This window comes from Anaerotruncus sp. DFI.9.16, from assembly GCF_024461615.1.
Lineage (GTDB): Bacteria > Bacillota > Clostridia > Oscillospirales > Ruminococcaceae > Anaerotruncus > Anaerotruncus massiliensis.
On record NZ_JANFZX010000001.1, the window covers coordinates 280,912 to 337,740 of the forward strand.

At 62.9% G+C, this 56,829-nt stretch carries 55 protein-coding genes and 1 riboswitch (2 of these 56 cut by a window edge); of the genes, 23 read left to right on the forward strand and 32 right to left on the reverse strand.

What is annotated here, in order from left to right:
- From NE609_RS01405 to hisE, 11 genes are all read left to right on the forward strand, one after another.
- Window positions 1-4,083 carry the 3' portion of a PolC-type DNA polymerase III gene (locus NE609_RS01405; protein WP_256151457.1) on the forward strand. Its footprint begins 261 nt before the window's first position, so 4,083 of the gene's 4,344 nt are visible here — the last part of the coding sequence; its start codon lies beyond the left edge, outside the window; it ends in the stop codon at window positions 4,081-4,083.
- 162 nt (window positions 4,084-4,245) lie between these two features.
- A complete protein-coding gene (gene hisZ / locus NE609_RS01410) occupies window positions 4,246-5,457 on the forward strand; it encodes an ATP phosphoribosyltransferase regulatory subunit (protein ID WP_256151458.1) in 1,212 nt (403 codons plus the stop codon).
- Complete coding sequence (gene hisG / locus NE609_RS01415; protein WP_101550689.1) at window positions 5,454-6,101, forward strand: ATP phosphoribosyltransferase; 648 nt, start codon at window positions 5,454-5,456, stop codon at window positions 6,099-6,101. The genes hisZ and hisG overlap by 4 nt, the downstream gene beginning before the upstream one ends.
- Complete coding sequence (hisD, locus tag NE609_RS01420) at window positions 6,098-7,393, forward strand: histidinol dehydrogenase (protein ID WP_256151459.1); 1,296 nt, start codon at window positions 6,098-6,100, stop codon at window positions 7,391-7,393. Before hisG ends, hisD begins: the two co-directional genes overlap by 4 nt.
- Complete coding sequence (locus NE609_RS01425; RefSeq protein ID WP_256151460.1) at window positions 7,383-8,450, forward strand: histidinol-phosphate transaminase; 1,068 nt, start codon at window positions 7,383-7,385, stop codon at window positions 8,448-8,450. Before hisD ends, NE609_RS01425 begins: the two co-directional genes overlap by 11 nt.
- Before the next feature lie 12 nt (window positions 8,451-8,462).
- A complete protein-coding gene (gene hisB, locus NE609_RS01430) occupies window positions 8,463-9,041 on the forward strand; it encodes an imidazoleglycerol-phosphate dehydratase HisB (protein ID WP_101550682.1) in 579 nt (192 codons plus the stop codon).
- 1 nt (window position 9,042) lies between these two features.
- Window positions 9,043-9,645, forward strand: coding sequence for an imidazole glycerol phosphate synthase subunit HisH (gene hisH, locus NE609_RS01435; protein WP_256151461.1), 603 nt, complete (start codon window positions 9,043-9,045; stop codon window positions 9,643-9,645).
- Entirely contained in the window at window positions 9,642-10,367 is a 726-nt protein-coding gene (hisA, locus tag NE609_RS01440) for a 1-(5-phosphoribosyl)-5-[(5-phosphoribosylamino)methylideneamino]imidazole-4-carboxamide isomerase (protein WP_256151462.1), read from the forward strand. Before hisH ends, hisA begins: the two co-directional genes overlap by 4 nt.
- A complete protein-coding gene (gene hisF, locus NE609_RS01445) occupies window positions 10,361-11,131 on the forward strand; it encodes an imidazole glycerol phosphate synthase subunit HisF (protein WP_256151463.1) in 771 nt (256 codons plus the stop codon). Before hisA ends, hisF begins: the two co-directional genes overlap by 7 nt.
- On the forward strand, window positions 11,124-11,453 hold the full coding sequence (gene hisI / locus NE609_RS01450) for a phosphoribosyl-AMP cyclohydrolase (RefSeq protein WP_256151464.1): 330 nt from the start codon (window positions 11,124-11,126) through the stop codon (window positions 11,451-11,453). The genes hisF and hisI overlap by 8 nt, the downstream gene beginning before the upstream one ends.
- On the forward strand, window positions 11,453-11,779 hold the full coding sequence (hisE, locus tag NE609_RS01455; RefSeq protein WP_101553214.1) for a phosphoribosyl-ATP diphosphatase: 327 nt from the start codon (window positions 11,453-11,455) through the stop codon (window positions 11,777-11,779). The genes hisI and hisE overlap by 1 nt, the downstream gene beginning before the upstream one ends.
- 61 nt (window positions 11,780-11,840) lie before the next feature.
- Here hisE and NE609_RS01460 read toward each other — a convergent pair whose 3' ends face one another.
- The 4 genes from NE609_RS01460 to asd are packed head-to-tail and all read right to left on the reverse strand — an operon-like array spanning window position 11,841 to window position 15,097.
- Complete coding sequence (locus NE609_RS01460) at window positions 11,841-12,311, reverse strand: hypothetical protein (RefSeq protein ID WP_101550672.1); 471 nt, start codon at window positions 12,309-12,311, stop codon at window positions 11,841-11,843.
- Between the two features lie 19 nt (window positions 12,312-12,330).
- Window positions 12,331-13,080: a 4-hydroxy-tetrahydrodipicolinate reductase gene (gene dapB / locus NE609_RS01465; protein ID WP_101550670.1), complete on the reverse strand. Its 750-nt coding sequence runs from the start codon at window positions 13,078-13,080 to the stop codon at window positions 12,331-12,333.
- A gap of 24 nt (window positions 13,081-13,104) precedes the next feature.
- Complete coding sequence (dapA, locus tag NE609_RS01470; protein WP_101550668.1) at window positions 13,105-13,992, reverse strand: 4-hydroxy-tetrahydrodipicolinate synthase; 888 nt, start codon at window positions 13,990-13,992, stop codon at window positions 13,105-13,107.
- Between the two features lie 25 nt (window positions 13,993-14,017).
- Entirely contained in the window at window positions 14,018-15,097 is a 1,080-nt protein-coding gene (asd, locus tag NE609_RS01475; protein WP_256151465.1) for an aspartate-semialdehyde dehydrogenase, read from the reverse strand.
- A 130-nt stretch (window positions 15,098-15,227) separates the two neighbouring features.
- Window positions 15,228-15,402, reverse strand: a riboswitch (Lysine riboswitch).
- Window positions 15,403-15,533: 131 nt separating this feature from the next.
- Here asd and queA point away from each other — a divergent pair.
- The 8 genes from queA to NE609_RS01515 all read left to right on the forward strand — a co-directional run bounded on the left by queA (window position 15,534) and on the right by NE609_RS01515 (window position 22,193).
- A complete protein-coding gene (gene queA, locus NE609_RS01480) occupies window positions 15,534-16,565 on the forward strand; it encodes a tRNA preQ1(34) S-adenosylmethionine ribosyltransferase-isomerase QueA (protein WP_256151466.1) in 1,032 nt (343 codons plus the stop codon).
- 306 nt (window positions 16,566-16,871) lie between these two features.
- Entirely contained in the window at window positions 16,872-18,002 is a 1,131-nt protein-coding gene (tgt, locus tag NE609_RS01485) for a tRNA guanosine(34) transglycosylase Tgt (RefSeq protein ID WP_121585619.1), read from the forward strand.
- 101 nt (window positions 18,003-18,103) lie between these two features.
- On the forward strand, window positions 18,104-18,427 hold the full coding sequence (gene yajC, locus NE609_RS01490; protein ID WP_121585618.1) for a preprotein translocase subunit YajC: 324 nt from the start codon (window positions 18,104-18,106) through the stop codon (window positions 18,425-18,427).
- Window positions 18,428-18,489: 62 nt separating this feature from the next.
- Window positions 18,490-18,888, forward strand: a complete 399-nt coding sequence (locus NE609_RS01495; RefSeq protein ID WP_158595507.1) for a TIGR04086 family membrane protein — start codon at window positions 18,490-18,492, stop codon at window positions 18,886-18,888.
- 102 nt (window positions 18,889-18,990) lie between these two features.
- Entirely contained in the window at window positions 18,991-19,137 is a 147-nt protein-coding gene (gene scfA / locus NE609_RS01500; protein WP_101550656.1) for a six-cysteine ranthipeptide SCIFF, read from the forward strand.
- 93 nt (window positions 19,138-19,230) lie between these two features.
- Complete coding sequence (scfB, locus tag NE609_RS01505; RefSeq protein WP_256151467.1) at window positions 19,231-20,595, forward strand: thioether cross-link-forming SCIFF peptide maturase; 1,365 nt, start codon at window positions 19,231-19,233, stop codon at window positions 20,593-20,595.
- 16 nt (window positions 20,596-20,611) lie between these two features.
- Window positions 20,612-21,415: a pyrroline-5-carboxylate reductase gene (gene proC / locus NE609_RS01510; protein WP_243107383.1), complete on the forward strand. Its 804-nt coding sequence runs from the start codon at window positions 20,612-20,614 to the stop codon at window positions 21,413-21,415.
- Window positions 21,416-21,596: 181 nt separating this feature from the next.
- Window positions 21,597-22,193 (forward strand): hypothetical protein, encoded by a 597-nt coding sequence (locus tag NE609_RS01515; RefSeq protein ID WP_256151468.1) that lies wholly within the window; start codon window positions 21,597-21,599, stop codon window positions 22,191-22,193.
- Here the strand turns inward: NE609_RS01515 and NE609_RS01520 are convergent.
- From NE609_RS01520 to NE609_RS01535, 4 genes are all read right to left on the reverse strand, one after another.
- Entirely contained in the window at window positions 22,179-23,204 is a 1,026-nt protein-coding gene (locus tag NE609_RS01520; RefSeq protein WP_256151469.1) for a tyrosine recombinase XerC, read from the reverse strand. The two genes, NE609_RS01515 and NE609_RS01520, sit on opposite strands and share 15 nt — an antisense overlap.
- 152 nt (window positions 23,205-23,356) lie before the next feature.
- On the reverse strand, window positions 23,357-24,124 hold the full coding sequence (locus NE609_RS01525; RefSeq protein ID WP_256151470.1) for a uroporphyrinogen-III synthase: 768 nt from the start codon (window positions 24,122-24,124) through the stop codon (window positions 23,357-23,359).
- A 21-nt stretch (window positions 24,125-24,145) separates the two neighbouring features.
- On the reverse strand, window positions 24,146-25,336 hold the full coding sequence (locus NE609_RS01530; RefSeq protein WP_121585612.1) for an ABC transporter permease: 1,191 nt from the start codon (window positions 25,334-25,336) through the stop codon (window positions 24,146-24,148).
- A complete protein-coding gene (locus NE609_RS01535; RefSeq protein WP_256151471.1) occupies window positions 25,326-26,429 on the reverse strand; it encodes an efflux RND transporter periplasmic adaptor subunit in 1,104 nt (367 codons plus the stop codon). Before NE609_RS01535 ends, NE609_RS01530 begins: the two co-directional genes overlap by 11 nt.
- A 209-nt stretch (window positions 26,430-26,638) precedes the next feature.
- Between NE609_RS01535 and NE609_RS01540 the strand changes: the two genes are divergently transcribed.
- Window positions 26,639-26,824, forward strand: coding sequence for a hypothetical protein (locus NE609_RS01540; RefSeq protein ID WP_101550639.1), 186 nt, complete (start codon window positions 26,639-26,641; stop codon window positions 26,822-26,824).
- Here NE609_RS01540 and radA read toward each other — a convergent pair.
- From radA to NE609_RS01660, 24 genes are all read right to left on the reverse strand, one after another.
- Entirely contained in the window at window positions 26,798-28,183 is a 1,386-nt protein-coding gene (gene radA, locus NE609_RS01545; protein WP_256151472.1) for a DNA repair protein RadA, read from the reverse strand. The two genes, NE609_RS01540 and radA, sit on opposite strands and share 27 nt — an antisense overlap.
- Before the next feature lie 15 nt (window positions 28,184-28,198).
- Window positions 28,199-28,951: an N-acetylmuramoyl-L-alanine amidase gene (locus tag NE609_RS01550; protein ID WP_256151473.1), complete on the reverse strand. Its 753-nt coding sequence runs from the start codon at window positions 28,949-28,951 to the stop codon at window positions 28,199-28,201.
- Between the two features lie 41 nt (window positions 28,952-28,992).
- Window positions 28,993-29,805, reverse strand: coding sequence for an HAD-IIB family hydrolase (locus NE609_RS01555; protein ID WP_121585608.1), 813 nt, complete (start codon window positions 29,803-29,805; stop codon window positions 28,993-28,995).
- Window positions 29,802-30,725, reverse strand: a complete 924-nt coding sequence (locus NE609_RS01560; protein WP_256151474.1) for an RluA family pseudouridine synthase — start codon at window positions 30,723-30,725, stop codon at window positions 29,802-29,804. Before NE609_RS01560 ends, NE609_RS01555 begins: the two co-directional genes overlap by 4 nt.
- Window positions 30,718-31,221 carry a signal peptidase II gene (gene lspA / locus NE609_RS01565; RefSeq protein WP_101550628.1) on the reverse strand — a complete coding sequence of 168 codons (504 nt, stop codon included), beginning with the start codon at window positions 31,219-31,221 and terminating at the stop codon, window positions 30,718-30,720. Before lspA ends, NE609_RS01560 begins: the two co-directional genes overlap by 8 nt.
- A gap of 71 nt (window positions 31,222-31,292) precedes the next feature.
- Window positions 31,293-34,091 (reverse strand): isoleucine--tRNA ligase, encoded by a 2,799-nt coding sequence (gene ileS / locus NE609_RS01570; protein ID WP_256151475.1) that lies wholly within the window; start codon window positions 34,089-34,091, stop codon window positions 31,293-31,295.
- A 44-nt stretch (window positions 34,092-34,135) separates the two neighbouring features.
- The gene (locus NE609_RS01575) at window positions 34,136-34,882 is read right to left on the reverse strand and encodes a DivIVA domain-containing protein (protein WP_256151476.1); all 747 of its coding nucleotides are present in this window, start codon (window positions 34,880-34,882) and stop codon (window positions 34,136-34,138) included.
- Between the two features lie 43 nt (window positions 34,883-34,925).
- Window positions 34,926-35,687, reverse strand: coding sequence for an RNA-binding protein (locus NE609_RS01580; RefSeq protein ID WP_256151477.1), 762 nt, complete (start codon window positions 35,685-35,687; stop codon window positions 34,926-34,928).
- Complete coding sequence (locus NE609_RS01585) at window positions 35,687-36,136, reverse strand: cell division protein SepF (RefSeq protein ID WP_256151478.1); 450 nt, start codon at window positions 36,134-36,136, stop codon at window positions 35,687-35,689. The genes NE609_RS01580 and NE609_RS01585 overlap by 1 nt, the downstream gene beginning before the upstream one ends.
- A 21-nt stretch (window positions 36,137-36,157) precedes the next feature.
- Window positions 36,158-36,886, reverse strand: a complete 729-nt coding sequence (locus NE609_RS01590; protein WP_256151479.1) for a YggS family pyridoxal phosphate-dependent enzyme — start codon at window positions 36,884-36,886, stop codon at window positions 36,158-36,160.
- Window positions 36,867-38,093, reverse strand: coding sequence for an HlyD family efflux transporter periplasmic adaptor subunit (locus NE609_RS01595; protein ID WP_121585602.1), 1,227 nt, complete (start codon window positions 38,091-38,093; stop codon window positions 36,867-36,869). The genes NE609_RS01590 and NE609_RS01595 overlap by 20 nt, the downstream gene beginning before the upstream one ends.
- A 21-nt stretch (window positions 38,094-38,114) precedes the next feature.
- Window positions 38,115-38,360, reverse strand: coding sequence for an RNA chaperone Hfq (gene hfq / locus NE609_RS01600; RefSeq protein WP_101550618.1), 246 nt, complete (start codon window positions 38,358-38,360; stop codon window positions 38,115-38,117).
- 86 nt (window positions 38,361-38,446) lie between these two features.
- Entirely contained in the window at window positions 38,447-39,400 is a 954-nt protein-coding gene (gene miaA / locus NE609_RS01605) for a tRNA (adenosine(37)-N6)-dimethylallyltransferase MiaA (RefSeq protein WP_256151480.1), read from the reverse strand.
- Window position 39,401: 1 nt separating this feature from the next.
- Window positions 39,402-41,363, reverse strand: coding sequence for a DNA mismatch repair endonuclease MutL (gene mutL / locus NE609_RS01610; RefSeq protein ID WP_256151481.1), 1,962 nt, complete (start codon window positions 41,361-41,363; stop codon window positions 39,402-39,404).
- A 20-nt stretch (window positions 41,364-41,383) separates the two neighbouring features.
- A complete protein-coding gene (gene mutS, locus NE609_RS01615; RefSeq protein ID WP_256151526.1) occupies window positions 41,384-43,987 on the reverse strand; it encodes a DNA mismatch repair protein MutS in 2,604 nt (867 codons plus the stop codon).
- Window positions 43,988-44,034: 47 nt separating this feature from the next.
- Window positions 44,035-44,442 carry a YlbF family regulator gene (locus NE609_RS01620; protein WP_101550612.1) on the reverse strand — a complete coding sequence of 136 codons (408 nt, stop codon included), beginning with the start codon at window positions 44,440-44,442 and terminating at the stop codon, window positions 44,035-44,037.
- A gap of 33 nt (window positions 44,443-44,475) precedes the next feature.
- On the reverse strand, window positions 44,476-44,946 hold the full coding sequence (locus tag NE609_RS01625; protein WP_256151482.1) for a pyridoxamine 5'-phosphate oxidase family protein: 471 nt from the start codon (window positions 44,944-44,946) through the stop codon (window positions 44,476-44,478).
- A 19-nt stretch (window positions 44,947-44,965) separates the two neighbouring features.
- The gene (gene miaB / locus NE609_RS01630; RefSeq protein WP_256151483.1) at window positions 44,966-46,381 is read right to left on the reverse strand and encodes a tRNA (N6-isopentenyl adenosine(37)-C2)-methylthiotransferase MiaB; all 1,416 of its coding nucleotides are present in this window, start codon (window positions 46,379-46,381) and stop codon (window positions 44,966-44,968) included.
- Between the two features lie 123 nt (window positions 46,382-46,504).
- Window positions 46,505-47,707 carry an FprA family A-type flavoprotein gene (locus tag NE609_RS01635; protein ID WP_256151484.1) on the reverse strand — a complete coding sequence of 401 codons (1,203 nt, stop codon included), beginning with the start codon at window positions 47,705-47,707 and terminating at the stop codon, window positions 46,505-46,507.
- 65 nt (window positions 47,708-47,772) lie between these two features.
- Window positions 47,773-47,931 carry a rubredoxin gene (gene rd / locus NE609_RS01640; RefSeq protein WP_101550606.1) on the reverse strand — a complete coding sequence of 53 codons (159 nt, stop codon included), beginning with the start codon at window positions 47,929-47,931 and terminating at the stop codon, window positions 47,773-47,775.
- A 110-nt stretch (window positions 47,932-48,041) separates the two neighbouring features.
- The gene (gene uvrA / locus NE609_RS01645) at window positions 48,042-50,858 is read right to left on the reverse strand and encodes an excinuclease ABC subunit UvrA (RefSeq protein ID WP_256151485.1); all 2,817 of its coding nucleotides are present in this window, start codon (window positions 50,856-50,858) and stop codon (window positions 48,042-48,044) included.
- Between the two features lie 19 nt (window positions 50,859-50,877).
- On the reverse strand, window positions 50,878-52,884 hold the full coding sequence (gene uvrB, locus NE609_RS01650) for an excinuclease ABC subunit UvrB (RefSeq protein WP_256151486.1): 2,007 nt from the start codon (window positions 52,882-52,884) through the stop codon (window positions 50,878-50,880).
- A 208-nt stretch (window positions 52,885-53,092) separates the two neighbouring features.
- Window positions 53,093-53,617, reverse strand: coding sequence for a hypothetical protein (locus tag NE609_RS01655; RefSeq protein ID WP_256151487.1), 525 nt, complete (start codon window positions 53,615-53,617; stop codon window positions 53,093-53,095).
- 37 nt (window positions 53,618-53,654) lie between these two features.
- Complete coding sequence (locus NE609_RS01660; protein ID WP_256151488.1) at window positions 53,655-54,344, reverse strand: RadC family protein; 690 nt, start codon at window positions 54,342-54,344, stop codon at window positions 53,655-53,657.
- Between the two features lie 229 nt (window positions 54,345-54,573).
- On the opposite strand from NE609_RS01660, the gene NE609_RS01665 reads away from it, so the two are divergent.
- The 3 genes from NE609_RS01665 to NE609_RS01675 form a co-directional block, all read left to right on the forward strand.
- On the forward strand, window positions 54,574-55,539 hold the full coding sequence (locus NE609_RS01665) for an RluA family pseudouridine synthase (protein ID WP_256151489.1): 966 nt from the start codon (window positions 54,574-54,576) through the stop codon (window positions 55,537-55,539).
- Between the two features lie 85 nt (window positions 55,540-55,624).
- Window positions 55,625-55,951: a thioredoxin gene (trxA, locus tag NE609_RS01670; protein WP_101550595.1), complete on the forward strand. Its 327-nt coding sequence runs from the start codon at window positions 55,625-55,627 to the stop codon at window positions 55,949-55,951.
- A 240-nt stretch (window positions 55,952-56,191) separates the two neighbouring features.
- Window positions 56,192-56,829 carry the 5' portion of an MFS transporter gene (locus NE609_RS01675; protein ID WP_256151490.1) on the forward strand. Its footprint extends 592 nt past the window's final position, so 638 of the gene's 1,230 nt are visible here — the first part of the coding sequence; it begins with the start codon at window positions 56,192-56,194; its stop codon lies off the right edge, out of view.

Genomic DNA, 56,829 nt, shown 5'->3' on the forward strand with positions numbered 1-56,829 from the left:
ATTGCCCGCCTCGGCGGCGAGGGGGTGCCGGTCAACGGCTTTTTCACCGGCAGCCGCGCTGACCTCTCGGGCGACACGCTGCGCGTCTACCTCAGCCACGGCGGCGGTCCCTTCCTCGAGGAGATCCACTGCGGCCAGAAGATCTCCGCCGTCATCCGCGAGGAGTTCGGACGGGAGGTACAGGTCCTCTTCGACGGGGTGCTCGAGGTCGCGCCCGACAGCGACATCTACCATGAAACGATGGACAAGGCGCGTCCGGCGCCGATCAAATATACACCGCCCTCGCCCCAACGGGCGGAAAAGAAGCTCGAAAACGGCGCCGTCGTTCCCGCGGCGGCGCGGCTCAGCTTCGACGCGCACGACCTGCCCTTCGAGCCCGGCTCGATGGTCGCGCTCTATGGCAACCCGCCCAAGGGCCGTCCGGCCGAGATGGCGGGGGTGAACATCGAAAGCGGCAACGTCACCGTCTGGGGGGATGTCTTCAAGATCGACCGGCGCACCAGCCGGGACGAAAAGACGCTCATCCTTTCGATCTACTTCACCGATTACACCGGCTCCTACTGCGCGAAGGTCATCGGGCGGATGGACAAGAAGATCAAGGCGCTCGACGAGCTCAAGGTGGGGGACACCGTCGTGATGTACGGGCTGATCGAGTACGACCGCTTCGACCATGAGAACGTCCTGCGCCCCGACAGCATCGCCACCGTAAAGAAGGTCCCCCGCCGCGACACCGCGGAGGAGAAGCGGGTGGAACTGCATATGCACTCCAACATGTCCGCGATGGACGGCCTGACCCCGGCGGACAAGCTCGTCCGCCGCGCCTACGAGTTCGGCCACAAGGCGGTCGCGATCACCGACCACGGGGTCGTGCAGGCATTCCCCGACGCGGTGAACGCCCAGAACGCGATCCGCAAAAAGGGCGGGGACATCAAGATCATCTACGGCGTGGAGGCCTATTTCGTCGACGACGTCGTGCAGGCGGTGAGCGGACATGCCGCCGGAGACTTCGACCGGGAAATCATTGTCTTCGACCTTGAGACGACCGGCCTTTCCGCCGCGACCGAACGGATCACCGAGATCGGCGCGGTCAAGCTGTCGGGCGGGGAAGTGGTCGACCGCTTCAACACCTTCGTAAACCCCGAGCGGGCGATCCCGCCCAAGATCACCGAGCTCACCGGCATCACCGACGACGACGTGCGCGGCGCGCCCTCCGAGGCGGAGGCGCTCGCCTCCTTCTACGAGTTCTGCGGCGGGGACGGAGCGGTGCTCGTCGCGCATAACGCCCCCTTCGACACGAGCTTCCTGAAGCAGGCGGCGCGCCGGTGCCACATGCCCTACCACTTTACCGCGATCGACACGGTCATCCTTTCGCGCTCCCTGTTCCCCGAGCTCAAAAAGCACAAGCTCGACCTCGTCGCCAAGCACCTCGGGTTGGGCGACTTCAACCACCACCGCGCCTGCGACGACGCGGAGATGCTCGCACGGATCTTCCTGAGGATGATCGACATCCTCAAATCCGAGAAGGGCTGCAAAAGCATCGACCGGATCAACACCTCGCTCGCGGCGGTCGACGTGAAAAAATCCCCTACATACCACCAGATCATTCTGGTCAAAAATCTCACGGGACTCAAAAACCTCTACCGCCTCGTCTCCCTCTCCCACCTTGACTGCTACTCGCGCCATCCGCGCATCCCCAAATCCAAGCTGATGGAGCACCGCGAGGGGCTCCTGATCGGCAGCGCCTGCGAGGCCGGGCAGCTCTACCGCGCGATCATCGAGGGCAAGAGCTGGGGGGACCTCTGCGACATCGCCAGGTTCTACGACTATCTGGAGATCCAGCCGCTCGGCAACAACGAATTCATGGTGCGCAACAACACCGTGCCGGATGAAAACGGCATCAAGGAGTTCAACGAGACGGTCGTGAAGCTCGGTGAAAAGCTGAACATCCCCGTCGTGGCGACCTGCGACGTGCACTTCATGGACGCGGGCGACGCGAAGTTCCGCGCCATCCTGATGGCGGGCATGGGCTTTTCCGATGCCGACCAGCAGGCGCCCCTCTACTTCCGCACGACCGATGAAATGCTCAGGGAGTTCGAATACCTCGGCTCCCAGAAGGCGCACGAGGTCGTCATCGACAACCCCAACCGCATCGCGGACATGATCGAAAGCGACGTCAAGCCGATCCCCAACGGCACCTTCACCCCGACGATCCCCGGCTCGGAGGAGGACCTCCAGCGGATCACCCGCGAGCGGACGATGAAGATGTACGGCTACGAGGGACAGGTCCCCGAGCTGGTGTCCAAGCGGCTCGAGCGGGAGCTCGGCTCGATCATCAAGCACGGCTTCGCGGTGCTCTATATGATCGCGCAGAAGCTCGTCGCCAAGAGCGAGGAGGGCGGCTATAAGGTCGGCTCCCGTGGGTCGGTCGGCTCCTCCTTTGTGGCAACAATGGCGGGCATCTCGGAGGTCAACCCCCTGCCGCCCCACTACTACTGCCCCAACTGCCGCCACAGCGAGTTCTTCACCAAGGGCGAGGTGGGCTCCGGCTTCGACCTGCCCGAAAAGAACTGCCCCAAATGCGGCACGAAATATAAGCAGGACGGCCACGACATCCCGTTTGAGACCTTCCTCGGGTTCGACGGGGACAAGGCGCCTGACATCGACCTCAACTTCTCGGGCGAGTACCAGAGCAAGATCCACAAGTACACCGAGGAGCTTTTCGGTCCGACCCACGTCTTCAAGGCGGGCACCATCTCGACCGTCGCGGAAAAGACCGCCTACGGCTTTGTGAAAAAGTACGCGCAGGAGCGCGGGCTCGTGATGACCCGCGCGGAGGAGGAGCGGCTCGCGCTCGGCTGCACCGGCGTCAAGCGGACGACCGGCCAGCACCCGGGCGGCATGGTCGTCGTGCCCTCCAACCACGAGGTGTTCGACTTTACGGCGGTGCAGCGCCCCGCCGACGACGCCAACTCGGACATCACGACCACTCACTTCGACTTCCATTCGCTGCACGATACGATCCTCAAGCTCGACGAGCTCGGGCACGACGTTCCGACGATGTACAAGTACCTCGAGGATATGACCGGCATCGACGTAAACGACGTGCCGATGAACGACCCGGAGGTCATGAGCCTTTTTTTGAAGCCGGACGCGCTCGGCGTCACGGCGGAGGAGATCGACTGCAACACCGGCACCCTCGGCATCCCGGAATTCGGCACCAATTTCGTGCGCGGGATGCTCATCGAGGCGCAGCCGAAGAACTTCTCCGACCTTCTCCAGATCTCCGGCCTCTCCCACGGCACCGACGTGTGGCTCGGCAACGCGCAGGAGCTCATCCGCAACAGGACCTGCACGATTTCCGAGGTCATCGGAACACGTGACAGCATCATGACCTATCTGCTCCTCAAGGGGCTGGAGCCCAAGATGGCGTTCAAGATCATGGAGATCACCCGTAAGGGCAACGCGCCCAGGCTGCTGACCGAGGAGCACATGATGGCGATGAAGGAGCACGGGGTGCCCCAGTGGTACATCGACAGCTGCCTCAAGATCAAATACATGTTCCCCAAGGCGCACGCCGCGGCCTACGACATCGCCTCCATCCGGCTCTGCTGGTTCAAGGTGCACCATCCGCTGGCCTTCTACGCGGTCATCTTCACCGTGCGCGGCGACGACTTCGACGCCGAGGCGGCGGTGCAGGGGAAGTCCGCTACCAAGCGCAAGATCCAGAACCTGCTCGCGATGGGCAACGACCGTTCCGCCAAGGACGAGGGCACGCTGACCATGCTGCAGATCATCCACGAGTGCCAGGCGCGCGGCTTTGAATTTTTGCCGGTCGACCTCTACAAGAGCCACTACAAGCTCTACGAGGTGGAGGACGGCAGGATCCGCCTGCCCTTCATGGCGCTCAAGGGGGTTGGCGAGGCCGCCGCCAAGAGCCTGTGGGAGGAGGCCAAATCCGAATCCTTCATCTCGGCGGACGACATCTCCAACCGTGCCGGGGTCTCCAGCGCCGTCGTCGAGACGCTGCGCGCCGCGGGCGCGCTCGGCGACCTGCCCGCGACCTCGCAGGTCACCTTCTTTTGAGTCGTGCCGGTGGGGGCTTTGTAGCGGGCGGGGCGCCCGGGGAGCGATAAGTGGACGTTTGGCGCAAAAACCGGGAGAATCTTTGTGCAAGGAGTTGACAAGAATATTTCACTATGCTAATATATTAGCAAGTTAAAGCAAGACGCAAAACGGGAGGTTCGCATGAAACATTACGATAAGGTCACCCCCGACGGCACCCGCGACCTGCTCTTCGACGAGTGCGTCTCGCGGGAAGAGGTGGTGAGCCGCCTCACGGCGATGTTCCGTTCGCGCGGCTACCGGCAGGTCATCACCCCCGCGATCGAGTTTTACGACGTGTTCGGCTCCTCCGCTGCGCATTTCCCGCAGGAGAACATGTATAAGCTTTCGGACACCCACGGGCGGCTGATGGTCGTGCGGCCCGACTGCACGATCCCGATCGCGCGGCTGGTGGCGACCCGCCTCACCGGCATGCCGATGCCGCTGCGCCTTTACTACTGCGAAAACGTCTACCGCGTCGAGCATACGATGCGCGGCAAACTGAGCGAGATCTACCAGGCGGGCGTCGAACTGATCGGCTCCAACTCCCTGCGCAGCGACCTCGAGATCGTCGAGCTCGCCGCGTCGGGGCTTTCGGACATCAACGGGGAGAGCTTCCGGATTGAACTCTGCCACATCGGCTATTTCAAGGCGCTGATCGATTCGCTCGACGCCGGCGCGGACACCAAGGAGGCTATCCGCCAGTGCATCGAGCAGAAGAACTACCCGGCGCTTTCCGACCTGCTCGCGCCCTTCGGCGACAGCCGCGCGGCGGCCGCGCTCGGCTACCTGCCCCGGCTGTTCGGCGGGGAGGAGGTCTTCGGGAAGGCGTATGAGCTCTTCTCCGAAAACGGCGCGCTCGAGTGCCTTGACTACCTGCACGGGCTCTACGAGGACCTCTGCCAGCTCGGGCTGGAGGACCGCGTGATCATCGACCTCGGGCTGGTCAACCAGGCGGAGTACTACACCGGGCTCATCTTCCGCGGCTATTTCGACGGCATCGGCGAGCCGGTGCTCTCGGGCGGCCGGTACGACAACCTCCTCGGCGAATTCGGCGCGCCGCTCTCGGCGACCGGCTTCGCGGTGAACATCGATCCGGCGGCTCAGGTCGTCGGGGAACCCGACCCGCAGACGCCCGACATCCTCGTCTTTTCCGACGAGCGGCACCTGCCCGAGGCGGTCAACTACATCAAATCGCTGACGGAGAACGGCCTTGTCGCGGAGAACTGCGTCTACGACGACTTCGACGCGGCCGCCGACTACGCGCGCAGGCGCGGCATCCGGCAGCTCCACGTCGTGGACGACGCGATCGAGGTGGTCGACGTCGAGACGCTGAAAGGGGAGGGCGCGCGATGATAAAACCCATCCGCATCGCCCTGACCAAGGGGCGGCTCGAAAAGGACACGGTCGAGATGTTCGAGCGTCTCGGCTACGACTGCACCGCCGTCCGGGAGAAGGGCCGCAGGCTCATCCTGCCGGTTGCGGGGACGAATCTCGAGATCGTGCTCGCCAAGGCGGCGGACGTCGCCACCTACGTTGACAACGGCGTCTGCGACATCGGCGTCGTCGGCAAGGACACGATCATGGAGATGGGCGGCACCTTCTACGAGGTGGCGGACCTCGGCTTTGGCAAATGCCGGTTCGCGCTCGCCCTGCCGCAGGGGGTCGACTTCTACGAAGGGTACCACACCCGGCGCATCGCCTCCAAATATGTGAACGTGGCGCGCGGCTTCTTTGAACGCAAGAACATGGATGTCAGCATCGTGAAGATCGAGGGCTCGGTTGAGCTCGCGCCCATTCTGGGGCTGTCCGACGCGATCGTCGACATCGTCGAGACGGGCACTACCCTGCGGGAAAACGGGTTGGTGGTCGCCGAATACATCTGTGATGTCAGCGCGCGGCTGATCGTCAACATCGCGAGCCTCAAGCTGCGCAAGGCGGAGATCGAGCCGCTGATCGCGCGCATCGAGGACTATCTGGCCGGGGAGGAAACGGAATGATACCGATTGTCAGGGCGGACGGCGCCGCCGAATGGGAGCTGCTCGCATCGCTGCGGCGGCGCAGCGGGGAAGTGGACCGGAAGGTGACGGCGGCCGTAACCGAGATCATCGACGCCGTGCGGGAGCGCGGAGACGACGCCGTGCGGGAATACACGGTCAAATTCGACGGGCGGTGCCCCGAAACCTTTGAGGTGAACCGCGACGAAATCAACGACGCGCTCACCCTCGCGGAGCCTGAATTCGTCAATGCGATGCTCTCCGCGATGGAGAACATCGCGGCCTTCCACAACCGCCAGAAGCAGCAGAGCTTCATCGACACGCAGGAAAACGGCGTCATCATGGGCCAGCGGGTGCGCGGGCTTTCCCGCGTCGGGCTCTACGTGCCGGGCGGCACGGCGGCCTACCCCTCGTCGGTGCTCATGAACTGCATCCCTGCGCGCATCGCGGGGGTGGGGGAGATCGTCATGGTCACCCCGCCGCAAAAGGACGGCACCGCCAACCCCGACATCCTCGCGGCCGCCGCGGTCGCGGGCGTGGACCGGGTCTTCCTGATGGGCGGCGCGCAGGCGGTCGCCGCGCTCGCCTACGGCACCGCGTCGGTGCCGCGCGTCGACAAGATCGTCGGCCCGGGCAACATCTATGTAGCCACCGCCAAGCGGCTGCTCTACGGCACGGTCGACATTGACATGATTGCCGGGCCGAGCGAAATCCTCATCGCGGCGGACGACACCGCGAATCCCGTCTATCTCGCGGCGGATATGATGAGCCAGGCGGAGCACGACGTGCTCGCCTCGTCGGTCCTGCTCACGACGAGCGAGCGGGTGGCGGAGGAGACGGCGGCGGAGCTGGAGCGGCAGGTGGAGCGCCTTTCCCGCGCCGAGATCATCCGCAAATCGCTCGCGGACTATGGCATGATCATCGTCTGCCGCTGCGAGGCGGAGATGATCGCGCTGGCAAACGAGCTTGCGCCCGAGCACATGGAGATCATGACGGCCAACCCGCTCGAATACATCGGGAAGATCGACAACGTCGGCTCCCTCTTTCTGGGGCAGCATTCGCCCGAACCGCTGGGGGATTACTTCGCCGGCCCCAACCACGTCCTGCCGACCTCCGGCACCGCGCGGTTCTTTTCACCGCTCGGGGTGGACAGCTTCCTCAAGCGGTCGAGCTTCCTCTACTACACCCGCGAGGCGCTCGCCGAGGCGCAGGTGCCCATCGTGCGCCTTGCCGACAAGGAGGGGCTCACCGCCCACGCAAATTCTGTCAAAGTGAGGTTCCCCGATGTCTGGTAACCGCTATGAGCTTCCCAAAAAGCTCCAAAACCTGACTCCCTACGATCCGCTGACCGGGCACTACCGCATCCGGCTCGATGCGAACGAGAGCTTCCTCTCGCCGCCGCCCGAGCTGATGGAGGAGCTCATGGCCGCGGTCATGGCGGTCGACTTCAACCGCTATCCCGACCCCTACGCGGTGGAGCTCTGCGAAAAATGCGCCGCCTTCTTCGGCGTTGATCCGTCGATGGCCGTCGCGGGCAACGGCTCGGACGAGCTGATCGGGCTGATCGTCAGTTGGTTCACCGAGCCGGGCGACACAATGGCGGTTGTGCGCCCCGATTTTTCGATGTATTCCTTCTATGCGCAGCCCTGCGGGCTGCGCCTGCTGGCGATCGACAAGGACCCGGACACCCTCGCGCTCGACGCGGACGCGCTCATCGCCCGCGCGAGGGAGGCGGACGCACGGCTGCTCATCTTCTCCAATCCCTGCAACCCGACCTCGCTCGCGGCGACGCGGGCGGACATCCTCAAAATCGTCGACGGGCTGCCCGGCTGCCTCGTTGTCGTGGACGAGGCGTATATGGATTTCGCGGAGGGCTCGATTCTGCGGATGGCGGGGGAGCACGACAACCTGATCGTGCTCAAGACCTGCTCCAAGGCGTTCGGCATGGCGGCCATCCGGCTCGGCTTCGCCGTCGCGAATCCGGTCCTGATCGGCGCCGTCAAGGCCGCGAAATCCCCCTATAACGTCAATTCGATGACCCAGGCGGCCGGGTGTGTGCTCTTTAACCATCCCGATTACCTCGCGGGCTGTGCGGATGAGATCAAGGCGTCGCGGGACACGCTCTGCCGGGAGCTTTCGGCGCTCGCCGGGGAAAAGGCCGAGATCCTCGACATGCGGCCCACCTGCGCAAACTTCGTGTTCCTGCGCCTGACCGACGCCAAGGGCGTCTATGAGGCGCTTTTGGCGCGCGGCATCGCCGTGCGGCTGATGGGCGACCGCCTGCGCGTCTCCGCGGGCGCGCCGATCGAAAACCGCGCGCTGCTTTCCACCCTCAGGGAAATTTTACGATAGGGGGCCAAACCGATGCGTGAATCCACCATTCGGCGCACGACCAGGGAGACCGATATCGAGCTGACGCTCAGCCTTGACGGCAAGGGGCGCTTTACCGGTACGAGCGGGATCGGCTTCTTCGATCACATGCTCGCCGCTTTCGCGGTGCACGGGGGCTTCGACCTTGCGCTCAACATGACCGGCGACCTCGAGGTCGACTGCCACCACTCGGTGGAGGACGTGGGCATCGTGCTCGGACAGGCGCTCCTGAAGGCGCTCGGCGGCCGGGACGGGATCGCCCGTTACGGCAGCTTCCTGGTCCCCATGGACGAGGCGCTCGCCTTCTGCGCGCTCGATATCAGCGGCAGGCCCTTCCTCGTCTTCGACTGCGCCTACCGGAACCCGTCGGTCGGCGCGTTCGACTGCTGCATGACGGGGGAATTCTTCCGCGCCTTCGCGCAGAACGCCGGGATCACCCTGCACCTGCGCGTGCCCTACGGAGAAAACGACCACCACAAGATCGAGGCCCTCTTCAAGGCGGCCGCGCACGCGCTTCGCATCGCGGTTTCCCCCGCGGGCGAAGGGGCGCTCTCCTCCAAAGGGGTGCTCTGATATGATCGCGATCATCGATTACGGCGCGGGCAACCTCTTCAGCGTCCAGAACGCGCTGACCTATCTCAACGAAACCTTCTGCATCACGCGCGACCCGGCGATGCTCGAGGGGTGCGACGGGATGATCCTGCCCGGCGTGGGCGCGTTTCCCGACGCGATGAAGCGCCTGCGCGCCTCCGGGCTCGTCCCGGTGATCCGGGACGAGGCGCAAAAAAAGCCGCTGCTCGGCATCTGCCTTGGGATGCAGATGCTCTTCGAGAGCAGCTTTGAATTCGGGGAGACCGAGGGGCTGGGGCTCATCCCCGGAAGCGTGCGGCTTCTTGACGCCGGCGGGCTGAAGATCCCGCACATGGGCTGGAACGATTTGACGGTGCTCCATCCCTGCGAGCTGACCGGCGGGACAAAGACGGGCGACTACGTCTATTTCGTCCACTCCTTCTGCGCGGACACGCCGGAGGAAAACATCTCCTGCCACACGGTCTACGGCGAGCGCGTCCCCGCGCTCGTCTGCCGCGGCAGCGTCTATGGCGCGCAGTTCCACCCGGAAAAGAGCGGGGAAGTGGGGTTAAACATGCTCAAAAACTTTGCGAGGTTGTGCCAATGATCATTTTACCTGCGATCGACATCAAGGACGGCTGCTGCGTGCGCCTGCGGAAGGGGGACTTCTCGACGGCCCACAAGGTCGCCGAAGACGCGGGAGAGACCGCCGCGTCCTTTCTCGCGGCGGGCGCCAGATGGATCCACATGGTCGACCTTGACGGAGCGAAGGAGGGCGAAGTGAAAAACGCGCCGCTCTTTCTGGAGATCGCCAGGACCTCCGGGCTCAAGGTGGAGCTGGGAGGCGGTATCCGCGACCGGAAAACGATCGAATACTACCTGGAAAACGGAATTTCCCGGGTAATCCTGGGCTCCATCGCGGTCAAGAACCCCGCCCTCGTGCGGGAGGCGGCCGCCGCCTACGGCGACCGGATCGCCGTGGGCATCGACGCGAAGGAGGGGATGGTGGCCACCGAGGGCTGGCTCGACACGAGCAGCGTCGGCTATCTCGATCTCGCCAAAGAGATGGAGCGGGCGGGTGTCAAGACGATTATCTTTACAGATATTTCCCGGGACGGGATGCTCGGCGGGCTCAATCTGGAGCAGCTTGCCGCGCTCGAAAACGCCGTCTCCTGCAACATCATCGCGAGCGGCGGCGTGCGGGACCTGCGCGACATCGAGGCGTGCGCATGCCTCGGCCTCCACGGGGTCATCTGCGGCAAGGCGCTCTATACGGGAAGCCTCTCCCTGCGGGAGGCAATAGAAACGGCGGGTGATCAACCATGTTAGCCAAACGCATCATCCCATGCCTCGACGTGCGCGACGGCGTGGTGGTCAAAGGGGTCAACTTCGTCGGCATCAAGGAGGTCGGTGACCCGGTCGACTGCGCGATCGAGTACGACCGGCAGGGCGCGGACGAGATCACCTTCCTCGACATCACCGCGACCCATGAGGGCCGCAGCACGATGATCGACGTCGTGCGGGAGACGGCGCGCAACGTCTTCGTGCCGCTCACCGTCGGCGGAGGCATCCGGTCGGTGGACGACTTTCGCGCGCTGCTGCGCGCGGGCGCGGACAAAATTTCGGTCAATTCCGCGGCGGTGCGGGATCCGAAGCTCATCAGCGAGGCCGCCGAACAGTTCGGCAGCCAGTGCGTCGTTGTGGCGATCGACGCGCGCAGGCGGCCGGAGGGGGGCTTCACCGTCGTCGTGAACGGCGGGCGGATCGACATGGGGATCGACGCCGTCGAGTGGGCAAGGACCTGCGAGCGGCTCGGCGCGGGGGAGATCCTGCTCACCTCGATGGACACCGACGGCTGCAAAAACGGCTTTGATCTCGAGCTCACCCGCGCGGTGTCCGACGCGGTGCGGATTCCGGTCATTGCGTCGGGCGGCTGCGGGAAGCTCGAGCACTTCTCCGAGGTCTTCGAGCACACGGGCGCGGACGCCGCGCTCGCCGCGTCCCTCTTTCATTTCCGCGAATTGACGGTCGGGGAGGTCAAGGACCACCTCGCCGCGAAAAATATCCCGGTCAGGAGGCAGCGCGATGCGTGATCTGGACGTCTATTTTCAGAAATCCGAGCTCATCCCCGCAATCGTGCAGGAGGCGGGCACCGGCGAGGTGCTGATGCTCGCCTACATGAACCGCGAGAGCCTGCAACGAACCCTCGAGACGGGGTATACCTGGTTCTGGAGCCGATCGCGGCAGGAGCTTTGGAATAAAGGCGCGACATCGGGGCATCTTCAAAAGGTGGTGGACCTGCGCGCCGACTGCGACGACGACACGCTGCTCGTCACGGTGGAGCAGACGGGCAACGCCTGCCATACCGGCGCGCACAGCTGTTTCTTTAAAGAGATCTGGGAGGGAAAAGCATGATGAACGACGTATTGAACGGCCTATACGAGGTGGTGCTCGACCGGCGCGACCATCCGCAGGAGGGCTCCTACACCTGCTACCTGTTTGAAAAGGGCCTCGATAAGATCCTCAAAAAATGCGGCGAGGAGTGCAGCGAGGTCATCATTGCCGCCAAAAACGGCAAAAACGAGGAGACCGAGGAGGAGATCTGCGACCTCATCTACCACCTGCTCGTGATGATGGCCCAGCAGGATATCCCGCTCGCCCGCATTGAGGAGATTCTGGAGGCGCGCCGGCAGAAGATCGGCAACCTCAAACAGTTCCACGAGAGCGACCACAACACCTGACGCAGAAAAACCCCCCGCAGCGGCAAAAGCTGCTGCGGGGGGTTTTGGTCTTGTCCCGATATCAGTCCGCTTTGACGCCGAATGCCTCTTCGAGCGCGCGGACCGCCTCGTCGCAGCTCGACTGCGGCACCAGCAGGGAGATCTCCACCTCGCCGGTGCTGATGAGGGTGAGCTCCGCGTCGGTCCCGGCGACGGCGGCGATCGCGGCGGAGGCCACGCCGTACCGCTCGCGCATCTCCTCGCCGTAGAGCTCGATCTTGCAGTTTCCGTTGCTCACCATCGGCTTGAGCTCGTGTGCCGCCTGGAATCTGGTGGCGAGCCCGAGCACCTCGATCAGTTGGCTGGAATGCAGCGTGAAGGAGATGTCGATCCGGTGCCCCTGGGGCGCCGTCTGGCTGATCATATCGAGGTTCACCTTTGCGTCCGCCAGCTGGGTAAAAATCGACGCGAGCACCCCCAGGTCGTTGGGGACCCTGCGGAAGGTGACGAGCGCCACATCCTCGGTCACGGTAATTTTCGATACGCCGTTCATATCCAATCCTCCATCCTTTTTACACCAGATCGCCCATGCTGTAAAGGCCGTTTTCCTTCCCGCAGAGGAAGAGCGCCGCGTTGATGCTCCCCGTGGCGAAAACCTCCTTGCTCATCGCCGAATGGGAGAGGGTCAGCACCTCGTCCCGCCCGGCGAAGATCACCTCGTGTTCGCCGACGATCGTGCCGCCGCGCACCGCGTGCAGGCCGATCTCGTTTTTGCCGCGCTTACGGCGCACCGCGTGGCGGTCGTAGACGTACTGCGGTTCCTCCGGGAGCACGCCGGAGATCGCGTCCGCGAGCATGAGCGCGGTGCCGCTGGGCGCGTCGATCTTCTGGTTGTGGTGCTTCTCGATGATCTCGATATCGAACTGCCCGCCCAGCACGGCCGCCGCCTTTTTGGCGAGCTCGACGAGCAGGTTCACCCCCAGCGACATGTTCGCGGTAAAGAAGAGAGGGACCCGCGCCGATGTCTCGCGGATGAGCGCGACCTGGTCGGAGGAGAGCCCCGTCGTCGCGATAACGGCGGGCGTGCGGGTGGCCGCGGCATAGTCGAGCAGGGGAGCGAGGGCGCTGGGGTGGGAGAAGTCGATGATGACGTCTGCCTCCACCTGGCACCCGGCGGGAGAGGTAAAGACGGGGAACGCGTCCAGCACCTCTCCGCTCACGTCGATGCCTGCGACGACGGTGCAGTCGTCGCGCCCCTTGACGCAGGAGGCGATCATCCGCCCCATCTTTCCGTTACAGCCCGATAGTACGATCCTTTTCATTTGAACCTCCAGATGCGCGGGACCTCAGATCAGTCCCGCGGCCTTCATTTCCCGTTTGAGCAGCTCACGGTTCTCCTCACCGAGCCCGGTGAGGGGCAGGCGGCAGGGGCCGGCCTGCCAACCCATCATCGCCACGGCCTCCTTGACCGGGATGGGGTTGACGTCGCAGAAGAGCGCGTTGATGAGGGGCAGGAGCTTCACCTGCAAATCGGCGCTCTCCCTGACCTTGCCGTCGAAATAGAGCTGGCAGATGTCGTGGGTCTGGCGCGGCGCGACGTTGGAGAGCACCGAGATGACCCCTTTGCCGCCGAGCGAGAGGATCGGCACGATCTGGTCGTCGTTGCCCGAATAGATGTCGAGCCCGTCGCCGCAGAGGCTGCGGATCATCGCGATCTGCGAGATGTTGCCGCTGGCCTCCTTGGCCGCGACGATATTCGGATGCTTCGAAAGTTCCAGGTAGGTCTTCGGCTGGATGTTCATGCCCGTGCGGCTGGGGACGTTGTAGAGGATGACGGGCAGGTCCACGGTGTCCGCGACCGCGAGGAAGTGGCGGACCAGCCCCGCCTGCGAGGTCTTGTTGTAGTAGGGGGTCACGAGCAGCAGCCCGTCGGCGCCCGCCTGTTTGGCCTCCTTGGAGAGCCAGAGGGAGTAGTCGGTGTGGTTGCTGCCGGTGCCCGCCACGACGGGGACGCGTCCCGCCGTGCGTTCGACGGCGTAGCGGATGGCCTTGACGTGTTCCTCGTCGGTGAGGGTGGAGGCCTCGCCGGTCGTGCCGACGATGACGATCGCATCGGTGCCGTTGTCGATCTGGTAGTCGATCAGTTCGCCGAGCAGCTCCCAGTTGATCGAAAGGTCGTCGTGCATCGGTGTGACGATTGCAACGCCAGCGCCGGTGAAAATGGTCTTCTTCATTGGTCCATCAGCCCTTCCGTTAAATTCAGTCAAAATAGCCCTTTGCTGCGAGCAGCTCGGCCAGCAGGACGCCGCCGCCCGCCGCCCCGCGCAGGGTGTTGTGGGAGAGGCACACAAATTTGTAGTCGTACTGGGTGTCCTCGCGCAGCCTGCCGATCGACACCGCCATGCCGTTTTCGAGGTTGCGGTCGAGCCTCGTCTGCGGGCGGTCCGGCTCCTCGAAGTAGCGCAGGAACTGTTTGGGGGCGCTGGGCAGGTCGAGCTTCTGCGGCTCGCCCGCGAAGGAGGCCCACTTTTCCTTAATCTCATCGATCGAGGGCTTTTTGTCAAAGCTCACGAAAACCGCCGCCATGTGTCCGTCCGAACAGGCGACCCGCAGGCACTGGGCGGTGATCGACGGACTCGCGACCGGCACGATCACGCCGTCCTTGACGGAGCCCCAGATTTTGAGCGGCTCCCGCTCGCTCTTTTCCTCCTCGCCGCCGATGTAGGGGATGACGTTGTCGACCATCTCCGGCCAGCGCTCGAACGTCTTGCCCGCGCCGGAGATCGCCTGGTAGGTGCAGACGAGGGTCTTCGTCACGCCGTAGTCCGCCATGAGCGGGTGCAGCGCGGGGACGTAGCTCTGCAGCGAGCAGTTGGACTTGACGGCGATGAAGCCGCGTTTGGTGCCGAGGCGCGCGCGCTGGTAGGGGATGACCTCCGCGTGCCCGGGGTTCACCTCGGGGATGATCATCGGCACGTCGGGGGTCATGCGGTGGGCGGAGTTGTTGGAGATGACGGGGCATTCCGCCTTGGCGTACGCCTCCTCGAGCGCTTTGATCTCGTCTTTTTTCATATCGACCGCGCAGAAGATGAAATCCACCTTTGAGGCGACCGCCTTTACGTCCGACGCGTCGAGCACGACCATCTTTTTGACGGCCTCGGGCATGGGAGTGGACATCGCCCAGCGGGAGCCGACGGCCTCCTCATAGGTTTTGCCCGCCGAGCGGGGAGAAGCCGCGAGCACCGCAACCCGAAACCACGGATGGTTTTCCAGCAGGGAGACGAACCGCTGGCCGACCATGCCGGTCGCCCCGACGACCCCGACCTGATACTGCTTCATAGGGAACAACTTCCTTTCCATAGCCGGCTGATCCGGCAATAAAAAAACCGGTTGAAAACCGGCATGAATTGCACTATAATAGAGAAGTTATCGGCGCGTGCGAACGCGCGGAATCCGCCGCGTCCAACCGCCCCGCCATAGCTCTCCATCACAGTTCAATGATGACAGTCGCATGCCTTTCGGCGATGCGCCCAGGGAACGGCCGCCAGGCGTCCCCTTCGGCGTCTGTCCCTTTCACACGGCTTTTCAACGACTCTGGCAGTCTCTTTCCGGCTACTGATGAAAGACGCGCCTCTACCGGCTCGGTTTATTACTAGTTATATTATCATCGAAGCCCTCTTATGTCAACAAATTTTGATGATTTACCGCAATAAAACCAATGCCTATCCGGCAATGTCGGAAAAATGCGTTGAATCTGTCAGGAAGGATCCGCCCCATGCTCAAGACATCCGATTTTTACTTCGACCTGCCGCAGGAGCAGATCGCGCAGACCCCCATCGAGCCGCGCGACCACTCGCGCATGCTCCATCTCTTCCGCGAGACGGGGGAGCTCGAACACCGGCATTTTTACGACCTGCCCGACTACCTGGAAGCGGGGGACACGCTCGTCATCAACACCTCCCGGGTCATCCCCGCGCGCCTCTTCGGCGTGAAGGAGGGCACCGGCGGGCATATGCAGTTCCTCCTGCTCGACCAGAAGGAGAAGGACGTCTGGGAGGTCATGGTGAAGCCGGGGAAAAAGGCCAGGACGGGCGCGCGGTTCGTCTTTGGCGGCGGGCTGCTCGTCGGGGAGATTCTCGCCACCGTCGAGGGGGGAAACCGCCTCGTGCGGATGCACTACGAGGGGACCAACATCTATCCCATCCTCGAAAAGATCGGCAATATGCCCCTGCCGCCCTATATCACCGCCGAGCTCGAGGACAACGAGCGCTACCAGACCGTCTATTCCAAGCAGCTCGGATCCGCCGCCGCGCCCACCGCGGGGCTGCACTTCACCACCGAGCTGATGGACAAGCTGCGCCACAAGGGCGTCAACATCGCGGAGGTGATCCTCCACGTCGGCATCGGCACCTTCCGGCCCGTCAAGGTGGAGGACGTGACCAAGCACCACATGCACTCGGAGCACTACCATCTGCCGAAGGAGACCGCCGATCTCATCAACGAGACCCACGCGCGCGGCAAACGGGTGATCGGGGTGGGCACCACGAGCTGCCGCACGGTGGAGTCGGTCGCGACCAAGCTCGGCGAGGTCCGCGAGGACGACGACGACACGAGCATCTTCATCTATCCGGGCTATCGGTTCAAGGTGCTCGACGGGCTCATCACCAATTTCCACCTGCCCGAAAGCACCCTCATCATGCTGGTGAGCGCTTTCGCGGGCTATGAGCACACGATGCGCGCCTATGAGACTGCCGTGAAGGAGAACTACCGGTTTTTCTCCTTCGGCGATTCCATGCTGATCCTCTAAGGGAAAACTTTTGTAAAAGTTTTCCCTTAGAACCTTTTCAAAATTTCCGGCTCAGACCGGCCGCCGCGAGTGAACGCGTGCGCCGTCCGTGAGGCGAAGAATTTTTCCGGAGTGGAAAGCGCCCGCGATTACGGGCGGCGGACGGCCCGGCAAAAGATTTCTGGGCCCGGGGGACTTTTCCAGGGCCCTCATGCAAAGTTTCCGGCGCGGAAAGCGCCTGTGGTTTCGGGCGGCGGACGGCCCGGTAAAAGTTTTCGGGGTCCAGGGGGGCTTTTTCAAAAGCCCTCCCTGGGAAGGAGGAGCAACTTGTATACCTTATTAAAGCAGGACGGCCACGCCCGGCGCGGGACCTTTGAGACGGTGCACGGCGCCGTGCAGACCCCCGCCTTCATGAACGTCGGCACCTCAGCCGCGATCAAGGGGGGCATCTCGTCGACCGACCTCGTGGAGCTCAAATGCCAGGTGGAGCTCTGCAACACCTACCACCTGCATGTGCGCCCGGGCGACGACGTCATCCGCGCGATGGGCGGGCTGCACAAGTTCATGAACTGGCATCGCCCGATTTTGACCGACAGCGGCGGATTCCAGGTGTTTTCCCTCGCCAAGTTGCGCAAGATTAAGGAGGAGGGCGTCACCTTCGCCTGCCACCTTGACGGCAAACGGATCTTCATGGGCCCGGAGGAGAGCATGCGCATCCAGTCGAACTTTGGCTCGACGATTGCGATGGCCTTCGACGAGTGCATCGAAAACCCCGCGCCCTACGACTATACCGAGCGTTCGATTGCCCGCACCACCCGCTGGCTCGTCCGCTGCAAGGAGGAGATGGCGCGCCTGAACGCCCAGCCCGACACCCTCAACCCGCGCCAGATGCTCTTCGGCATCAACCAGGGCAGCACCTACGCCGACCTGCGCGTGCGGCACATGCAGGAGATCGCCGCGCTCGGGCTGGACGGCTACGCGATCGGCGGACTTGCGGTGGGGGAGACCGCGCAGGAGATGTACGACACGATCGAGGCGGTCGAGCCGCATATGCCCGCGGACAGGCCCCGATATCTGATGGGGGTGGGCACGCCCGTCAACATCATCGAGGGGGTCTACCGGGGCATCGACCTCTTTGACTGCGTGATGCCCAGCCGCAACGCGCGGCACGGGACGCTTTTCACCTGGGACGGTATCCGCATCCTGCACAATGAAAAATACAAGACCGACGAGAGCCCTCTCGACGAGCACTGCGGGTGCCCGACCTGCCGGAATTTTTCCCGCGGCTACCTGCGGCACCTCTTCCGCGTGAACGAGATGCTCGGGATGCGGCTGGGCGTCCAGCACAACCTCTACTTCTACAACACGCTGATGGAAAAGATCCGCGAGGCGATTGAGCAGGGGACCTACGACGCCTTCCGCCGGCACTGGGTGCCCATTCTGGGACGGCGCATCTGAAGGGATTTATCTGTATCTTTATACAAATTTTCCTTGCAAGACAGGCCCGGACACGCTATAATAGTACAAGTATCCTGAAAGAGAATTTTGGAGGTATTACCATGAACGAACAGACGATGGCCACCCTTGGCAGCTTTTTGCCGCTGATTTTAATTTTTGTAATCTTCTACTTTATGCTCATCCGTCCGCAGAAAAAGCGCGACAAGGAGACCCAGCAGATGCGCGCCAACCTCGAGGTGGGCGATGAGATCGTTACGATCGGCGGCGTGATCGGCACCGTCGTCGTCATCAAAGACGATTACCTCCTGATCGAGACCGGCTCCGACCGCAGCAAAATCCGCATCGCGCGCTGGGCCATCCAGGCGAACAACACGCCGCACGAGTCCGCCGCTCCGGAGAAGAAGGACAAGAAGAAGGAGAAGTAAGCCGTGCCCGGCATATTGGGCGGCTTCCCTGAATATCCTGTAACAGTAAAGGGGGAGTTCAGGTGAGACAGCCCGACGTTCACGGCGCGAAGCGCTTCATCCGGCCGGTCACTTACGGCATTTTATTCGGTGCAGGCGCGTGCTTCCTGCTACTTCTGATCATGTCCGCCGTGATGGGGCTGCGGGATATTCCGCAGTCGGCCGTCTCGCTGATCGCCACGCTGATCTTTGTGCTCGGCGGGTTCGTCGCGGGGTATGTCTCCGCCGCGTTCGCGCGCGAAAAGGGCATGCTGCTCGGGCTCTGCTGCGGCGCCTGCCTCTTCGTGATCCTGAGCCTTGCGAGCCTCGCCGTCGACGGCGGCGGGTTCGGCATGGTGGCGCTCACAAAGCTGGCCGCGGTTTTGCTCGCGGCGGCGCTCGGCGGCATCATCGGTGTCAACCGGCGTAAAAAATTCCGCTGAAAACGGGCCGGCTGGAACCGATTTCCGGGCCTGCCGGCTTGAATTACCAGCGGGGATATGCTATACTTGTTGGCAGAAATCAAAAGAAACGAGGGGATACCAATGAAACATATCAAGACGATCAACAGCGCGAACCTCAAGGAATCCGCCGTCAAGGGCGGCTGCGGCGAGTGCCAGGCCTCCTGCCAGTCGGCCTGCAAGACCTCCTGCACCGTCGCCAACCAGAAGTGCGAGAACAAGAATAAGTAAAAAAGGCATGGCAGTTTTTTAACTGCCATCCTTTCTTTATCGCGGTTTTGGGCAGTCGGACGACTGCCCTTATCTTTATGTGGGGAGATTGGAATGATACACCAGTACAGACTCAACGGCTACAATATCGTGCTCGACGTCAACTCCGGCGCGGTGCACCTCATGGACGACCTTTCCTTTGATCTGCTGGACATGCTTGGGGATCCGATCCCCGAAAGCTGTCCCGGGGAGGTCTTCGACCGCTTTACGCCCCAATACGCGCGGGAGGAGGTCGAGGACGCCTTCCGGGAGCTGCTCGCGCTCCAGAAAGCGGACCAGCTCTGCTCGAGCGACGACTATGACCAGTTCGCAAAGCTCATGACCCCGTCGCCCGTCAAGGCGGTGTGCTTACATATCGCGCACGACTGCAACCTGCGGTGCAAATACTGCTTCGCGGACACGGGCGAATATATGGGCCACCGCGAGCTGATGTCCCTGGAAGTAGGGAAGGCGGCGATCGATTACCTCATCAAGCACTCCTGCGGCCGCCACAACCTCGAGGTGGACTTCTTCGGCGGCGAACCGCTCATGAATTTCGAGGTGGTCAAGGAGATCGTCCGGTACGCCCGCTCGCTCGAGCAGGAGCACAACAAGCTCTTCCGGTTCACGATCACGACCAACGGCCTGCTGCTCGACGACGACAAGATCGATTTCATCAACCGGGAGATGTCCAACGTCGTGCTTTCCATCGACGGGCGCCGGGAGGTCAACGACCGGGTGCGGGTGCGCGTCGACGGGCGCGGCAGCTACGACAGCATCCTGCCCAAGTTCCAGAAGCTCGTCGAAAAGCGCAGGAACGGCCCCTACGAGCAGTACTACGCGCGCGGCACCTTCACCAAATACAACAAGGATTTCGCGGAGGACGTGCTGCACCTCTCCGACATGGGCTTTGACCAGGTGTCGGTCGAGCCGGTCGTCACCGATCCGGCGGAGCCCTACGCGCTGACCGGGGAGGACCTGCCTGAGGTGTTTGCCGAATATGAGCGGCTCGCGAAGATCATGATCGAGCGGCACGGCACGCCGCAGGACTTCAACTTCTTCCACTTCATGCTCGATCTCGATCAGGGTCCCTGCGCGATCAAGCGGCTGCGCGGCTGCGGCTGCGGCAACGAGTATGTGGCGATCACCCCGTCGGGCGACGTCTACCCCTGCCATCAGTTCGTCGGCCACGACGGCTGGAAGATGGGCAACGTCTTCGACCAGTCGCTCGATTTCGACCTCAAGTGCAAATTTGCCGCCGCGACCGTCTACGGCAAACCCGAGTGCAAAAACTGCTGGGCCAAATTCTACTGCTCGGGCGGCTGCAACGCCAACAGCATGCAGTACAGCGGCGACATTCTGAAGCCCTACAAGCTCTCCTGCGAGCTGGAAAAAAAGCGGTTGGAGTGCGCGATTATGATCAAAGCGGCGACGCTTTAAGAGGGGAGGACCTCCTGTGGACTGCAAGATCGGATTTATCGGCGCGGGCAACATGGCCGGCGCCATCATCGACGGCATCACCGGCTCGGGGATGCTCGCACCGGCACAGGTCGCCGTCTACGATATCCGCGAAAGCCAGCGGGAACACTACGCGGCGCGCGGGTTCAAGGTATCTGCGAGCGCGGCGGCGCTCGTGGACGGCTGCGACTATGTCGTACTGTCTGTAAAGCCCCAAAACTTTGCGGATGTACTGGCCGAAATCAAAGGCCATCCGCGCCCCGAAACGGTGTTCGTCACGATCGCGGCAGGCATCAGCGCGGAATTCATCAAGGAGGCGCTCGGCTGCGACGCAAAGGTCGTGCGGGTCATGCCCAACACGCCGCTGCTCATCGGCTGCGGCTCCACGGCGATGAGCCGGGTCGCGCCCGCCACCGAAGAGGAGTTCGCGTTCGTCAAGTCGGTCTTTGCGTCGGCGGGCGGCGTCGAGGAGATTTCCCCGGACAAGATGAACGAGGTCATCCCGCTCAACGGCTCGAGCCCCGCGTATATCTACCTCTTCGCGAAGGTATTCGTCGACCGGGCCGTCGAGCTCGGCTTCGACGCGGACGTGGCCAACCGGCTCTTCTGCAACACGCTGATCGGCTCGGCCAGGATGATGCTCGAGTCGGGGAAGAGCCATCAGGAGCTGATTGACATGGTCACGTCGCCCAAGGGGACGACCTTCGAGGGGCTCGCGGCGCTCGAACGCTGCGGCTTCGACAAGGCGCTGATCGCCTGCTTTGACGACACGGTGCGCCGCGCCTATGAGCTCGGGAAATAACCGGGCGGGGGAGGCATAAAATTTAGCGAAATCGCATATCCTTTCCTGAGGCAAAAAGGAAAGGATGGTTGCAATGAGCTTTACCGCCGCGGATTGGGACAAGATTTTACAGCAGCAGAGGACCGCACATGGACTTCCGCCCCTACAGCCGATGCGTCCGGCGTCGGAGGGGCGGGTTTCCATGCGGTCCTCTTTGTTTTCCTCGCGCAGTTTATCCACCTGGGCGCTGGGGCTCTGCTTTCTGGCGGGCCTGCTCATCGGCACGTTGCTTGTCAGCCGGTCGGGGCCGGACACCCGCGCGGCCCTTCAGGTGATCCTCGGGGGCTATGTGGAACGGCGGCAGACGCTGGCGTTCGCCTCGATCGCCGCATCGACCTTCTGTTCGACCTTTGCGGCGCTGGCGGTGCTCTTCTTCTGCGGTTTCTGCACGATCGCCCAGATCATCATCTTTGCCGTGCCACTTTTCAAAGGACTCGGGTATGGATTCTCGATCGGCATGCTCTACGCGCAGTACGGCACGTCCGCGGTCCGCTACGTCGCGTTCCTGCTGCTCCCCACGATGTTCCTGAGCACCCTGCTGCTGATCCTGGCGAGCCGCTCGTCGCTGCGTCTGTCGGTCACGCTGCTGCGTTCGGCCCTCGTCGCGCCCGATGAAAACGGGTCGCGAAGAATCAAACGTTACTGCGTAAAGTATCTAATCTTTACAGGAATATGTTTGTTGATCGCGCTGTTCGACGCGCTGATCGTGACCCGCTTTGGCGGGCTATTCGTCCTCTGAATCCGGGACCTTCGGCACCTTTGACTTTTTCTTTGGTGCGACCCCCGAAAGCGGCGATTGTTTCGCCGCTTTTTCCATCTGCCGGTCGGAGACGTGGGTATAGATCTCGGTCGTGGAGAGGCTCACATGCCCGAGGATCTCCTTGAGCACGCGGATATCCACGCCACCGTGCTGGTACATGAGCGTCGCGGCGGTGTGGCGCAGCTTGTGCGGCGAATAGCCCTGGCCGGAAAGCCCCGCATTGCGCAGGCATTCCTCAATGATCTGCTCGACCCGCCGGGGCGAAATCCGTGTTCCACGGGAGGAGAGGAACAGCGCGTCGCGGTCTTTGACGCCCTGCGCCGGCTTCCGCTTCACAAGATAGGCGTCCAGCGCCTTTCGACAGGCGTCGTTGAGGTAAATCACGCGTTCCTTGTTGCCTTTGCCGAGCAGCTTGATCGTGTCGTCGCGGATGTCGTAGAGGTTGATGCCGACCAGCTCAGAAAGCCGCATGCCGCAGTTGAGAAAGAGGGTCACGATGCAGAAATCCCGTTCGTAGCTCGGCGACGCCGGGTCGACGTGGGTCAGCAGCTCGAGGCTCTCTTCCAGCGTCAGGTATCGCGGCATCGACTTGCGCACGGACGGCACCTCAAGGTTTTCCACCGGGTTCGTCTTGAGCACGCCCGATTTGACCGTCAGGTAATTGAAAAGAGCCCGGATGGACGATACCTTGCGCGAGCGGGTCTTGGCGTTGTTGTCCCGGTCGGAGGCCGCGTAGTTGAGGAACTGGTAGACGTCCGAGAGGGTAATGGAGGCGACCGTCTCGAGCGGGATATCCCTGATCGAGAGTTGGTCGAAGAACTCCGGGTCGTCAGGGTTGCCGTTCACGAGCTTGACGCACTTGATGTAGCGCAGAAAGGTGCGCAGATCGATATAATAGGCGTCGACCGTGCGCTGGGAACGGCCTTTGATCGTCAGCATATAAAACAGGAATTCACTGAGATAGTTTGGGCAGTCGGCGTAGTTGGCCATTGTGAAACCCTCCAGTCTTTTAGGAGACTTCGCGAGCGCCGCGAAGGCGGAGCCCGCAGCGCGGGCGGAGCCTTTGGGTGCCCCGAACTGCGCTAAATTTTTATTTAGCGAAATAACTTCCGTTAAAAGAATACCACATCCCCATCGGAAAGTCAAGGTCTCCTCCGCACATCTTCCTCCAACAGCGGCAGAATGGACCCCACATCGTAAAGCGGGCCGTCGGTCAGCTCAAGCGGCTCAACGCCACGGCTATGTAAAAATTCCTTGATCCGTTCTCCGTCCGGATGCGCGCTGAGCGAGCCGGTGAACGCCAGCAGCTTCCTCCCGAGCAGACCGGAACAGCCTCCGATAAAGCCGGTGTCATAACCCGGCAGCAGAATCCGCCCGGTTTGGATCTTCAGCACGTTCAGGCCTTGCCGCCTTGCCGCTTGCGCAATTGACGGGTCCTGGGTGATGATCGAGCGTTCGTCCACGGCACAGACGGAGCATTTGGCATAGCCTTGATTCACCGGGACCAACGTGATCCCCGCTTCCCCACAGTAATTTGTGATTATTTTATCAATCTTATCCTTGCCGCCGATGCAGACCTTCCCGACAACCGCGCAGTTGAGCGGCACGTCCCCCGGATAGTCCGGCGCGAGCGGCCCTGCGGCTTCAACGGAAAAGCCCCGTTTACGCAGGGCCTCCAAAAGGCCGTCCCTGCCCCGCCCTGCCGCCACGGCAATACGCGCCCCGCCGAGGTGGCAGAGCTGTAAATCCGCGTGGCAGGCGACCGGCGCGGGAAGGCCGGGATCTTCCGGTACCCGCAGGCAGGCGATCCCGCGCGCTTCGAGCGCGGCGATCAGCATTCCATACCGCTCCCCCACCGCGCAGAGACGCACCGGCCCCTCCGGAAGATTGCTATTCTGGACAAACCGCATGGTTCCACCGTCCCACAGGTCTTATTCGGTGCGCAGGGCGTCCACCGGGCGCAGACGCGCGGCGACCGTCGCCGGGTAGACGCCGAACACCACGCCGATGCCGACCGTAAGCGCGACGCTCACAGCGATGAGCGCCGGGTTTACCGACATGGCCACCCCGATGAGGGCGCAGCCGGCCCAGACGAGCGCAAGGCCCGCCGCCACTCCCATGATACTCCCGATCAGCGAAATCGTAAAGGCCTCGATCAGGAATTCGAGCAGGATGGTCCGGCGGGTCGCACCGATCGATTTTTTGATGCCGATCTCGCGGGTGCGCTCGTTGACCGACACGATCATCACCGTCATGATGCCCAGGCCCGCCACCACGAGCGACACCGCCGCAATCGCCGAGAGCACGATGGTCACCACGCCGAGGAGGTTGTCAAGGGTATCCTTCTGCTTGGAGATGTTCTCCGCCTTAAAGCCGCGCTCGATGTTGTGGAACCGGTTGACCGACGCGCTGAGTTGCTCGGCCGCCGCATCGATGTCCGCCGAGTCCCGCAGGGTGACGGCGATCTGTCCGAAGGAGTCCTCCCCCGTGTACCGCTGGACGGTCGTATAGGGCAGGTACGCGAAGGAGGGGATCACGTCCCCCACCATGTTTTGCAGGATGTTGCCACCCGACGAGGCGATCCCGACGATCTCAAGGCGCACATAGCTGCCGCCGATCATCGCGTCAAGGGATTTCCCGACGACGTTGTCCCGCTTGTAGAAGAGCTCGGCCACGTTGCTGTCGATCACGCAGACGTCCGCCGCCCCGGCGATGTCCGCGGCGTCCAGCATCCGCCCGTATTTCGGCGTGAGGGAAATCACCTGGTTTTTCCCGTCGTCCACCCCCCACAGCACCGCGTTGGCCACCAGCCCGCGCATCCGGATGCTGCTGTAGCTCACGACGATCGGCGTGGCGCTCTCCACCTGCGGGCTTTTGCGGAGCAGCGCGAGGTCCTCCTCCCCCATTTTGAGGCTGGTAAACTTTTTGTCGGCGCTCACCGTGACGCTGCCGAGCCCCAGCGAATTGAGCTCGTCGGTGATCGCGCCCTTGCCGATCTCCCCGATCGAGCCAATCAACACGACCGAAGCCACGCCAATTGCGATGCTCGCGATCGTCAGGAAGCTGCGGAACCGCTTGCGCCCGAGATTGCGGATGCTGCACACGAAGCTGTCAAAGAACATCCTGACGCTCCCCCCTCTGCAGGTTTACAAGGGCGCCTTCCTTCCCCGCCGCTGACGCGTCGGCAAGCAGCACGTCCGCGGGGCCGAGCCCTTCGGTCACCTCGACTCCCTCGAGCAGCTCGACCCCCGTCTGGATATCCCGCCGCACGGCGCGGGAGCCCTCCGCCAGGTAGACGTATTCCACGTTGTTTTCGTCCTGCCGCACCGCCTCATACGGCACCGTCAGCATCGTGCGCCGGGTGTCCGTGACGATCTCCGCGCGCGCGGTAAAGCCAGCCTTGAGGTCGTTATCCGGGTCGTCGATCGCGATCTCCACGTCGACCACCGTCTCTTGCGCGGTGCCGCCCGTCAGCTTGCGGGCCACCGGGGCGATCTTCCGCACGTGCCCCGTATATTCCCGCCCGGGAAAGCCGGTGCCCGTGATGACGGCCGGGTCCCCGACCTTCACGTCCGAAATGTACGATTCCCCCACCGTGACCATCGCAGCGAAGCTGCCGGTGTCGGAGATGGTGACGACCGGCTTCGCGGTCCGGGAGAGCACCCCGCTCTTGATGCCCACCTCGGTCACGACGCCGTCCATCGGCGCGGTGATCGTCTCGGGGACGTAGAGGTAGGGGTTCTGCTCGACCGGGACGCCTCCCGCCGCCTCATAGACCTCCTGGAGGCTGCCGAGGTCCAGCCCCGTGCCGAAGGCGGAGGATTGCAGCGCCGAATAAAGCCCCGCCAGATCCGCCGTCTCCTGCGAAATCGCACCCGCCGCCATACCCGAGACGAGGCTCGACGCGGGGATGCTCTGTTCCAGCACGCTCTTGGTGGTGTCCGCGTCGATGACGGCAAGCACCTGGTCCTGCCGCACATAGTCGCCCACCGAAACGTTCACCGCCTGCGCGATGACCGGCGTGTCGAGGTAGACCTCACGCACATTCTGCGCTTCGATGGTGCCGGTGGCGTTGATGCGCTTTTCATAGAGCGTCTCCCGCGGCGTGATGCACGCCACCGGCGGCACGGCGCGCAGGACGACACGCGGCGCGGCCGCGGCCGCGCCGAACGAGCCGGCGGCCAGCAGCAGCGCGGCGATACGTTTAAAAATCAATGGCGAAACCCCCATCACGGACGAACATCCGATCCAACTTCATCAAAATTACGAAGTTAGTGTTCGTCCGCAACGGGGGTTTTATTCTCCGCGCCCGGAGGATTTGCCGTGCTTAATCGGCGCGGAAATGGTGATACTAATGGCTGCCGCACCGCTGCGGAAACGGCGCGGCGCGCAAATGAAGAATCTGTGTTTGGAGTGTGAGTTTCATGGCAAGTCCCAAGGAACGAAAGGTGCGGCTCATCCCCTGCGACAAGGACTGTTACTACCAGCAGCAGGGCTACTGCTCGCTCGACGACATCAGCTACATCACCAGCTGCGACGGAAACGGATGCGGCTATTTTACCCGCACCGACCCCTATGCCGAACTAACGGATGACCGCGATGGCCTGTGAAAGATTCTGCACCCCGATCAGGTTGAGCTCGGGCATCCCGCGCAGGTCGATCTGCTTCACGCAGTGCTTGGGCACCACGCAGGTGGTGAACCCGAGCCGGTAGCTCTCGCTGACCCGCTGCTGGATGCTCCCCACCGCGCGCACCTCCCCCGCGAGCCCCACCTCGCCGAAGGCGGCCAGATCGTCCGGCACGCCCTTGTCGAGCAGGTTGGAGATGAGCGCCATCGCGACCGGGAGGTCCGCGGCGGGCTCGTCCAGCCTGAGCCCGCCGACCACATTGATGTACGCGTCGAGATTTCCGAAGAAATACCCGCAGCGTTTTTCCAGCACCGCGATGAGCAGCGCGGCGCGGTTGTAATCGAACCCCGCCGCCTGCCGCCGCGGATTGCCGAATCCCGTCTTGGAGACGAGCGCCTGCACCTCCGCGAGGATGGGGCGCGTCCCCTCCATCACGCAGGCCACGCAGGTCCCGGACACCCCCTTCGGGCGGCCGGAAAGCATCATTTGGGAGGGGTTCGGGACCTCTCGCAGGCCGTCCTGCGCCATCTCGAAGACGCCGATCTCGTTGGTCGAGCCATAGCGGTTTTTGACCGCGCGCAGGATGCGGAAATTCTGCTGGCGCTCCCCCTCGAAGTAGAGGACCGCGTCCACCATGTGCTCGAGCACCTTCGGCCCTGCGATCGCGCCGTCCTTGTTGACATGCCCGACGATGAACACGGGCACCTCCATGCTTTTGGCAATGCCGATGAGCACCTGGGTGCACTCGCGGATCTGCGTCACGCTGCCCGCCGACGAGGTGAGCGCGGCAAGGTTCATCGTCTGGATCGAGTCGATCATCACCATGTCGGGCGACAGCCGCCGCACCGTCTCGAGCACGCTTTCGATGTCGGTCGTGGCGCAGATATAGAGGTTGTCGCTCGCAACGCCCAGCCGGTTGGCGCGCAGTTTGAGCTGGCGCGCGCTCTCCTCCCCCGATACATAGAGGATTTTGAGTCCCTCGCAGAGATACTCGCAGATTTGCAGCAGCAGCGTCGACTTTCCGATGCCCGGGTCGCCCGAGAGCAGCGTCACCGAGCCCGCGACGATCCCGCCGCCGAGCACTCGGTCAAGTTCCCCGACGCCGGTGACGTACCGCTGGCTGTCGTCCGACGAGATCTCCGAGAGCTTTTTCACCGTGCTCTCCCGCACCGCGGGCGCGCTCCCACCGGCCGAACGGGACTTCGCTGACGAGACCTGCTGGCGCACCTCCTCGGTCATCGAGTTCCACTCGCCGCAGTCGGGGCAGCGCCCGTACCACTTGGCCGACTCGTAGCCGCAGCTCTGGCAGACGTAGACGCTCTTATTCTTGGTTACAGCCATCCTTCACATTCCTTTTTATTCGAGTTCCCGGTAGACCGCCATCTCCGCCGGAGTCTGAAGTCCGAGGTATTCCGCCGTCGAGGAGAAGATCGCAAATGCAATCTTTTTCTGATAGTCCGCGTCGATCAGCTTGTAGGCGTCGTCCGGATTGGAGAGGAACCCGCACTCGATCAGCAGCGCGGGCATCGGGGCATTGTAGATGAGGTAGACGCTGTCCCCGCAGGGCTTATACTGGCGGGTGTTCTCCGGCTGGAGCATCTCCACCATCCGCCGCTGGGTGATCTTCGCGAGCGCCTCGCTCTGCGGATTTTTCGGCCCGTAGAAGACCTGCGCGCCGAAATACTGCGACTGCGGGAACTTGTTCTGGTGGATGCTCAGCAGGATGCAGTTGTCGTAGCTTTTCGCAAGCTCGAGGCGGTTGTGAATGTCCGAATTCTTCCGCTTGCGGATGGTCGTGAGCGACGGGTCCTCAAGCGTCTCGTCGCTGTCCCGTGTGAGCACCGCGTCGAACCCGTTCACGGTGAAGAGGTCGTAGAGCTTGCGGGCAATCGAAAGGTTCAGATCCTTCTCGACGATCCCGTCCACGCCCGTCGCGCCCCCGTCGAAGCCGCCGTGCCCCGCGTCGATCACGATGGTGGGCAGCCCCTGTTCCTCCCCGGCAAAGACGGGCGTGACCGCCATGATCTCCGACACCGAATGTACCATTAGGGAAACCGCCGCCAGCCCGAAGAGCAGGACCGCCGCGGCAGTCGATTTTTTCCATTTCATGCGCATCCCCCCGCTCCAATCTATGCGGAGGGACCGGGGCATTATGCCGGACAGCGGCGCTCGAGCGCTTCGATGAGGTCGGCGAGCGCGCCGTCCTCACAGCGCCCGAAGATGCCCCGGCAGAGATAGCGCACCGCGTCGGGAGCCTCGGCCGTGGTGGCGGCAAAACCGGCCGCCGCGAGCATCCCGGCGTCGTTGTAGTAGTCCCCCATCGCGACCGTGCGCGCGGGAGGAATCCCAAGCAGGTCCATCAGTTCTGTCAAGGCTGTCCCCTTTTCAGCTTCGGCGGGAAGCATTTCGACAAACGGACGGCCCGTCCGGAAGAACCGCACGTCCTTCCAGCCCTGCGCATTGCCGAACTCCTCGACCCGCGCGGTCCATTCGCAAGGCATCGCCATGACCGCCTTGAGGAAGGGACCGCGTGCCTTTGTAAGCGCCTCTTCGAGGATCGGCATGTTTTCCCGGCCGAGGTATTCGCGGACATAACCGGGCCCGGAGAGCGCGACGATCTCCCGCTCCCGCATCAGTGCGAAGCCCGCGTCGGGAAATTCCCGCATCAGCGCGGACAGGTAACCGGGATAGCTGTCGGGCAGTTCATGCGCGCGGAGCACCTTTTCGGCGGCGAAATCATAGATCGCGCAGCCGTTGTAGAGGATGCAGGGCGCATTCACCGGAAGCTGCTCCACATAGGGGCGCGCCGAGGCGATCGAGCGCCCGGTGGCGACGGAAAACCTCCCGCCGGCGGAAATAAACCGACGCAGAGCCTCGATGTTGCGCGGCGGGATGGGTGCGGGAAAGTTCATCAGCGTCCCGTCGACGTCGCTGACGAGCAGCAGATCGGAAAGCTTTGTCAAGGATGGTCCCCCCTCAGGCTGTCGAGAAACGCGGTGTAATAAGCGGGAAGCCCGCTTGTGAACTCGAGATATTCCCCTGTGCGCGGATGGATAAAACCGATCGCGCGGGCGTGCAGGCACTGCCCGCCGAGCCGCGCGATCACCTTTTTCGGCCCGTAGACGGGGTCCCCCGCAACGGGATGGCCGATGTGCGCCATGTGCACGCGGATCTGATGGGTGCGCCCCGTCTCGAGCCGCAGCTCCAGATCGGTGAACCCGGTAAACCGCTCCCGCACCCGGTAGTGGGTCACGGCGGGGCGGGAGTTCCGCTCGGTCACGCACATCTTCTTGCGGTCGGAGGGATTCCGCCCGATCGGCGCGTCGACCGTTCCCTCCCCGGTGGAAAAGCCGCCGTAGACGACGGCGTTGTAGATGCGTGTAAAGCTGTGCGCCTTGATCTGCTCTGCGAGCAGATTGTGGGCGAAATCGTTCTTGGCGACGATCAGAAGTCCGCTCGTATCCTTGTCGATCCGGTGGACGATCCCCGGACGGATGACGCCGTTGATCGACGAGAGCCGCCCGGCGCAGTGAAAGAGCAGCGCGTTCACGAGCGTGCCGTCCCAGTTGCCCGGCGCGGGATGCACGACCATCCCCTTGGGCTTGTCGACGACCAGCAGGTCGTCATCCTCGTAGACGATGTCGATGGGGATGTCCTGCGGGACGACGTCGAGCGGCTTTGCGTCCGGCACCTCGACGGCGAGCTCCTCGCCGCCCCGCAGCCGGTAGTTCTTCGCGATCGCCTTTCCGTCCGCGAAGACGGCGCCGTCGTCACACAGCCTCTGCACGACCGAGCGGGAGAGATCCTCCGCCGCCTCGGCAATCCAGCGGTCGACCCGCTCCCCCGCGTCCGCCTCGTCGGCGGCGAAATAGCGCCTATTCAACGCTTCCGCCCTCCGGGGCTTCCGGAGCGGGCGGGACCTTTTTGTCCCTGCCCTCAAGGAAGAGCAGCCAGACCGCCAGCAGGATCGTCCCGACGACCACGCAGCAGTCGGCAAAGTTGAAGACCGGGAAGTGGAAGAGCGGCGACACGTCGAGATAGTCGACGACAAACGCCCGGAAGATCCGGTCGATCAGGTTGCCGAGCCCGCCCGCGACAATGAGCCCCACGCTCCACATGGCGAGCTTGTGGCGGATTTTTCCGCTGACGAGCAGCCATACGGCCACCGCGATGACCGCGAGGGTGACGATGGAGAGGAGCCCCACCCGCCCCTGGAAGATGCCGAACGCGGCTCCGCGGTTCTCCACGTAGGTCAGTTGGAGAAGGCCGGGGATAAGCGTCACCGACGGCGCGCCGGGCAGGGCGGCCAGCACCCACAGCTTGATGAGCTGGTCGGCGAGCACGAGCAGCGCGGACACGATCAAAACAATTGCTGTCATAAAATGTCCTCCAACAGAAATTTGCGGCGCTTAAAGGAATTTAAGCGCCGCAAACTGATTTCTAACCGTGTTTAACCAACGATCCCGGCGCAGCGCGCGCAGAGCTCGGGATGCTTCGCGTCGGAACCGACCGTGCCACTGTAAGCCCAGCAGCGCGGGCAGTGCGCCCCGTCCGCATGGGCGACGGTGACGGAAAGCCCTTCGACCGCGCCCTTGAACGAGCCTTCCCCGCCCCGTTCGAGCGAAACGGCGGAGACGATGAAGACAGGCGCGAGTTCGTCCATGACCGAGGCGAGGAAATCGTAGAGCTCCCCGTCGCAGTGGAGGGACACCTTCGCCTCGAGCGACTTGCCGATCGTCTTGGCGGCGCGGGCCGCCTCGAGCGCGCCGAGCACGTCGTCGCGCACCAGGTGGATGCGGTCCCACTTCTCCATGAACACCTCGTCGACCATGCCGTCGACCGCCTTGGCCATCTCATTGAACATGACCGAGCCGGCGTCATAGCCGGAGTCGGCGGGCAGGTAGCTCCAGATCTCCTCCGCGGTGAAGGGAATGATCGGCGCGATGAGCAGCGTGAGCCCACGCAGGATCGTGTAGATCGTCGTCTGCGCGGCGCGGCGGTCGGCCGAATCGGCCGCCTCGACATAGAGGCGGTCCTTGATCACGTCGAGGTAGAAGTTCGACATATCGATCGTGCAGAAGTTGTGGAGCGCGTGGTAGATGATGTGGAATTCAAACCGGTCGTAGGCCCCGGCACACTGCTTCACGAGGTCGTTGAAGCGGGAGAGCGCCCACAGGTCGAGCCCGGACAGCTTCTCCTTCGCAACAAGGTCCCGGTTGGGATCGAAGTCGGAGATGTTGCCGAGGATGAACCGCGCGGTGTTGCGGATTTTGCGGTAGACCTCGGAAAGCTGCTTTAAGATGTCCTTGGAGATGCGGATGTCCGCGTGGTAATCGGCGGAGGCGACCCACAGGCGCAGGATATCCGCGCCGTACTGGTCGGTGATCTCGCTGGGCTCCATGCCGTTGCCGAGCGATTTGGACATCTTGCGGCCCTCGCCGTCGACCACCCAGCCGTGGGTGCAGACGGTCTTGTAGGGCGCGACGCCCTGCCACGCGACCGAGGTCAGCAGCGACGACTGGAACCAGCCGCGGTACTGGTCGGTGCCCTCGAGGTAGAGGTCGACCGGCCATTCCAGGCTGGGATTGTCGTGGATGACCGAGGCATAGGACGTGCCGGAATCGAACCAGACGTCCATGATGTCGGTCTCCTTGGTGAACTCCTCGCTGCCGCAGTATTTGCACTTGGTGCCCTTGGGCAGGATGTCCTTCGCGTCGGTGGTGTACCAGGCGTCCGAACCCCCGTGCGTGCGGAAAAGCTCCGCGACGGCGGCGATGCTCGCCTCGTCGACATGGTATTTGCCGCATTTTTTGCAGTAGAAGATCGGGATCGGAACACCCCAGGTGCGCTGGCGCGAGATGCACCAGTCGCTGCGGTCGCGGACCATGTTGATCATGCGGCCACGGCCCCACTCGGGGATGAAGTTGACCTTTTCGATCTCCTCCACCGTCTGCTCCTTGATGTCGTCGACCGAGCAGAACCACTGCTCGGTGGCGCGGTAGATGATCGGCTCCTTGCAGCGCCAGCAGTGCGGGTACTGGTGGATGATCTTCTCCATCGCGAAGAGGTTGCCGGTGGATTCCAGCTTTTGGGCGATCGCCTTGTTGGCGGCGTCGGTCGAAAGGCCCGCGAACTCGCCCGCGAGCTCGGTCAGCTTGCCGAACTTATCGACCGGCACGACGACTTCGATCTCGGGATAGTGCTGCGCGCAGACGTCGAAGTCCTCGACGCCGTGGCCGGGCGCCGTGTGGACGCAGCCTGTGCCGCTCTCGAGCGTGACGTGGTCGCCGAGGATGATCGGCGACTGCCGGTCGAGGAAGGGATGCTGGTAGGTGATATACTCGAGCTCCTCGCCCAGGCAGACGCCGAGAATCTCGTAATCCTCGATCTTGGCCGCCTTCATCGACGACTCGACCAGCTCCTTGGCCATGACGTAATATTCCCCGCCCGCCTTCACGACGCAGTACTCAAACGCCGGGCCGACGCAGATGGCCATGTTGCCGGGCAGCGTCCAGGTGGTCGTGGTCCAGATGACGATATAGGTCTTGGAGAGATCCTCCGCGCCGAGGCGCGCGAGCACGCCCTTCTTGTCGTCGACGACGTTGAATTTCACATAGATCGAACGGCAGGGGTCCTCCTCGTATTCGATCTCCGCCTCGGCGAGCGCCGTTTCGCACTGAGGGCACCAGTATACCGGCTTGAGGCCCTTATAGATATAGCCCTTGTTGGCCATCGCGCCGAAGATCTCGATCTGGCGCGCCTCGTATTCGGGCTTCAGCGTCAGGTAGGGGTTGTCGTAGTCCGCGAGGGTGCCCAGGCGCTTGAATTCCTGCTTCTGGTTCTCGACGAAACGCAGCGCGAAATCGCGGCACACCTTCCGGAGCTCGACCGGGGTGATGTCGCTCGAAACGCCCAGCTCCTTGATCGCCTTGAGCTCGATGGGCAGGCCGTGGGTGTCCCAGCCGGGGGTGTAGGGGGCCTTGTATCCGGACAGGTTTTTCTGGCGAATGATGATGTCCTTGAGCACCTTGTTGAGCGCGGTCCCGAGGTGGATGTTCGCGTTCGCATACGGCGGGCCGTCGTGGAACATATAAAGCGGCTTGCCCTCGTTCTTTTCGATCATCTTGTCGTAAAGGCGCTCACGATCCCATTTTTCGACCATGCCGGGCTCCTTCTGCGGCAACCCGGCCCTCATCGAGAAGTCGGTCTTGGGAAGGTTTAATGTTTTGCTGTAATCCTGTTCGGACATTGGGCTGTTCTCTCCTTGTTTTGTCTATTTCATCTTGACGGAAATTATTTCCTGCGCTTGTCGTCGTCGCGCTTGATGTCGAATTCCTTGCCGAATTTGAGCGGGCCGAACCGCGATTCCCTTTTGGGCGCGGGCGCCGGGTCGGATTCGTAGGCGTCCTCGCTGTATTCAAGGCGCTCCTCCGAATAGCTTAACGGAGCGTCCACCGGCAGCGGGATCGAATACTCGTCCACCGGCTCGACAGGAGGCGGCAGCTCGTCGACAGGCTCCTCAAAGGCGGGCTGCTCCGGCTGGGGCTGGGGTTCCGGCTGCGGGGTGCTCTTCTTCATCGCCGCTTCCACGATGTTCTCGTCCACGGGGATGGAACTGATGAGTTCCAGATGCTGTTTATAGACGAGCTGCAGCTTGCTCTTGAAGGTCGCGACCTCCCGCTGCAGCCGGACGAAGCCCTGCTGCTGCCGCTCGATCTCCTTCTTGGCGTTCTCCACGAGCTGCACGGCCTGCGCCTCGGCGTCCTCAAGGAGCGACTGTGCCTTGGCCTTGGCCTCCCGCACCACGCTGTCGCCCAGCTTCTGGGCGCCGAGCAGCGCCGCGCGCAGGCTCTCCTCGTCCTCCTTGTACTCCTCGAGCTTGTCCGCGAGGACCATCATCTTCTTTTCTAGGTCCCGCTTTTCCTCTATCAGTTCACCGATGTCGCTGGCAATCTGCCGCAAATAGCTGTCGACTTCCTCCGCGCGGTAGCCCCGCCCCTTGGAAAACTGCTTGTTCGCGATCTCGTTTGGATTGAGCACAGTGGAACATCCCCCTTATATCATTCATCGGAATCGTACCGGATCATACATATTTTTTGCAGAGCAGGTGCAGCCGCCCCTTTTTCGTCTCCGAAAGCACCTGCGCGACCAGATATTTCCCATAGCCGCGGACGCTCAGCACGTCCCCCTCGCAGAGCATGTGGGAGACCTCCTGTTCGGGCGCGCCGTTGAGGGACACCGCCCCCGAGCGCACCGCCTGCGCGGCCTTTTCGCGGGAGAGGTGGAGCAGCGCCGCGGCCACGCAGTCGAGCCGCAGGGCGCTCACATTGATGGGGACGTCGGCATAGCGGTGCAGCGCCGGCAACGCGCCGGGAAGCCCCTCCCGGACCCTGACGCCGCAGCGTCCGACCTTGGCAAGCTCATTCAGGACGACGGGCGCGACCGCGTTGGTCACGAAGCAGACGGCGAGCCCCTCCCCCATGAGGATGTCCCCCACCGCCTCCCGGCGGATCTCCAGCCCCGTGAGGGAGCCCAAAATATCCCGGTGGCCGATGGGGTCCTCCGCCCGGAAGGTGAGCGTGAGCGGGACGATCGGGAACGCCGCCTCGTCCGGCTCCTCGTATGGGGCGAAAACGCCGAGCATCACCCGTTCCCCGCCGGGATGCCCGCCGAAAAACGAGTGATTCGGATACGCACAAGACGCGGCCGCCCGCCGCGCCAGCGCGAGCTGGTGCATGTCCAGGAAGCCGGTGAAGCGCGTCACGTATTTTTGCTGCGCTATGGTAAACAGGTCAAGGATGTGGGCGGTGAACGCCTGGTCCTGCCTGTCCGCCGCGAAAGCCATCAGAAGAAGACGCCGTTGCTCTCGAGCTCGTCGAGCAGGTCGCCCATGATGTCGACATTGTAGGGAGTGATGATGTAGGTGCTGTTGGCGACGCGCTTGATCTGGCCGTTGTTGGCGTAGGCCACGCCCGAGAGGAAATCGATCAGCCTGCGGGAGACGTCCTTATTGGTCGACTCGAGGTTGAGCACGACGGTGCGCTTGTCGTTGAGGTGGTCCGCCACGGCGGAGGCGTCGTCAAACCGCTCGGGCTTTACGAGCACCACCTGAAGCTGGGTGGTCGCGTGGATGTTGACAACCTTGTTGCCGCGCTTCTCTCCGTGCACCGCGGGCTCCTCGCGGACGGGATCGGGGCGGGGATTGTCGTTGGAGATGAAATCCACGTCCACGTCCTCGTAGTACTCGTCCTCCGGAATCCCGATGAAGTTCTTGAACTTATCCATAAGTCCCATAAAAACATCCCTCTCAGTTTCTCATTGATGGCCGGCATAGGCCCTGCGCCCAAACAGCGCGGTTCCAATCCGAACAAGGCTGGAGCCGTGCTTGATTGCCAACAGGTAGTCGTCCGACATCCCCATAGACAAAAAATCCATACTGATATTATCTATTTTTTTCTGCCCGATGTCAACAAATAGTTTATACAAACTGGAAAAATAACGTTCTCTTTCGAGATCGTTTTCGCAGACCGGCGGGATCGACATCAGTCCCCGCACACAAATCCCGCCAACCGAGGAAACCTCTTCCAGAAATTCCGGAAGCGCTTCGGGCGACACGCCGGATTTTGTCAGTTCGCTTCCAATATTTACTTCCACCAGGCAGTCCATCTTTTTTCCGAGCTTTGCGCACTGTTTTTCGATCTCCCGCGCGAGCGGGAGGCTGTCCAGCGACTGGATCATCGTCACCTTGTCCGCGATCTGCCGCACCTTGTTGGTCTGCAAATGCCCGATGAAGTGGATCTCCACCCCGTCCTTCCGGTAGTCGTCGTATTTGGAGAGCAGCTCCTGCGCGCGATTTTCCCCGAGCAGCCGCACCCCCGCGCCGATCGCCTCGTTGACCCGCGCGGCCTCGACCGTCTTGGTCACCGCCATCAGCCGCACGTCCGCCGGGTCTCTGCCGCATTTCGCGCAGGTCTCGGCTATACGCTCGGTAATATCCCTCACCGTCGCGGCGACGGCCCTTTCGTCAGGCCGGTTTTCCGTCATAAAGCTGCGCCCCCTCGATGACCACATCGTCATATTGCTGGAGACAGTCGGGCTCGGCCTCGGGATTGGCTTCCCGGCAGACCACGAACCCCGCCCCCTCGTAGAGCACATCCACCGGGCGGAAGGCGAGCTTTTCGCCCCGGATGATGTAAACGCCCTTCTGGATGCCCTCGAACCGGATGGCCGAGCTGCTCACCCGCAGCCCGGAGATGGATTTGAATTTAACGTCCGCCTGCGCGGTGCGCAGGTTGACGAGCGCCTCGTTGATATAGTCGCTGCGGAAGACGACGACTGCGCCGCCCTTCTCCTGGTCCTTGTTGACGTTCCACACCACCGCCTCCACCGGGCTTGTCCCGCTGAGGTGGAAATCGAGGGTGACGAGCGCGCCCTCCCGGTATTTGGAGACATCCTCCTCCGGGACGGCGGCGGCAAAGTACCAGTTGTGGCCGAGCATCAGCTTGCCCACCCTTGTGGAATTGGTCTTGACCGGCGTGTTCATCAGCCGGGCCAGATCGTCCGGGAGCAGCTCGTCGAGGTTTTCAAGGTCCGCCTTGCCCTCGAGGCCGTCGATCGTCCGGATGAAATACCCGGGGCGCGGGGCCGTGATCGTCTCGGGTTCCTCCTTGATCTGGGAGGAGTAGTACCGCTCCTCCGATTCGAGCCGCTCGATCTCGCCGGCAAAGCTGCTCTGCTTTCCGGTCGCGACCTGCTTGGTGTTGAGCAGCAGGAGCAGGTTATCCGCCCCGCCGGAAAGCTGGGAAAAGCTGTTGCCGTCCACCTGGCGGATGATGCCGCCCAGTTCGCTGAAAATCTGCCGGTTGAGCACATCGGTGTGCGCATAGGAGGTGGTGCCGGGGTCCTGCGCCTTTTCGAGCTGTTCCCGCTGGTGGGAGAGTTCCCGCACCATCCGCACGTTTTCCGCGTCCTTCTCGCTCCGGTAGACCTCGGCGATCGCGGTGCCGTTGGAGACTTTGGTGCCGTCGCTCGTCAGGTAGGTCGCCACGCCCTTGCCGATCCAGTCGTCAAGCAGCTGTTCCTCGCGCAGGGCGATGCCCGTGATCCCGGCGGTTTCCGCGACCGTGTAGGTATACACCGTCTCGGTTTTGTACTGGGAGGTGAAATACCGCCACGCCTGATAGCCGACGTAGCTGAGCAGGAAAAGCGCGAGCAGCCCCATCACGAGCCTTTGGGTCAACGTATTTTTCATATCCGGTGTTCCGCCTGATTTCTATTCGTTCTCTTTGTCGCCCTCGACCGACTCCAGGATGCTGATCGTCTTGGAGGGAATGATCGTGGAAATCGCGTGCTTGTAGACCAGGTTCTGACGTCCCTCGCAGTCGAGGATGACGGTGAAGGAGTCGAAGCCGCGCACGACCCCCTTGAACTGGAAGCCGTTGGTCAGGTAGATCGTCACGGTGATCTTCTCGCGGCGGGCCTGGTTGAGGAAAACATCCTGTAGATTCAGCTGTTTCATGGTACCTCCCCTGTTGCAAAGCAACAAAATCAGTGTTGTGTCCGTTTTCTCTTTCTGTATCGTGTCTTTGCTTTCAGAATATTATATCACAAAAGAATGCTGTTGTGAACCAGTTCGGCCGCCTTTTGTGCCAGCTCCGCGGGGGAGGAAAACTCGTCCGCGCAGAGCCACCGGATGCGTCCGTCCCGCCGAAACCAGGTGAGCTGCCGCTTGGCATAGTTGCGGGTGGCCTGCTTGAGCCGCGCCACACACTCCTCAAGCGGCGCCCGCCCCTCCAGATAGGGCTGCAGCTCCTTGTAGCCGATCGCCTGGCGGGCCGTCCCGCCGTAGCGGCTGCTGACCTCCCGCGCCTCGTCGAGCAGGCCGCGTTCCATCATGAGGTCGACGCGCCGGTCGATCCGCTCGTAGAGCTTTTCGCGGTCGCGAAAGCAGATGCCGAGCATGCAGGGCTCATAGCGCGCGGGCGTGAGCCGGGAACGGCGCTGATGCTCGCTCATCGGGATCCCCGTCACCCGGTAGACCTCCAGCGCGCGCAGCACCCGTCCGAGGTTATTGGGGTGCAGCCTTTCCGCGAGCGCGGGGTCCACCCCGCACAGCTCTTCGAGCATCGCTTCGCCGCCGCGTTCCCGCGCCTGCGTTTTCAGTTCCTCCCGCACCTCCGGCGAGGCGGGAATCTCCCCATAGTCGAGGTTGTCGACGACCGCGCCGATGTAGAGCCCCGTCCCCCCGGCGAGGATCGGCAGCCTCCCCCGCGCGGCGATCCCGTCGATCGCCGCGTGCGCGAGCCGCGCGTAATCCGCCACCGAGAAGGCCGCGCCGTCCGGCTCGATGAAGTCGATTAAATGGTGCGGAACCCCCTTCATTTCGGCTTCGTCCGGTTTGGCGGTCGCGATGTCCATCCCGCGGTAGACCTGCATTGAATCGGCGGAGACGACTTCCCCGCCGAACCGGAGCGCCAGCTCGACGGCCAGGGCCGTCTTGCCCGACGCGGTCGGGCCCGCCACCACGACGAGCGGAAGCTTTCCATCCTGTCTTTCCATATCAGCCCAGCCTGCCAAATTTCTTTTCGATCTCGTGCCGCCGCATACGGACGGACACCGGCCGCCCGTGCGGGCAGTGGTCCGCGTCGCCGTCCTGCCGGAGCATTTCGATGAGCTCCGCGAGGCTTGGCGCAGGGGTCCTGTCGTGCGCCTTGATCGCCGCGCGGCAGGCGACCGTGTGGTAGAAGTCCTCGAGCTGGCGCGGCAGCAGCTTCCCGCCCCCGCGCAGCAGCTTGTCCGCGCATTCGGAGACGATCCCCGCGATGTCCGCGTCCGCGAGGATCGGCGCGACCTCCCGCACCAGCACGAACCCGTCCCCGAAGTCCTCGACGGGGATGCCCGCGCCCGCCAGCAGCGAAGCGTTTTCCAGCACCGCCGCGTGCTCCTCCGGGGAGAGCTTCACCGAGACGGGGGTAAGCAGCATCTGCCGGTCCTCCCCGACCCCGCCCGCCACGATCCGGTTGAAGAGCAGGCGTTCGTGCGCGGCGTGCTTGTCCACGAGCACCAGCTCCTCCCCGCGCTCGAGCAGCACATAGGTGCCGAACAGTTCCCCGATCACCCGCGCGTTCTCATAGGGATCGGGCGGCACGGCGGGTCCTTCCTCCGGGATGCCCAAAGAGGCGGCTTCCGCCGTCTCCGGCGCCGGCTCCTTGTCAAAAAAGAGGGTCACCGGCTCGGCGTGAAAGGTGAGCGCCGGCGGCGCCGTCCCCACGGCGGGCGGCGGGCTCTCCACCGACAGCGGCGCGTCATAGTCGGAGGGCGGCGGCACGTCCGCGCCCGCGCGCACCGGCGCGGCAGGCGCGGGGCGGTAGGTGTATTCGAGCACGGAGGGGGCCCGCTCCGCCTTGAGCCGCTTTTCAAGCAGCTCCTTATATTCGCCGACGCTCAGCCGCTGCTGTGCCGGCGCGGCCTGATCCAGATTCGCCGCAAAGGGATTATACTTTACATCCTCCGCCCTGATCTCGGGCGCGAGCCTGTTCGCGCCGAGCGCCGTCTTGCAGCCGTAATAGACAAGGTCAAAGATGCTCTTTTCGTTTGCGAAGCGCACCTCGATCTTCGCGGGGTGCACGTTCACGTCGACCGCTTGGGGCGGGATCGTGAGGTTCAGCACGCAGGAGGGGTATCGCCCCACCATCATCGTGTTGCGGTAGCTCTCCTCGAGCGCGGCCATGCAGGTCTTCGAGCGCACGAAGCGGGTGTTGATGAAGAAATTCTGGGGCCCGCGCGAGCCGCGCGCGAAGGAGGGCCTGCTGATCACACCATCGAGCGTGAGGCCGTTCGCCTCATAGCGGACGGGGATCGCGTTTTCGGAAAACTCCCGGCCGAGCACGCACCGCACCGCCGAGAGCACCTGCCCGTCCCCCGGCGTCTGCAGGCGCACGACGCCGTCGCGCAGGAACTTGAAGGCCACGCCGGGATTGCCGAGCGCCGCCTTTTCGACGGCGGCGGCGACGCTGTTGCCCTCCGAGACGTCCTTTTTGAGGAACTTCATCCGCGCGGGGGTGTTGAAGAAGACGTCCCGCACGGTGATCGTCGTGCCGGTCGGGCAGCCCGCGTCGGAGAGCTCCCCCGGTTCGCCGCCGGAGATCGCATAGCGCGTCCCGGCAATCTCCTCCGCCGTGCGGGTAAGCAGCTCGACCCGGCACATCGCCGCGATCGAGGCGAGCGCCTCGCCGCGAAACCCCATCGTCATGATGCGGGTGAGGTCCTCCTCGTTTTTCACCTTGCTCGTCGCGTGGCGCAAAAAGGCGTTCTCCACGTCCTCCCGCGCGATGCCCGTGCCGTTGTCGGTCACGCGAATATACCGGATGCCGCCCCCCTGGATCTCGACAGTGACCTTGGTCGCCCCCGCGTCAACGGCGTTTTCCACCAGCTCCTTGACGATCGACGCGGGGCGCTCCACCACCTCGCCCGCCGCGATCAGCTCGGCGACCTGTTTATCCAGCACGTTGATCTTTGCCACTCCGCGTCCCCCCTTTCGTCCTAATCCTTGAGCAGAGATTTCAGTTCATAGAGCTTGTTGAGCGCCTCGATCGGCGTGAGCGTGTTGACGTCAACCTGCCGAAGCGCCGCCTCGACCTCCGAGGGAATCACCGCCTCAAAGGAGATCTGCGGCCCTTCCACGGCCTCGGCGCGCTTCTTCTTCGCGGGCGAGACCTCCTTGCCCTCCTCGAGCTGGCCGAGCACCTGCCGGGCGCGCCGGATGATCCAGTCGGGCACGCCGGCGAGCTTGCTGACCTCGATGCCGTAGCTGTCGTCCGCGCCGCCCGGCACGATCCGGCGCAGGAAGGTGAGCTCGTCCCCCCGCTTTTTGCAGGCGATGTTGTAGTTCTTGACGCCGGGCAGCTCCGATTCGAGCTCGGTCAGCTCGTGGTAGTGGGTGGCGAAGAGGGTCTTGGCCCCCACATGGCGCTTGTCCGCAATATATTCTATCACGGCGCGCGCGATGCTCATGCCGTCAAATGTCGAAGTTCCACGGCCGATCTCATCCAAAATGAGCAGGCTCTTGGGGGTGGCCTCCTTCATGATCTGCGCGACCTCGGTCATTTCGACCATGAAAGTCGACTGCCCGGACGAGAGGTCGTCCGACGCGCCCACCCGCGTAAAGATGCCGTCCACCACGCCGATCGACGCCGACGCGGCGGGTACGAAGGAACCCATCTGCGCCATCAGCACGATGAGCGCCGTCTGACGCATGTAGGTTGATTTACCGGCCATATTGGGGCCGGTGATAATTGCGATCTGCTTGTCGGTGTTGTTGAGCGCCGTGTCGTTGGCGACGAAGGGCGCGCCGTTCATCAGCTGCTCGACGACCGGGTGCCGTCCCTCGCGGATACAGATTTCATCGGAGAAGTTCACATCGGGGCGGCAGTAGCCGTTCGCCTGCGCGACCGCGGCCAGCGCGCAGTAGACGTCGAGCCGCGCCACCGCGGAGGCGGTGGCCTGCACCCGGTGCAGCTCCGCCGACACGGCCTCGCGCACCTCGTCGAAGAGCTTCGCCTCCAGATAGGTGATCCGCTCCCCGGCGGTGAGGATTTTTTCCTCGAGTTCCTTGAGCTCCTGGGTGATGTAACGCTCGCCGTTCGCAAGCGTCTGCTTGCGGATATAGTCGTCGGGCACCATCGACGGGTTGGATCTCGTAACCTCTATGTAGTAGCCGAACACCCGGTTGTAGCCGATTTTGAGGTTCCTGATGCCGGTGCGCTCCTTCTCCCGTGACTCGATCTCCACAAGCACCTGCTTGGTGTTGTGCACAAGGGAGCGCAGGCCGTCCAGCTCCTCGTCGAAGCCCTCCTTGATGACGCCGCCGTCCTTGAGCGCGATGGGCGGCTCGTCGACGACCGCGCGGGAGAGGAGCCCGCAGACGTCCTCGAGCGGATCGATCCGGTCGTGGACCTCCTTTAGATAGGCGCTCGCGCAGCCGGCAAGCCGCTCCCGCAGGCCGGGCAGCGCCCGGCAGGTAAACTCGAGGGATTTGAACTCGCGCGGCGTGGCGTTGCCGTAGATGACGCGGGTCATCAGCCGCTCGAGGTCGAAGATGCCCGAAAGGGCGTCCGCGATGTCGCAGCGCAGGATCGTGTCGTCCACGAGCTCCTCCACCGCGTTAAGGCGCTTATTGATGGCGGCGGGATTCACGAGGGGCTTGTCGAGGTAGCTGCGCAGCAGCCGCTTGCCCATCGCGGTTTTGGTCTTGTCCAGCACCCAGAGCAGCGTCCCGCGCTTTTCGCCCGTGCGCATCGTCTGGGTCAGCTCGAGGTTGCGCCGCGCGGTCAGGTCGAGCACCATGTACTGCTCGGGGTTCACATAGCCGACGTCGGTGATCCGTTCGAGCCCCTTCTGCTGCGTCTCATAGAGGTAGGAGAGCAGCGCGCCGAGCGCGCGGACCGCGCTCTCCTTCCCCTCGAGCCCCAGTTCCTTCGGTTCCCTGGAAAAGTGCCGTTCAATGAGCGCTTCGGCCTCCCGCGGCTCGAACCGCTCGGAGTCGCACAGGTCGGCGACGCAGTGGAGCTTCTCCTTGATAAAGGAGGTGACCTCCTTCTTGTCGAGCAGCCCGTCGTTAAAGATGATTTCGCTCGGGCTGTACCGCCCGAGCTCGTTGATCAGCTCGCCCTGCGCCCCCGCCTCAAACTGGGAGACAAAGAGCTGGCCGGTCGAAATATCGGCGCAGGCCAGCCCCCAGCCGCCCGCGTCGCAGAGGATGCAGGCGATGAAATTATTCGTGTCCTCCGAGAGCATGTTGCTCTCGATGAGGGTCCCTGGCGTGACGACGCGGATGACGCTGCGCTTGACGACGCCCTTGGCGTCGGCGGGGTTTTCCATCTGCTCGCAGATGGCCACCTTGTAGCCCTTTTTGATGAGCCGCGAGATGTACGCGTCACAAGCGTGGTAGGGCACGCCGCACATCGGGGCGCGCTCCTCCTGCCCGCAGTCCCGCCCCGTCAGGGTGAGCTCGAGCTCCTTCGACGCGAGGATCGCGTCGTCGTAAAACATCTCGTAGAAGTCGCCGAGCCGGAAGAAGAGGATATGGTCCTTGTGCTGTTCCTTTACGGCGAAATACTGCTGCATCATCGGGGAGAGCTTCTGCATATCAACGTTCATCCACGCCGACCTCCGGTGGTTATTTTGTCAGTGGTTCAGTGGCAGCCGGAGCAGGAGGAGCAGCTGCCCGAGCATCCGCCGCTCTTCTGTTCGATCTGGTCGGGGTCCTCGCCGTCGAGGCTCCCGCGCAGAATCTGCATGACGAAATCGACCAGCCCGTCGACCTCGTTTTTGGCGTCGTTGTAGGCGCTCATATTCTTGTTCGCCATGATCTGCGCGTAGAGCTCCTTGACCTCGCCGTTGATCGCCGTGATCTTCTCCTGGTCCTTCTCGCTCTTGTTGATCTCCCCATTGAGATCGATCCGCTTGAGGTTGAATTTGCCGATGAGCGACTGGAGCTCCTCGTCCGAATCGTTCATCTGCTGCGCCACCATGAGGCGTAGATACCGCTCGTCCTGCTGAATCGCCTTTCCGAGCTGGCGTGCCGTTGCAATAACATCCATTGTTTTTTCCTCTGCTTTCGATTAAAATTTTATTTATGCGTGTTCCTTGCAGGAGAGGGTCTCCACCTCCAGCTGAAAAACACAGACCGCGTTGAGCATCGCGTCGGGGAAATCCCAACCGCCCTTTCCCGTGCTGTGGAGCATGAACGCCTGCAAAGCGGCCCGCTTTTCCTCCGGGGCCTCGATGACCGAGACGAGCCCCGTCCCGACGACGCTCCGGTAGCGGGCGGAGTTCCTGCACGCGACCTCCGCCTCGATGAGCTCGTAGCCGGTATCCAGTTCGAACCCGGCCCGGGGGGACCTCAGGATGCAGTCCATCTTCCGGCCCTCTTTGGCCCCGTGAAAATAGAAGGTCCGTTTTCCCTCTTTTTCATCATAACCAAAATCGAGCGGGACGATGTAAACCTCCCCGTTGTCATAAAAACCCAGTCTGCAGCAGTGGCAGGCGCGGATGATCGCGTCGATCCGTTCTGGATCGGTCACTTCCCTGTCTTTCCTTCTCATGGTTCCTCCCCGCCTCATGTCACGCCAGGCTTCCGAAGAGCGCCCAGTTCAGCGCGCGTTCGATCTTGACGTTCACGAACCGGCCGATCGCCTCGCGCGGGCCGGTAAATTCGACGATGTCGTTGCTTTCCGTGCGCCCGGAGAGCCAGCCCCAGCCGGAGCGGCCCTCCCCCTCGGCCAGCACCCGCACCGTGCGACCGACCATCCCCGCCTGGATTTCCCCGCGGATTTCGCTCTCCGCGTCGAGCAGCTCGCGGAACCACCGGGATTTTTCCTCCGCGGGGACCGGGTCGTCCATCAAAGCGGCCTTCGTCCCCGTGCGGGGAGAAAAAAGGAAGGTGTAGAGGGTATTGTAGCGCACCCGCCTCACCAGCGCGAGGGTCTCCTCAAAGTCCTCCCGCGTCTCGCCGGGAAAGCCGACGATGATGTCGCTCGAAAAGGTGACGCCGGGGATCGCCTCGCGCGCGTAGTCGATGAGTTCGAGGTAGCGCTCCGCCGTATAGCGGCGGTTCATCGCCGCGAGCACCCGGTCGCTGCCGCTCTGCACCGGCAGGTGGATGTGGCGGCAGACCTTTTCGCTCGACGCGATCGTATCGATCAGCTTTTTCGTACAGTCCTTCGGGTGGCTCGTCATGAACCGCAGCCAGAAATCCCCCTCCACGGCGTCGACGCGGCCGAGCAGGTCGGAGAAGTCGACCGGCTCGGAAAGCCCCTTGCCGTAGGAGTTGACGTTCTGGCCGAGCAGGGTGATCTCCCGGTAGCCGGAGGCGGAAATCTCCCGGGCCTCCCGCAGCACGTCCTCCGGATTTCTGCTGCGCTCCCGGCCGCGCACATAGGGCACAATGCAATAGGTACAGTAATTGTCGCACCCGTACATGATCGGCAGGTTCGCCTTGATGGCGCCGTCCCTGCGCAGCGGCAGCCCCTCGATGATCTCCCCGTCCCCCGGCGCCACCGAAAACTGCCGCCGCTCCCCCGAAAGCCGCCGGAAGAGCAGCTCGGGCAGCGTGTGCAGCGCGTGGGTGCCGAACACGAGGTCGACGTAGGGGTAGCTCGCACGAATCCGTTCCGCGACCGCCTGCTGCTGCATCATGCAGCCGCAGAGCCCGATCAGCATGCCCGGGCGGGCGCGCTTGACCTTTTTCAGGGCGCCCACGTTGCCGAACACCCGGTCCTCGGCGTTTTCCCGGACCGCACAGGTGTTGTAGATGACCAGATCCGCGCAGCTTGGGGAATCGGTGAAGCCGTAGCCCATCTCCGCGAGCATCCCCGAGAGCTTTTCGCCATCCGACTGGTTCTGCTGGCAGCCGAACGAATGGACGAACGCCGCCGGGGGATGATCGTAGCGCCGCGCCAGAAGCTCCCGCACCTGTCGGGCGAACTCCCGCTGCCGCGCGATCTGTGCGGACGATGCCGCCGCCTGTTCCGTTGCCAAAACGCGTCCTCCCCGAAATCAATTTGCATACCGTATTATCATATCATTTTCGACGGTTTTTTTCAAGGGAAGGAAACAGGAAAGGAGGGATTCCGCGGAATCCCTCCTTTCTGACCGTACACGTTACAGCGACTCGCCGAACGCCTTGCCGAGTTCCCTCGCCTTGGCGAGGTCCTCCTCCGAAGGCACGAAGCAGACCTTGTATCCCTCGCCGAAGAGGCTCATCTTGAGCCCTGCGAGGCGGGCGGACAGGTTGGGCACCGCCTCGCCGCTCCAGCCGTAGGAGCCGAAGACGAGCACCGGCTTTTTCTTGTTGTTGACCGCGTCGACGTGGGCCAGCAGCATCCAGGCGGGCGGCACCGCGTCGCCGTTGATCGTCGGGCTGCCGAGCGCGAACGCGTCGGACGAATTGAGCAGCGCAGCCAGCCTGCCCATGTCGTGTTCGATGATGTCGAAGCAGTCGACCGCCGCGTCCGGCTTCGCCTCCAGGATGCCCTCGCGGATCGCGGAGGCGATCTTGCGGGTGTTGCCGTAGGCGGAGGTGTAGAAGACGGGCACCGTCAGGCGTTCGTTCTTCTGCGGCTGGCTCCACGCGGCGTACCGTTCCTTCGCGTACTCGAGGCGGCAGCCCTTTGTGAGGACCGGGCCGTGGCTGTTGCAGCAGAGCTCGACCGGCAGGTCCTTGATCTTTTCAAGCCCCGCGAGCACATAGGGCTTGAAGGGCCCGAAAATCGCGTCGTAGTAGTTTTTGAAGGCCGCCTCGTACTTGGAGGGATAGGCCATATTGTAATCGAAGGTGTAGGGCTCGCAGTAGTGCGCGCCGAGGAAGTCGCAGGAGAAGAGCGCCTTCTCTTCCTCCACCCAGGTGAACATCGAATCGGGCCAGTGAAGGAAGGGCGCGTTGATGAAGCGCAGCGTCGCCCCGCCGATGTCGATCGTGTCGCCGTCCTTGGCGGCCTGCACCGAAAGGTCGCCGCGGTTGGTGATGTTCTTCAGGTAGATGCTCCCCGCTTTGGACGCGACGATCGTCGCGTTGGGGATGTATTCGAGCAGCTGCGCGAGGCTGCCCGAGTGGTCGGGCTCGTTGTGGTTGAGCACCACGTAGTCAATCTTTTCGGGGTCGATCACCTCGCGGATGTTGGCCAGGTACTGCTTGAAATAGGTCTTGTGGCACGCCTCGACCAGGACGTTCTTCTTGTCCCCCTTGATCAGGTAGGAGTTGTAGGACGTGCCGTAGTCGGTCGTCATGACGATGTCGAACACCCGCATGTTGGGGTTCAGGATTCCGACGGAGTAGATGCGGTCGGTAATTTTCACTGCTGCCATTTTGGTTTCCTCCTGTATACAAACGAGGTGACCATTTGACAGGTCAAATGGTCACGCGTCGTTCCTTATTCCGCTTCAAACTGCTCTTTGCCGACGCCGCAGAGCGGGCAGACAAAGTCGGCGGGCACGTCCTCCCACTTGGTCCCGGGCGCGATGCCCTCCTCGGGATAGCCCTTCTCCTCATCATAGACGAACCCGCAGATGCTGCATACATACTTTTTCATGTCACAAAACTCCTTTATACCGGTTTTCAGCGGTTCCCGCTGTTTCTGCCACAAATATACCATATTGGTGTACTATTTGTAAAGCCCCAAACCGCACAAATTTGATAAATTTATAACATTTTTTTTAGGTATTGCCCCGTATAGGACTCCGGAACCTTGCAGATCTCCTCCGGCGTGCCGGCCGCGACGATGGTTCCGCCCGCATCGCCTCCCTCGGGGCCGAGGTCGATGATGTAGTCGGCGGTTTTGATCACCTCTAAATTATGCTCAATTGTGATGACGGTATTCCCCGCGTCCACCAGCGTCTGCAAAACGTCGATCAGCTTGTGCACGTCGGCGGTGTGCAGGCCGGTCGTCGGCTCGTCAAGGATGTAGACGGTGCGCCCGGTCGGCCGCTTGGAAAGCTCGGTCGCGAGCTTGACCCGCTGCGCCTCGCCGCCCGAAAGGGTCGTCGCGGGCTGGCCGACCTTGACGTAGCCGAGCCCCACGTCGTAGAGGGTCTGGAGCTTGCGCGCGATCTTGGGCACGTTTTTGAAGAACGCGAGCGCCTCCTCGACGGTCATCTCGAGCACGTCGTAGATCGATTTTCCCTTGTATTTCACCTCGAGCGTCTCGCGGTTGTAGCGGCGGCCCTTGCACACCTCGCAGGGCACGTAGATGTCCGCCAGAAAGTGCATCTCGATGCGCACGATGCCGTCGCCCTCGCACGCCTCGCAGCGGCCGCCCTTGACGTTGAAGGAGAAACGGCTGGACTTGTAGCCGCGCATCTTGGCGTCTGCCGTCTGCGCGAAGATTTCGCGGATGTCGGTGAACACGCCGGTATAGGTCGCCGGGTTGGAGCGCGGGGTGCGCCCGATCGGCGACTGGTTGATGTCGATCACCTTGTCGACGTTCTCCATACCGAGGATGTCCTCGTGCCTGCCCGGCTTGACGCGCGGATTGGTGAGCTCCCGCGTCAGGCGCTTGAAGAGCACCTCGTTGATCAGCGAGCTCTTGCCCGAACCGGAGACACCCGTCACCACCGTGAAGATTCCGAGCGGGATCTCCACGTCGATCTCCTTGAGGTTGTTTTCCGCCGCGCCGACGATTTTGAGGCTCTTCCCGTTGCCCCTGCGGCGCTCCGCGGGCACTTCGATCCGCTTGGCCCCGGAAAGGTACTGCCCGGTGATCGACCGGGGGCAGGCCTTGATCTCGTCCACCGTGCCCGCGCAGACCACCTCGCCGCCGTGGATCCCCGCGCCGGGGCCGATGTCGACGATGTAGTCGGCGGCGTACATCGTGTCCTCGTCATGCTCGACGACGATCAGTGTGTTGCCGAGGTCGCGCAGCCGCTTGAGGGTGGCGATCAGCTTGTCGTTGTCCCGCTGATGCAGGCCGATCGACGGCTCGTCGAGAATGTAGAGCACCCCCATGAGCGACGAGCCGATCTGGGTCGCCAGCCGGATGCGCTGGCTTTCGCCGCCCGAAAGGGTCCCGGCCGAGCGCGCCAGCGTCAGGTATTCCAGGCCGACGCTGCGCAGGAATCCCAGCCGCTCGCGGATTTCCTTGATCACGAGCTCGGAAATCATCTGCTCGCGCGGGGTGAACTCGAGATGGTCGAGAAAGTCGAGCGCGCCCACGACCGACAGCCGGCAGAACTCGCTGATGTTGAGCCCGCCGACCGTCACCGCGAGCACCGTATCGTTCAGGCGGTTGCCGTGGCAGACGGGGCACTCGACGCTGTTCATCCAGGTGGTGATCTCCTCGCGCATCCACGCGGAATTCGTCTCGCGGAAGCGGCGCTCGAGGTTGTTGACGATCCCCTCGAAATCGGTGTAGTAGGAGCCCTTCATCGACCCGCCCTCGCGGTGCATAAGGATCTTTTCCCCCTTGGTCCCGTAGAGCAGGACCTCCACCGCCTGTTTGGGCAGATCCTTCACCGGCACGTCGAGGGAAAAGCCGTAGTGGGCGGCGAGCCCCTCGTAGTACATCTGCGCGATGCCGCCCTCGGCGTAGTACCAGCCGGAGGCGCGGATCGCGCCCTCCCGGATGGTCAGGCGCTTGTTGGGGATGACGAGTTCGGGGTCGACCTTGAGGAAGGTGCCCAAACCCGTGCACTTCTCGCAGGCGCCGTAGGGGGCGTTGAAGGAGAACATGCGCGGGGTGAGCTCCTCGATGCTGATATCGTGGTCGGGGCAGGCGTAGTTGGAGGAGAAGGTCATCTCCTCCCCTTCCGCGTCTACGATCGCGATGCCGCCCGTCAGCCCGACCGCCGTTTCGAGCGAATCGGCCAGGCGGGAGCGGACCCCCTCCTTGATCACGAGCCGGTCGACGACCACCTCGATCGTGTGCTTCTTGTTCTTTTCGAGCTTGATCTCCTCCGAGAGGTCGTAGAGGTTGCCGTCCACCCGCACGCGTACATAGCCCGAACGCCGCGCGGCGTCGAACTCCTTGATATGCTCCCCCTTGCGCCCGCGCACGGTGGGCGCGAGCACCTGCACCTTCGTCCCCTCGGGCAGCGAGAGCACCCGGTCGACCATCTGGTCGACCGTCTGCTGCTCGATCGGCCGGCCGCAGACGGGACAGTGCGGAACGCCGATGCGCGCGTAGAGCAGGCGAAGGTAGTCGTAAATCTCGGTGACGGTGCCGACCGTCGAACGCGGGTTCTTGGAGGTGGTCTTCTGGTCGATCGAGATCGCGGGGCTGAGCCCCTCGATGCTGTCGACGTCCGGCTTCTCCATCTGCCCCAGAAACTGCCGCGCGTAGCTCGACAAGCTCTCGACATAACGCCGCTGCCCGTCCGCGTAGATGGTATCGAACGCGAGCGAGCTCTTGCCCGAGCCGGAAAGCCCTGTAAAGACAACCAGCTTGTCACGCGGGATCTCAATGTCGATATTCTTGAGGTTGTGCTCCCGGGCACCCTTGATGACGATTTTATCCAAAGCCATAGTCTATCTTCCGTTTCCTTTATTTTGGCAGCCTGCTGGGGCGGGCGCGCTCGTCCTCCGCCCTGAGCTTTGCAATCTTGTCGCGCAGGTAGGCCGCGTGCTCGAACTCGAGGATCTTCGCCGCGTTCTTCATCTCGAGCGTCAGCTTGGAGATGAGCGCCTCCCGCTCCTTGTGGCTGAGCTTCTTTCCGCGCTTGCCCTTTCTGCCTTCGACCTCGTCCCTCGTCGAGATTTCGAGGATGTCGCGCACGTCCTTTTTGATCGTCTGCGGGGTGATGTGGTGTTCCCTGTTGTAGGCCATCTGGATTTCCCGGCGGCGGTAGGTCTCGCGGATGGCGTTCTCCATCGACTCGGTGACGCTGTCCGCGTACATGATGACCCTGCCCTCGGAATTTCGCGCCGCGCGTCCGACCGTCTGCACAAGGGAGGTCTCGCTGCGCAAAAAGCCCTCCTTGTCCGCGTCGAGGATCGCCACGAGCGACACCTCCGGGATATCGAGGCCCTCGCGCAGCAGGTTGATGCCGACCAGCACGTCGAACTCGCCCAGGCGCAGGTCGCGGATGATCTCCATCCGCTCGATCGTGTCGATGTCGTGGTGCATGTAGCGGATGCGCACCCCCATGTTCTCCATGTAGGCGGTCAAATCCTCCGCCATCTTCTTGGTGAGGGTGGTGACGAGCACCCGCTCCCCCTTCTGGGCGCGCTGATTGATCTCCGAGAGCAGGTCGTCGATCTGCCCCTCGACCGGGCGCACCTCGATCTCGGGGTCGCAGAGCCCCGTCGGACGGATGACCTGCTCGACGATCTCGGCGCTCTTCTGGCGCTCAAACTCGCCCGGCGTCGCCGAGACGAAGACGACCTGGTTGAGCTTCTGGTAGAACTCGTCAAAATTGAGCGGCCGGTTGTCGAGCGCCGACGGCAGCCGGAAGCCGTATTCGATCAGGCTCTGTTTGCGGGAGCGGTCGCCGCCGTACATGCCGCGCACCTGCGGCAGCGTGACGTGGCTCTCGTCCACGAAGAGCAGGAAATCCTTCGGGAAGTAGTCGAGCAGCGTGTAGGGCGTGCTGCCCGGCGCGCGGCCCGAAATGACGCGGGAGTAGTTCTCGATCCCCTTGCAGAAGCCGATCTCCTGCATCATCTCGATGTCGTAGTTGGTGCGCTCGGCGATCCGCTGCGCCTCGATCAGCTTGCCGCGCTCCTTGAAATAAGCCACCCGCTCCTCGCTCTCGCGGCGGATCTCATCGATCGCGGCCGCCATCTTCTCGGGCGGCACGATGTAGTGGGAGGCCGGGTAGATCGCCACATGGCTGACGACGTTCTTGACCTCCCCGGTCAGCGTGTTGATCTCGGTGATGCGGTCGATCTCGTCCCCGAAGAATTCGACGCGCACGGCGGTATCCCCCGAATAGACGGGGAAGATCTCCACAACGTCGCCGCGGACCCGGAACTTGTTGCGCACAAAGTTGATGTCGTTGCGCTCGTACTGGATCTCCACCAGCTTTTTGATTAGCTCGTCCCGTTCCCTGTGCATTCCCGTGCGCAGCGAGATGACCATGCTGTGGTAGTCGATCGGGTCGCCCAGCGTGTAAATGCAGGAGACGCTCGACACGATGATCACGTCCCGCCGTTCGCCGAGCGAGGCGGTCGCCGAGTGACGGAGCTTCTCGATCTCGTCGTTGATCGCAGAATCCTTTTCAATATAGGTGTCCGTGTGGGCGATATAGGCCTCCGGCTGGTAGTAGTCGTAGTAGGAGACAAAATACTCCACAGCGTTGTGCGGGAAAAATTCCCGGAACTCGCTGCAAAGCTGCGCGGCCAGCGTCTTGTTGTGCGCCAAAACAAGCGTCGGGCGGTTGACGTTTGCGATGACGTTTGCCATCGTGAACGTTTTGCCCGAGCCTGTGACGCCCAGCAGGGCCTGTTCCTTCCTGCCCGTCAGCACGCCTTCGGTCAGCTTTTCAATTGCCTGCGGCTGGTCCCCCGTCGGTTTGTAGGGGGCGACCAGCTCAAATTTTCCTTCTTCCATATACCTCCCCCGCTTTGGGCCGTCAGATCAATCGATTGACGCGTTTAAGAGAACAGATGTTCGGTTTATCTAGTGTAGCTTCTTTTCCATCAAAAGTCAACAGTTTATTTTACCACAGATTCGACATGATTTCAAATGCCCGCCGCCGAAAGATTCTGCCAGCCGCGCGGCGCGCAAAGGGCGCTTCCAAAGCGGAAGCGCCCCGTCGTTATCCGTTTTCTGTTTTGTCCGCGGATTCCCGCCACCGGCCCGGCTCGCCGGGCGCGCCGTCCTGGGAGAGCGCGTCCTCCATCAGCGAGATCAGTTCGAGCGTGCTGCGGAACCGCTGGGTCTGGTCCCGGTTGAGCCAGCGCACCGTCCCCTGCCAGGTGGCGTTCTGCCGGAAGAGCACGCTGATCACAAACGTCGCCCGTTTCCCGGGCTCCTCCATGCCGATGCGGGCGAGCATCTCCTCCAAATCCCCGCGCTGTTCCGCCGCCGGGACAGACGGCTTTTCCTCCGCCGTTTTTCCCCGTTTCTTCTTATGGAACGAGCGGATCTGCATGGAGCTCTGCGGGAACCGTTTTTCATTATAAAACTGCTCCATGCGGGTGATCAGCGCAAGCACCCCGGAAAACGTCGTAATACCGAAGGCCGGAGAGGCCAGCCGCCCGTTCAGGTCGTGGTCCTCCGTGCTGTCAACAAATACCCAAACGGAGGTTGGGCTGACCGCCCCCAGGTTTCCTGACACCATCTGTGGTCCCTCCATCTCACAAAATTTAGAATAAGCCCTAAGGCCGCTCAAAGGAAAAGAAACCGGAATCGCGCATCGAAACGTAATCCGACCCTGCAAAAATCAGGTGGTCGGCAAGACGGATTTTCGCCGCCGCCAGCGCGTCAAAGACCGCGCGCGTCGCGAGCATGTCCGCGTTGGACGGAAGCGCGAGCCCGCGCGGATGATTGTGCGCGAGGATCACCGACACCGCATGGCGGCGCATCGCGGCCTCGAGAATGTTGCGGGTGTACATCGGCGCGGCGTTGATGCTGCCCTCTGCGATGAAATCGCCGTAGACGACGCCGCCCCGGCTGTCCATGCAGAGCAGGAAGATCATCTCGTTGTTGCGCCCGATGAATTTCGGCCGCAGGAAGGTCCCCACCTCTTCGATCGTGGCGAGAACCACTCCGTTTTCATCATAGTCGTCGAGGTACCGGCGCGAGAGCCCGGGCACCAGCTTGAGCAGCGTCGCGACGTTCGCGCCGACCCCCTCCACCTGGCAGAGTTCGTCGAAATCCGCGTCCAGCACGCCGGAAAGCGATCCGAAACGCGCGAGCAGACGGTGCGCCAGCTCGTTGGTGTCCCGCTGGGGCACCGCGTAAAAGAGGAGCAGTTCAAGCACGTTGTGCGGGGCGAAGCCGTCCAGCCCCTCCTTTAAGAAGCGGTCCCTGAGCCGCTGCCTGTGTCCCTCGTGCACATTCGCCATCCGCTCTTCACCGCCCGCGTTTCCAGTATCTTAGTACATATTATAACAAAATAATTCCTGTTTGCCTAGACCCCGTCGATTTTTCCCGACTTTCGCCGGCGGAGCTTGTGTGCTATAATAAGCGCGGGGAATCCGCTCACATCCGGTCGCCCCCGCCGCGGGCGGTTCAACGCCGCGCGGCCATTGATTTACAGGCCCCCTTCGACCATCGGGGCCGCGGAGGTTCGCCATGAGGGAATTCGTCATCAACCAAAACGACGCGGGCCAGCGTGTGGACAAGTTCGTGACCAAGGCGGTCCCGCTGCTGCCCCAGGCCCTGCTCTATAAATCCATCCGCACCAAGCGGATCAAGCTCAACGGCAAGCGGTGCGAGATCTCCACCCGTCTGTGCGAGGGGGACCGGCTTTCCCTCTACCTGAACGACGAGTTTTTCGGCGGCGCGCCCGGCGCGCCCGCCTTCCTCTCCGTCCCGCCCACGGTCGACGTCCTCTACGAGGATGAAAACATCCTCCTCGCGGACAAGCGCCCCGGCCTGCTCGTCCACGAGGACGAGGGCGGCCAGACAGACACGCTGATCAACCGCATCCTCCACTACCTCTACCAAAAGGGCGAGTACGACCCCGCCCGGGAGAACAGCTTTACGCCCGCCCTCTGCAACCGGATCGACCGCAATACGGGCGGCATCGTCATCGCGGCCAAAAACGCGCCCGCCCTGCGGGTGCTCAATGAAAAGATCAAGGCCCGCGAGCTGCAAAAGCTCTATCTCTGCGTCGTGCACGGCACGATGCCGCGCCGGTCGGACACCCTCAAGGGCTTCCTCATTAAGGACAGCGCGGCGAACACCGTCACCGTCTGCGACCATCCCGTTCCGGGCGGCCGCACCATCCTCACCCACTACCGCGTGCTCGGCGAGAACGGGCGCTTCTCCCTGCTGGAGGTCGACCTGCTGACCGGCCGCACCCACCAGATCCGTGCCCACCTCGCCTCCATCGGCCATCCGCTGCTCGGCGACGCCAAGTACGGCCGCAACCGCGACAACCACGGCACCGGCTACCAGTTCCAGGCCCTCTACTCCTACAAGCTCACCTTCCGGTTCCAAGGCGGCGCGGGCCCTCTCGACTATCTGAACGGCAGGAGCTTTGAGGCGAAGAAGGTGTGGTTCCGCGACGAGTTCCTCTCCGGGAAGCTCCTGTAGCACTTTTTTTTGAAAAGTGCTTGACAAATTATCTGTAATGATTATAATTACAGATAGAAGAAAATAAACCGGAAAGGATGATTATATGAATATCTTAACGATCACAGCGGACAATTTTGAGGCTGAGGTCCTGAAATCGAGCGAACCCGTTCTCGTGGACTTCTGGGCGCCCTGGTGCGGCTACTGCCGGATGCTCGCCCCCATCTTCGACCAGCTCGCCGCGGCCTACGAGGGCAAAATCCGGTTCGCCAAGGTGAACATCGACGACGTGCCCTCGCTCGCACAGCAGTTCTCGGTGATGACCATCCCCACCCTGCTGCTCTTCCGCGGCGGCAAGGAGAACGAACCGCTCGTCGCCGCCAAATCCAAGTTCCAGATCGAGGAGTGGCTCAAGCAGTCGGGCGCGATCTGATACCAGAAGGCTGAAAGGCCCCGCCGGCACCGCCGGCGGGGCCTTTTTCGCGCGCATCCGTCTCCCTTGAAAAACGTTCTTGACAAACGGAACCGGCCTGCTATAATGGAATTCCATTCACCAACTCCGGAGGACCCGCCGTACGGTGCGGCGGGCCGTCTTCTGACCTCGGACGCAAACACAGCCGGGCGGGCGCGTGTCTGCGTCTTTTTGACCGTCCGGCAAATAAAAGGAGGTTTTATGGAACAATCGAAGCCCCACGGCTGGAAGCGCGGCTTCTTTACGATCGCGGCCGGGCAGACCGTCTCGCTGATCGGCAGCAGCGCCGTCCAGTTCGCGCTGATCTGGTGGCTCGCCAGCGAAAGCTCCTCCCCCATGACGATGGCGCTGGCGGGGCTCTTCGCCTTCCTGCCGCAGCTGGTGCTCGGGCCGTTCGTCGGGGTGTGGGTCGACCGTCTCAAGCGCAAGACGGTCATCATCTCCGCGGACCTCTTCATGGGCCTGGTCGCGACCGTTTTCGCGGGCGTCTTCCTGCTCGGCAGGCCGCCCTTCTGGTCGGCCTGCCTCGTGCTGGGCATCCGGGCGGTCGGGAACGTCTTCCACACCCCCGCGATCCAGGCGGCGATCCCCATGCTCGTGCCCCGGGACCAGCTCGTCCGCGCCAACGGCTGGAGCCAGTTCATGCAGTCGGGCGCCTTTATGCTCGGGCCGGTGCTCGGCGCCGCGATGTACGCCGCCCTGCCGCTTCCGGTCATCCTGCTCTCCGACCTGGTGGGCGCAGTCGCGGCGAGCGTCACGGTCGCGGTGGTGAAGATCCCCGATCCCCCGCGCTCCGGGCAGGAGCTCCCGCATTTCCTGAGGGAGATGCGGGACGGCGC

Bases quoted from the DNA above. Each gene is read 5' to 3' on its own strand.
- hisZ (WP_256151458.1), top strand. From the start codon at position 4,246: ATGAAACATTACGATAAGGTCACCCCCGACGGCACCCGCGACCTGCTC.
- hisG (WP_101550689.1), top strand. From the start codon at position 5,454: ATGATAAAACCCATCCGCATCGCCCTGACCAAGGGGCGGCTCGAAAAG.
- hisD (WP_256151459.1), top strand. From the start codon at position 6,098: ATGATACCGATTGTCAGGGCGGACGGCGCCGCCGAATGGGAGCTGCTC.
- NE609_RS01425 (WP_256151460.1), top strand. From the start codon at position 7,383: ATGTCTGGTAACCGCTATGAGCTTCCCAAAAAGCTCCAAAACCTGACT.
- hisB (WP_101550682.1), top strand. From the start codon at position 8,463: ATGCGTGAATCCACCATTCGGCGCACGACCAGGGAGACCGATATCGAG.
- hisH (WP_256151461.1), top strand. From the start codon at position 9,043: ATGATCGCGATCATCGATTACGGCGCGGGCAACCTCTTCAGCGTCCAG.
- hisA (WP_256151462.1), top strand. From the start codon at position 9,642: ATGATCATTTTACCTGCGATCGACATCAAGGACGGCTGCTGCGTGCGC.
- hisF (WP_256151463.1), top strand. From the start codon at position 10,361: ATGTTAGCCAAACGCATCATCCCATGCCTCGACGTGCGCGACGGCGTG.
- hisI (WP_256151464.1), top strand. From the start codon at position 11,124: ATGCGTGATCTGGACGTCTATTTTCAGAAATCCGAGCTCATCCCCGCA.
- hisE (WP_101553214.1), top strand. From the start codon at position 11,453: ATGAACGACGTATTGAACGGCCTATACGAGGTGGTGCTCGACCGGCGC.
- NE609_RS01460 (WP_101550672.1), bottom strand. From the start codon at position 12,311: ATGAACGGCGTATCGAAAATTACCGTGACCGAGGATGTGGCGCTCGTC.
- dapB (WP_101550670.1), bottom strand. From the start codon at position 13,080: ATGAAAAGGATCGTACTATCGGGCTGTAACGGAAAGATGGGGCGGATG.
- dapA (WP_101550668.1), bottom strand. From the start codon at position 13,992: ATGAAGAAGACCATTTTCACCGGCGCTGGCGTTGCAATCGTCACACCG.
- asd (WP_256151465.1), bottom strand. From the start codon at position 15,097: ATGAAGCAGTATCAGGTCGGGGTCGTCGGGGCGACCGGCATGGTCGGC.
- queA (WP_256151466.1), top strand. From the start codon at position 15,534: ATGCTCAAGACATCCGATTTTTACTTCGACCTGCCGCAGGAGCAGATC.
- yajC (WP_121585618.1), top strand. From the start codon at position 18,104: ATGAACGAACAGACGATGGCCACCCTTGGCAGCTTTTTGCCGCTGATT.
- scfA (WP_101550656.1), top strand. From the start codon at position 18,991: ATGAAACATATCAAGACGATCAACAGCGCGAACCTCAAGGAATCCGCC.
- scfB (WP_256151467.1), top strand. From the start codon at position 19,231: ATGATACACCAGTACAGACTCAACGGCTACAATATCGTGCTCGACGTC.
- NE609_RS01515 (WP_256151468.1), top strand. From the start codon at position 21,597: ATGCGGTCCTCTTTGTTTTCCTCGCGCAGTTTATCCACCTGGGCGCTG.
- NE609_RS01520 (WP_256151469.1), bottom strand. From the start codon at position 23,204: ATGGCCAACTACGCCGACTGCCCAAACTATCTCAGTGAATTCCTGTTT.
- NE609_RS01525 (WP_256151470.1), bottom strand. From the start codon at position 24,124: ATGCGGTTTGTCCAGAATAGCAATCTTCCGGAGGGGCCGGTGCGTCTC.
- NE609_RS01530 (WP_121585612.1), bottom strand. From the start codon at position 25,336: ATGTTCTTTGACAGCTTCGTGTGCAGCATCCGCAATCTCGGGCGCAAG.
- NE609_RS01540 (WP_101550639.1), top strand. From the start codon at position 26,639: ATGGCAAGTCCCAAGGAACGAAAGGTGCGGCTCATCCCCTGCGACAAG.
- radA (WP_256151472.1), bottom strand. From the start codon at position 28,183: ATGGCTGTAACCAAGAATAAGAGCGTCTACGTCTGCCAGAGCTGCGGC.
- NE609_RS01550 (WP_256151473.1), bottom strand. From the start codon at position 28,951: ATGAAATGGAAAAAATCGACTGCCGCGGCGGTCCTGCTCTTCGGGCTG.
- lspA (WP_101550628.1), bottom strand. From the start codon at position 31,221: ATGACAGCAATTGTTTTGATCGTGTCCGCGCTGCTCGTGCTCGCCGAC.
- ileS (WP_256151475.1), bottom strand. From the start codon at position 34,091: ATGTCCGAACAGGATTACAGCAAAACATTAAACCTTCCCAAGACCGAC.
- NE609_RS01580 (WP_256151477.1), bottom strand. From the start codon at position 35,687: ATGGCTTTCGCGGCGGACAGGCAGGACCAGGCGTTCACCGCCCACATC.
- NE609_RS01585 (WP_256151478.1), bottom strand. From the start codon at position 36,136: ATGGGACTTATGGATAAGTTCAAGAACTTCATCGGGATTCCGGAGGAC.
- NE609_RS01590 (WP_256151479.1), bottom strand. From the start codon at position 36,886: ATGACGGAAAACCGGCCTGACGAAAGGGCCGTCGCCGCGACGGTGAGG.
- NE609_RS01595 (WP_121585602.1), bottom strand. From the start codon at position 38,093: ATGAAAAATACGTTGACCCAAAGGCTCGTGATGGGGCTGCTCGCGCTT.
- hfq (WP_101550618.1), bottom strand. From the start codon at position 38,360: ATGAAACAGCTGAATCTACAGGATGTTTTCCTCAACCAGGCCCGCCGC.
- miaA (WP_256151480.1), bottom strand. From the start codon at position 39,400: ATGGAAAGACAGGATGGAAAGCTTCCGCTCGTCGTGGTGGCGGGCCCG.
- mutS (WP_256151526.1), bottom strand. From the start codon at position 43,987: ATGCAGAAGCTCTCCCCGATGATGCAGCAGTATTTCGCCGTAAAGGAA.
- NE609_RS01620 (WP_101550612.1), bottom strand. From the start codon at position 44,442: ATGGATGTTATTGCAACGGCACGCCAGCTCGGAAAGGCGATTCAGCAG.
- NE609_RS01625 (WP_256151482.1), bottom strand. From the start codon at position 44,946: ATGAGAAGGAAAGACAGGGAAGTGACCGATCCAGAACGGATCGACGCG.
- NE609_RS01635 (WP_256151484.1), bottom strand. From the start codon at position 47,707: ATGGCAGCAGTGAAAATTACCGACCGCATCTACTCCGTCGGAATCCTG.
- rd (WP_101550606.1), bottom strand. From the start codon at position 47,931: ATGAAAAAGTATGTATGCAGCATCTGCGGGTTCGTCTATGATGAGGAG.
- uvrA (WP_256151485.1), bottom strand. From the start codon at position 50,858: ATGGCTTTGGATAAAATCGTCATCAAGGGTGCCCGGGAGCACAACCTC.
- uvrB (WP_256151486.1), bottom strand. From the start codon at position 52,884: ATGGAAGAAGGAAAATTTGAGCTGGTCGCCCCCTACAAACCGACGGGG.
- NE609_RS01655 (WP_256151487.1), bottom strand. From the start codon at position 53,617: ATGGTGTCAGGAAACCTGGGGGCGGTCAGCCCAACCTCCGTTTGGGTA.
- NE609_RS01660 (WP_256151488.1), bottom strand. From the start codon at position 54,344: ATGGCGAATGTGCACGAGGGACACAGGCAGCGGCTCAGGGACCGCTTC.
- NE609_RS01665 (WP_256151489.1), top strand. From the start codon at position 54,574: ATGAGGGAATTCGTCATCAACCAAAACGACGCGGGCCAGCGTGTGGAC.
- trxA (WP_101550595.1), top strand. From the start codon at position 55,625: ATGAATATCTTAACGATCACAGCGGACAATTTTGAGGCTGAGGTCCTG.